The 57,671-nt window shown below is 29.4% G+C and carries 55 protein-coding genes, 2 tRNA genes, 1 pseudogene and 3 other annotated features (1 of these 61 running past the window's edge); of the genes and pseudogenes, 11 read left to right on the top strand and 47 right to left on the bottom strand.

Annotated features, from left to right (window positions below; genetic code table 11):
* From B5E92_RS00285 to B5E92_RS00255, 7 genes are all read right to left on the bottom strand, one after another.
* Window positions 1-261, bottom strand: partial view of an amino acid ABC transporter ATP-binding protein gene (locus B5E92_RS00285; protein ID WP_087298411.1) — the start only. It extends 465 nt beyond the left edge of the window; only the first 261 of its 726 coding nucleotides appear in the window; the start codon lies at window positions 259-261; its stop codon lies beyond the left edge, outside the window.
* Complete coding sequence (locus B5E92_RS00280; protein ID WP_087298410.1) at window positions 254-937, bottom strand: amino acid ABC transporter permease; 684 nt, start codon at window positions 935-937, stop codon at window positions 254-256. The genes B5E92_RS00285 and B5E92_RS00280 overlap by 8 nt, the downstream gene beginning before the upstream one ends.
* Window positions 938-954: 17 nt before the next feature.
* A complete protein-coding gene (locus tag B5E92_RS00275) occupies window positions 955-1,740 on the bottom strand; it encodes a transporter substrate-binding domain-containing protein (RefSeq protein WP_239404199.1) in 786 nt (261 codons plus the stop codon).
* Window positions 1,741-1,786: 46 nt separating this feature from the next.
* Window positions 1,787-1,993: a binding site (T-box leader), on the bottom strand.
* A 46-nt stretch (window positions 1,994-2,039) separates the two neighbouring features.
* On the bottom strand, window positions 2,040-2,294 hold the full coding sequence (locus B5E92_RS00270) for a hypothetical protein (protein WP_087298409.1): 255 nt from the start codon (window positions 2,292-2,294) through the stop codon (window positions 2,040-2,042).
* A 28-nt stretch (window positions 2,295-2,322) separates the two neighbouring features.
* Entirely contained in the window at window positions 2,323-3,087 is a 765-nt protein-coding gene (locus B5E92_RS00265; RefSeq protein ID WP_087298408.1) for an HAD hydrolase family protein, read from the bottom strand.
* Window positions 3,088-3,146: 59 nt separating this feature from the next.
* Complete coding sequence (locus B5E92_RS00260; protein WP_087298407.1) at window positions 3,147-3,917, bottom strand: nucleoside phosphorylase; 771 nt, start codon at window positions 3,915-3,917, stop codon at window positions 3,147-3,149.
* 17 nt (window positions 3,918-3,934) lie between these two features.
* Entirely contained in the window at window positions 3,935-5,668 is a 1,734-nt protein-coding gene (locus B5E92_RS00255) for an ABC transporter ATP-binding protein (protein ID WP_087298406.1), read from the bottom strand.
* 156 nt (window positions 5,669-5,824) lie between these two features.
* Between B5E92_RS00255 and B5E92_RS00250 the strand changes: the two genes are divergently transcribed.
* Both B5E92_RS00250 and B5E92_RS00245 read left to right on the top strand, forming a co-directional pair.
* Window positions 5,825-7,459 carry a Na/Pi cotransporter family protein gene (locus B5E92_RS00250; RefSeq protein ID WP_087298405.1) on the top strand — a complete coding sequence of 545 codons (1,635 nt, stop codon included), beginning with the start codon at window positions 5,825-5,827 and terminating at the stop codon, window positions 7,457-7,459.
* A 90-nt stretch (window positions 7,460-7,549) separates the two neighbouring features.
* Window positions 7,550-8,596: a DUF2812 domain-containing protein gene (locus B5E92_RS00245; RefSeq protein WP_087298404.1), complete on the top strand. Its 1,047-nt coding sequence runs from the start codon at window positions 7,550-7,552 to the stop codon at window positions 8,594-8,596.
* Window positions 8,597-8,649: 53 nt separating this feature from the next.
* On the opposite strand, the gene B5E92_RS00240 is transcribed toward B5E92_RS00245, so the two are convergent.
* From B5E92_RS00240 to B5E92_RS00180, 14 genes are all read right to left on the bottom strand, one after another.
* On the bottom strand, window positions 8,650-8,901 hold the full coding sequence (locus tag B5E92_RS00240) for a metal-sensing transcriptional repressor (protein WP_087298403.1): 252 nt from the start codon (window positions 8,899-8,901) through the stop codon (window positions 8,650-8,652).
* Window positions 8,894-11,332, bottom strand: a complete 2,439-nt coding sequence (locus B5E92_RS00235; protein WP_087298402.1) for a heavy metal translocating P-type ATPase — start codon at window positions 11,330-11,332, stop codon at window positions 8,894-8,896. The genes B5E92_RS00240 and B5E92_RS00235 overlap by 8 nt, the downstream gene beginning before the upstream one ends.
* Window positions 11,333-11,432: 100 nt before the next feature.
* Window positions 11,433-11,969, bottom strand: coding sequence for a nitroreductase (locus B5E92_RS00230; RefSeq protein WP_087298401.1), 537 nt, complete (start codon window positions 11,967-11,969; stop codon window positions 11,433-11,435).
* A 185-nt stretch (window positions 11,970-12,154) separates the two neighbouring features.
* The gene (htpG, locus tag B5E92_RS00225) at window positions 12,155-14,050 is read right to left on the bottom strand and encodes a molecular chaperone HtpG (RefSeq protein WP_087298400.1); all 1,896 of its coding nucleotides are present in this window, start codon (window positions 14,048-14,050) and stop codon (window positions 12,155-12,157) included.
* 137 nt (window positions 14,051-14,187) lie between these two features.
* On the bottom strand, window positions 14,188-15,018 hold the full coding sequence (locus B5E92_RS00220) for a Cof-type HAD-IIB family hydrolase (RefSeq protein WP_087298399.1): 831 nt from the start codon (window positions 15,016-15,018) through the stop codon (window positions 14,188-14,190).
* A gap of 80 nt (window positions 15,019-15,098) precedes the next feature.
* A complete protein-coding gene (locus B5E92_RS00215; RefSeq protein ID WP_087298398.1) occupies window positions 15,099-15,299 on the bottom strand; it encodes a FeoB-associated Cys-rich membrane protein in 201 nt (66 codons plus the stop codon).
* Window positions 15,300-15,375: 76 nt separating this feature from the next.
* Entirely contained in the window at window positions 15,376-15,729 is a 354-nt protein-coding gene (locus tag B5E92_RS00210; protein ID WP_087298397.1) for a heavy-metal-associated domain-containing protein, read from the bottom strand.
* Entirely contained in the window at window positions 15,722-15,880 is a 159-nt protein-coding gene (locus B5E92_RS15435) for a hypothetical protein (RefSeq protein ID WP_158095173.1), read from the bottom strand. The genes B5E92_RS00210 and B5E92_RS15435 overlap by 8 nt, the downstream gene beginning before the upstream one ends.
* Entirely contained in the window at window positions 15,880-16,071 is a 192-nt protein-coding gene (locus B5E92_RS00205) for a FeoB-associated Cys-rich membrane protein (RefSeq protein ID WP_204245213.1), read from the bottom strand. The genes B5E92_RS15435 and B5E92_RS00205 overlap by 1 nt, the downstream gene beginning before the upstream one ends.
* 56 nt (window positions 16,072-16,127) lie before the next feature.
* Window positions 16,128-18,311 carry a ferrous iron transport protein B gene (gene feoB / locus B5E92_RS00200; RefSeq protein ID WP_087298395.1) on the bottom strand — a complete coding sequence of 728 codons (2,184 nt, stop codon included), beginning with the start codon at window positions 18,309-18,311 and terminating at the stop codon, window positions 16,128-16,130.
* Window positions 18,312-18,326: 15 nt separating this feature from the next.
* On the bottom strand, window positions 18,327-18,545 hold the full coding sequence (locus B5E92_RS00195) for a ferrous iron transport protein A (protein WP_087298394.1): 219 nt from the start codon (window positions 18,543-18,545) through the stop codon (window positions 18,327-18,329).
* A 38-nt stretch (window positions 18,546-18,583) separates the two neighbouring features.
* Window positions 18,584-18,796: a FeoA family protein gene (locus B5E92_RS00190; RefSeq protein WP_204215157.1), complete on the bottom strand. Its 213-nt coding sequence runs from the start codon at window positions 18,794-18,796 to the stop codon at window positions 18,584-18,586.
* Between the two features lie 140 nt (window positions 18,797-18,936).
* Window positions 18,937-20,349: a glycoside hydrolase family 1 protein gene (locus B5E92_RS00185; RefSeq protein ID WP_087298393.1), complete on the bottom strand. Its 1,413-nt coding sequence runs from the start codon at window positions 20,347-20,349 to the stop codon at window positions 18,937-18,939.
* Between the two features lie 168 nt (window positions 20,350-20,517).
* Window positions 20,518-21,918 (bottom strand): glycoside hydrolase family 1 protein, encoded by a 1,401-nt coding sequence (locus B5E92_RS00180; protein WP_087298392.1) that lies wholly within the window; start codon window positions 21,916-21,918, stop codon window positions 20,518-20,520.
* Window positions 21,919-22,177: 259 nt separating this feature from the next.
* On the opposite strand from B5E92_RS00180, the gene B5E92_RS00175 reads away from it, so the two are divergent.
* The gene (locus tag B5E92_RS00175) at window positions 22,178-23,053 is read left to right on the top strand and encodes a MurR/RpiR family transcriptional regulator (protein WP_087298391.1); all 876 of its coding nucleotides are present in this window, start codon (window positions 22,178-22,180) and stop codon (window positions 23,051-23,053) included.
* A gap of 24 nt (window positions 23,054-23,077) precedes the next feature.
* Here B5E92_RS00175 and B5E92_RS00170 read toward each other — a convergent pair whose 3' ends face one another.
* From B5E92_RS00170 to pnp, 6 genes are all read right to left on the bottom strand, one after another.
* Window positions 23,078-23,746 (bottom strand): ATP-binding cassette domain-containing protein, encoded by a 669-nt coding sequence (locus tag B5E92_RS00170; protein ID WP_087298390.1) that lies wholly within the window; start codon window positions 23,744-23,746, stop codon window positions 23,078-23,080.
* 1 nt (window position 23,747) lies between these two features.
* Complete coding sequence (locus B5E92_RS00165) at window positions 23,748-25,097, bottom strand: ABC transporter permease (RefSeq protein WP_158095172.1); 1,350 nt, start codon at window positions 25,095-25,097, stop codon at window positions 23,748-23,750.
* A 331-nt stretch (window positions 25,098-25,428) separates the two neighbouring features.
* Entirely contained in the window at window positions 25,429-25,860 is a 432-nt protein-coding gene (locus tag B5E92_RS00160; protein WP_087298388.1) for an N-acetyltransferase, read from the bottom strand.
* A gap of 68 nt (window positions 25,861-25,928) precedes the next feature.
* A complete protein-coding gene (locus B5E92_RS00155; RefSeq protein WP_087298387.1) occupies window positions 25,929-27,044 on the bottom strand; it encodes a 6-phosphofructokinase in 1,116 nt (371 codons plus the stop codon).
* A 65-nt stretch (window positions 27,045-27,109) separates the two neighbouring features.
* On the bottom strand, window positions 27,110-27,673 hold the full coding sequence (locus tag B5E92_RS00150; RefSeq protein WP_087298386.1) for a nucleoside triphosphate pyrophosphatase: 564 nt from the start codon (window positions 27,671-27,673) through the stop codon (window positions 27,110-27,112).
* Window positions 27,673-29,817, bottom strand: coding sequence for a polyribonucleotide nucleotidyltransferase (gene pnp / locus B5E92_RS00145; protein ID WP_087298385.1), 2,145 nt, complete (start codon window positions 29,815-29,817; stop codon window positions 27,673-27,675). Before pnp ends, B5E92_RS00150 begins: the two co-directional genes overlap by 1 nt.
* A 124-nt stretch (window positions 29,818-29,941) precedes the next feature.
* Here pnp and B5E92_RS00140 point away from each other — a divergent pair, with 124 nt between their 5' ends.
* The gene (locus B5E92_RS00140) at window positions 29,942-31,198 is read left to right on the top strand and encodes a hypothetical protein (protein WP_087298384.1); all 1,257 of its coding nucleotides are present in this window, start codon (window positions 29,942-29,944) and stop codon (window positions 31,196-31,198) included.
* An 80-nt stretch (window positions 31,199-31,278) separates the two neighbouring features.
* Here the strand turns inward: B5E92_RS00140 and B5E92_RS00135 are convergent, their stop codons facing one another.
* Complete coding sequence (locus tag B5E92_RS00135; protein WP_087298383.1) at window positions 31,279-31,656, bottom strand: metal-dependent transcriptional regulator; 378 nt, start codon at window positions 31,654-31,656, stop codon at window positions 31,279-31,281.
* A 106-nt stretch (window positions 31,657-31,762) separates the two neighbouring features.
* Between B5E92_RS00135 and B5E92_RS00130 the strand changes: the two genes are divergently transcribed.
* The 4 genes from B5E92_RS00130 to B5E92_RS00115 all read left to right on the top strand — a co-directional run bounded on the left by B5E92_RS00130 (window position 31,763) and on the right by B5E92_RS00115 (window position 35,721).
* Window positions 31,763-32,557, top strand: a complete 795-nt coding sequence (locus B5E92_RS00130; RefSeq protein WP_087298382.1) for a ZIP family metal transporter — start codon at window positions 31,763-31,765, stop codon at window positions 32,555-32,557.
* A 156-nt stretch (window positions 32,558-32,713) separates the two neighbouring features.
* Window positions 32,714-32,941, top strand: a binding site (T-box leader).
* 51 nt (window positions 32,942-32,992) lie between these two features.
* Window positions 32,993-33,991: an ABC transporter substrate-binding protein gene (locus B5E92_RS00125; RefSeq protein WP_087298559.1), complete on the top strand. Its 999-nt coding sequence runs from the start codon at window positions 32,993-32,995 to the stop codon at window positions 33,989-33,991.
* Between the two features lie 10 nt (window positions 33,992-34,001).
* Entirely contained in the window at window positions 34,002-34,934 is a 933-nt protein-coding gene (locus B5E92_RS00120; RefSeq protein ID WP_087298381.1) for an ABC transporter permease, read from the top strand.
* The gene (locus B5E92_RS00115; protein WP_087298380.1) at window positions 34,927-35,721 is read left to right on the top strand and encodes an ABC transporter ATP-binding protein; all 795 of its coding nucleotides are present in this window, start codon (window positions 34,927-34,929) and stop codon (window positions 35,719-35,721) included. Before B5E92_RS00120 ends, B5E92_RS00115 begins: the two co-directional genes overlap by 8 nt.
* A gap of 19 nt (window positions 35,722-35,740) precedes the next feature.
* Here B5E92_RS00115 and B5E92_RS00110 read toward each other — a convergent pair whose 3' ends face one another.
* On the bottom strand, window positions 35,741-36,373 hold the full coding sequence (locus B5E92_RS00110; RefSeq protein ID WP_087298379.1) for a DUF421 domain-containing protein: 633 nt from the start codon (window positions 36,371-36,373) through the stop codon (window positions 35,741-35,743).
* A 204-nt stretch (window positions 36,374-36,577) separates the two neighbouring features.
* Here B5E92_RS00110 and B5E92_RS15760 point away from each other — a divergent pair, with 204 nt between their 5' ends.
* On the top strand, window positions 36,578-36,781 hold the full coding sequence (locus tag B5E92_RS15760) for a hypothetical protein (RefSeq protein ID WP_239406361.1): 204 nt from the start codon (window positions 36,578-36,580) through the stop codon (window positions 36,779-36,781).
* Window positions 36,782-36,854: 73 nt separating this feature from the next.
* Here B5E92_RS15760 and greA read toward each other — a convergent pair whose 3' ends face one another.
* The 15 genes from greA to B5E92_RS00030 form a co-directional block, all read right to left on the bottom strand.
* A complete protein-coding gene (greA, locus tag B5E92_RS00100) occupies window positions 36,855-37,340 on the bottom strand; it encodes a transcription elongation factor GreA (RefSeq protein ID WP_087298377.1) in 486 nt (161 codons plus the stop codon).
* A gap of 56 nt (window positions 37,341-37,396) precedes the next feature.
* Window positions 37,397-38,017, bottom strand: coding sequence for a uridine kinase (gene udk, locus B5E92_RS00095; RefSeq protein ID WP_087298376.1), 621 nt, complete (start codon window positions 38,015-38,017; stop codon window positions 37,397-37,399).
* Complete coding sequence (locus tag B5E92_RS00090) at window positions 38,014-39,261, bottom strand: U32 family peptidase (protein WP_087298375.1); 1,248 nt, start codon at window positions 39,259-39,261, stop codon at window positions 38,014-38,016. Before B5E92_RS00090 ends, udk begins: the two co-directional genes overlap by 4 nt.
* Entirely contained in the window at window positions 39,245-40,180 is a 936-nt protein-coding gene (locus B5E92_RS00085) for a peptidase U32 family protein (RefSeq protein WP_087298374.1), read from the bottom strand. Before B5E92_RS00085 ends, B5E92_RS00090 begins: the two co-directional genes overlap by 17 nt.
* Complete coding sequence (locus B5E92_RS00080) at window positions 40,180-40,776, bottom strand: O-methyltransferase (RefSeq protein ID WP_087298373.1); 597 nt, start codon at window positions 40,774-40,776, stop codon at window positions 40,180-40,182. The genes B5E92_RS00085 and B5E92_RS00080 overlap by 1 nt, the downstream gene beginning before the upstream one ends.
* Before the next feature lies 1 nt (window position 40,777).
* Complete coding sequence (gene mltG, locus B5E92_RS00075) at window positions 40,778-41,827, bottom strand: endolytic transglycosylase MltG (protein WP_087298372.1); 1,050 nt, start codon at window positions 41,825-41,827, stop codon at window positions 40,778-40,780.
* 110 nt (window positions 41,828-41,937) lie between these two features.
* Window positions 41,938-43,032: a beta-propeller fold lactonase family protein gene (locus B5E92_RS00070; protein ID WP_087298371.1), complete on the bottom strand. Its 1,095-nt coding sequence runs from the start codon at window positions 43,030-43,032 to the stop codon at window positions 41,938-41,940.
* Between the two features lie 58 nt (window positions 43,033-43,090).
* Window positions 43,091-43,486, bottom strand: a complete 396-nt coding sequence (locus tag B5E92_RS00065) for a DUF1292 domain-containing protein (protein ID WP_087298370.1) — start codon at window positions 43,484-43,486, stop codon at window positions 43,091-43,093.
* 12 nt (window positions 43,487-43,498) lie between these two features.
* A complete protein-coding gene (ruvX, locus tag B5E92_RS00060) occupies window positions 43,499-43,918 on the bottom strand; it encodes a Holliday junction resolvase RuvX (protein ID WP_087298369.1) in 420 nt (139 codons plus the stop codon).
* Between the two features lies 1 nt (window position 43,919).
* The gene (locus tag B5E92_RS00055; protein WP_087298368.1) at window positions 43,920-44,171 is read right to left on the bottom strand and encodes an IreB family regulatory phosphoprotein; all 252 of its coding nucleotides are present in this window, start codon (window positions 44,169-44,171) and stop codon (window positions 43,920-43,922) included.
* A 58-nt stretch (window positions 44,172-44,229) separates the two neighbouring features.
* Window positions 44,230-46,839 (bottom strand): alanine--tRNA ligase, encoded by a 2,610-nt coding sequence (alaS, locus tag B5E92_RS00050; protein ID WP_087298367.1) that lies wholly within the window; start codon window positions 46,837-46,839, stop codon window positions 44,230-44,232.
* 41 nt (window positions 46,840-46,880) lie between these two features.
* Window positions 46,881-47,076 (bottom strand) — a binding site (T-box leader).
* A gap of 182 nt (window positions 47,077-47,258) precedes the next feature.
* Window positions 47,259-49,457, bottom strand: coding sequence for an ATP-dependent RecD-like DNA helicase (locus B5E92_RS00045; protein WP_087298366.1), 2,199 nt, complete (start codon window positions 49,455-49,457; stop codon window positions 47,259-47,261).
* A complete protein-coding gene (gene mnmA / locus B5E92_RS00040; protein WP_087298365.1) occupies window positions 49,457-50,590 on the bottom strand; it encodes a tRNA 2-thiouridine(34) synthase MnmA in 1,134 nt (377 codons plus the stop codon). Before mnmA ends, B5E92_RS00045 begins: the two co-directional genes overlap by 1 nt.
* Window positions 50,591-50,676: 86 nt before the next feature.
* Window positions 50,677-51,597: an ROK family protein gene (locus B5E92_RS00035; protein WP_087298364.1), complete on the bottom strand. Its 921-nt coding sequence runs from the start codon at window positions 51,595-51,597 to the stop codon at window positions 50,677-50,679.
* A 61-nt stretch (window positions 51,598-51,658) separates the two neighbouring features.
* Window positions 51,659-52,627 carry an RluA family pseudouridine synthase gene (locus tag B5E92_RS00030; RefSeq protein WP_087298558.1) on the bottom strand — a complete coding sequence of 323 codons (969 nt, stop codon included), beginning with the start codon at window positions 52,625-52,627 and terminating at the stop codon, window positions 51,659-51,661.
* A gap of 217 nt (window positions 52,628-52,844) precedes the next feature.
* On the opposite strand from B5E92_RS00030, the gene B5E92_RS00025 reads away from it, so the two are divergent.
* On the top strand, window positions 52,845-53,378 hold the full coding sequence (locus tag B5E92_RS00025; RefSeq protein WP_087298363.1) for an NUDIX hydrolase: 534 nt from the start codon (window positions 52,845-52,847) through the stop codon (window positions 53,376-53,378).
* 79 nt (window positions 53,379-53,457) lie between these two features.
* Here B5E92_RS00025 and B5E92_RS00020 read toward each other — a convergent pair.
* The 3 genes from B5E92_RS00020 to B5E92_RS00010 all read right to left on the bottom strand — a co-directional run bounded on the left by B5E92_RS00020 (window position 53,458) and on the right by B5E92_RS00010 (window position 56,955).
* Window positions 53,458-53,534: transfer RNA gene (locus B5E92_RS00020), tRNA-Asp, on the bottom strand.
* A 10-nt stretch (window positions 53,535-53,544) separates the two neighbouring features.
* Window positions 53,545-53,635: transfer RNA gene (locus tag B5E92_RS00015), tRNA-Ser, on the bottom strand.
* Between the two features lie 722 nt (window positions 53,636-54,357).
* On the bottom strand, window positions 54,358-56,955 hold the full coding sequence (locus B5E92_RS00010) for a CAP domain-containing protein (protein WP_087298362.1): 2,598 nt from the start codon (window positions 56,953-56,955) through the stop codon (window positions 54,358-54,360).
* Window positions 56,956-57,189: 234 nt separating this feature from the next.
* Here B5E92_RS00010 and B5E92_RS00005 point away from each other — a divergent pair.
* A pseudogene (locus B5E92_RS00005) lies at window positions 57,190-57,651 on the top strand (transposase); the annotation flags it as partial.
* Window positions 57,652-57,671: the final 20 nt, after the last annotated feature.

Genomic DNA, 57,671 nt, shown 5'->3' with positions numbered 1-57,671 from the left:
ATTAAAATGCTGGAAAACAAATCCCATTTTCTTCAATAGTTGACTATAATTTTCACTATCTTCATTAAATTCCTGACCATCAATAAATATCTTTCCTTCTTCAGGCTTTTCTAAACCAATGATACATCTTAAAACAGTACTTTTACCAGATCCTGAAGGTCCAATAAGTGAAACAATTTCACCTTTTTTTATTTCTAATGAAACATCATTAACAGCAACTAAATCATTAAATTTTTTAGTTATATGTTCTACCTTAATCACTTACAGCTAACTTCCTTTCTACATATCTTCCGACATATGAAATACTAATGGTCATAATTAAATATAATACAGCCGCCATACAATATGGAGACATTACATCAAAATATTGAGTTCCAATTACTTGAGCTGATCTTAATAATTCAACAGCACCAATACAACTAATTAATGATGAGTCTTTTATTAAAGTTATGAATTCACTAATCATTGGTGGAACAATTCTTTTAAAGGCTTGTGGCAAGATAACTAACTGCATTGTTTGACGATGTGTTAATCCTAATGTTTTACAAGCTTCCCATTGCCCTTTATCAACACCATTAATTCCACTTCTAATTAATTCAGTTGAATAAGCACCGCTATTAATACTCATAGCAATTACCCCAATTACATAGGTATTAATTCTTAAAACACCACCAGTAATTGCTGTATAGATTGATGGAACAACTGAAAACAGTAATAATATTTGTAATAACATCGGTGTACCACGAATAATTTCTACATAAACATTTCCAATAATTCTAAAAATACGATATTTAGAACGTTTAGCCGTAGCACCCAAAATCCCGAATATTAAACCGATAAAAAGAGAGAGAGCCGCAATAATTAGCGACACCACAGCTCCTTTTACTAAGTATAAAATATTTTCAGGGGTAAAAATTTCATTAAATGCAACAAACATCAATAATTACCTCTTTACTAATCTTCTAATTTTAATAAACCATATTCATCACATAATTGAGTATATTCATCAGATGCTAAGAATTTTTCAATACATTTATTAATTTTTTCAATTAATTCAGTATTTCCTTCTTTAGCAATAACATAGTTTTCTTCATCCATTAATGATTCATCAAGATAAACGAATTGACCATTATTTACATAGTTTTTAGCTACTGCTAAGTCAACGATTACTGCATCATATTGATGAGATGATAAACCTGTAAACATATCTTGAACATCAGTCATACTTACAACTTCAGCCCCTTCAACTTCATTAGCAGCATCTTCTCCAGTAGATCCTGTTTGAGCAGCAATTCTTTTACCATTTAAATCACTAACTTCTTTAATATCAGTATCACTTGGCATAACAGCTACTTGAGCAGTAGCAGTATATGGATCAGACCATTCAACACGACGACTTTCATCATAAGTAAAACCAGAAATACCTAAATCAATTTGATCTCCTTGAAGTTGAGTAATAATGTTATCAAAATCCATTTGTTTGAATTCTAAATTGTATGTTACACCTTCATCTTCAGTCAAATATTGTTCAAATAATTTTACCATTTCAGCATCGAAACCAACAATATTATTATTAGTATCTAATGATTCATATGGTGGATAATCTGGTGAAACACCAATTGTTAATGTAACAGAGTCATCAGAGCTGTTATTAGAACTTTCATTATCTGAATTTCCTCCACAGCCAACCATTGTAAATACTAAAGCACCAATTAATAAACCTTTGAATAATTTTTTCATTTTCCTTCTCCTCTCTTGATAAAATAAAAAGTCTCTTAGCAACATGCTAAGAGACGAATAATTCCGCGGTACCACTCTTATTGATATAATAATATATCCACTCTTGTCTTTAAAGCAGACTTACTGACTACCCTACTATTAGTTCAAATAGTCCCCTCAAAAGTGCGGTTCATTCAATCTATTTACTAACCTTCCACCATCGTTAGCTCGCTATCAAACTCAATTAAATTACTCTCTTTTTCATCAGGTTTAACACTTAAACATTATAAAAATATTTTTTTAGATGTCAATAGTTTTTACTATTTATGATTAAGAAAATTATCTTTAATCGCCGTAATTTGATCACTAAACATCCTTAATGGCTCATTATAAGTCTCTAATTCTTCAATTACTTCATCAAGCATTTCATTAGTTTGTTGAATCTTTTTTACGTTATTATGATACAATTTTGTATTCTGACGTTTCCTTTCTTCACTTTTCAATAAGAAATAACATCCTAAAATCAATAACACAAAAATTGCTACAATCATTATTAACCATTTTAAAAATTCCATACTATCACCTATTTATAGTATACCACATTTAATCAATCCAGCCAAAATATTTACAGGCAAATTCAATACCATCTTCTTTATTTGATTTAGTAACAAAGGTAGCTGCCTTTTTTACTTCATCGATAGCATTACCCATGGCAATTGAACAAGGAGCTTGTTTCATCATAGAAATATCATTAATCCCATCGCCAAAAACAACAATATCTTGTGGATTTCCTTTTAATATATCAACCATTTTTAAAATACCTTGATATTTTTCAATCGGCTCAACTATCAGTTGATCGCCATGATAACGCATATAGCCTAATTTATGAATTGATTTTAATAAAGATTCTTGTTTAGGTGTTGCCATGATAAAAATTTTAAAAATTTGATCAACTTGATGAAAATCCAATGTTTCATCGATTATTAAATCACCTGGTAAATGATACCCATTTATCCAGTCATTACAGCTATATAATTGAGGATTATCACCTAAAGAAACAGCAAATGGAAAATGATTTTCTAAACATTCATCGATTATCTCTAAACAAATTTCACGGTTTAATGGCTCAATTCCCAATAATTTACCATTAATTACTAACCCATTGCCACCATCACAAACTAAATTATCAATCTTAGAAGTTTTACTAAATTCCATTGCCATCCAATGAGCTCGACCGGTTGCAATAGCGACAAAATGACCATTAGCTCTTAATTTATCTAATGTTTTGAAAGTTGATGGTAAAACAATTCCACCAGGATTATCATTCGTTAATGTTCCATCAATATCAAAAAAGAAAAATTTTTTCATAAACTCACCACCTTATAAAGTTATTATAATGTATTAATTAAAAATGACAACTAAGAAAATTATTTATCCAGTAAATATATTGCAAATTCAATCGCTAAATCAACAATAGTATTTTTTTGATCAATTTTTTCTTCGTTATCCAAACTGCGCAGTTCATAATTTTCACTACCAAGATTATCTGCACTATAAAAAAACTGTGTTATTTCATAATCTCTAAATTTGGCTAAAGCTGCTATAGCTGAACATTCCATATCAACACATATACATCCTTGCTCTTTGCGGATCTTAACTTTATTTACTGTTTCTCGATAAATAGCATCATTGCTCCAAACCTTTCCAACAGTATAATTAATCTTTTTCATCTTTAAAAATGCAAGTAAGTCATCGAATTGCTTAACATTAACAGCTATTTCATGACCAGCTTTTACATAATGATAACTAGTCCCTTCATCTCTAATTGCAATGTTCGGTACAATAATTGAACAATCTTTAATATTAGCATCTAATACTCCACAAGTTCCAAAAACAACAAGTTTTTCAACCCCTAAAGCAAATAATTCTTCATATTCACAAACTAACGTAGGTGCTCCTACCTGGGCCATAATTAAACCAATTTCATAAGTACCAATTTTAAGACAGTAAAATGGTAATTTGCCATTAGCACTTTTCAAATAAGCAACAACATGATGCGGATATTTTTTTAAAGCATTTTCAATTAAATTATTAGCAAAAACACTAACTGCAATTTTAGGACAATAATTAATTTTTTCAACAATATCAGCAGGATTGAAAATAGCTTGAGGATTGTCATCAAAAGTATATTTATCCATTTTTTTACTCCTAAATATTATTTATTAAAATTCATTTTATACAATGTTGCATATTGCCCATTTTTAGCCATCAATTCTTCATGTGTTCCTTGTTCTACAATTCCTTCAGGTGAAAGTACACAAATTCGTTTAGCATTTTTGATTGTTGATAGACGATGAGCAATAACTAAAGTAGTTCGATTTTTAGCTAATGACTCTAAAGATTTTTGAACAATATATTCACTTTCATTATCAAGAGCACTAGTAGCTTCGTCAAAAATTAAAATAGGTGGATTTTTTAAAAATACTCGAGCTATACTTAAACGCTGTTTTTGACCACCAGATAACTTAACGCCACGTTGACCGCAATCTGTATAATAACCATCAGGTAATTCCATGATAAAATCATGAGCATTAGCTTTTTTAGCTGCTGCAATAACTTCTTCATCACTAGCATCATTACGTCCATAACGAATATTATCTAAAATTGTACCAGCAAATAAATAAACATCTTGTTGGACAATACCAATATTTTGTCGCAATGAATTTAGTTTGATATCTTTTATATTTTGATCATCGATTAAAATATTTCCAGCACTAACTTCATAAAAACGCGGTAATAAAGAACAAATAGTCGTTTTACCAGCTCCCGACATTCCTACTAAAGCCACATATTCACCAGGCTCGATTTTTAGATTTATATCCTTTAAAATATAATCACTATTTTCATTATATCGAAAATCAACATGCTGATATTCAATCTTCCCTTTGACATTTGTTAAATCTTTAGCATCTTTAGAATCTGTTATATCTGGTTCGATTTCTAAAATTTCCATAAAACGTTCAAAACCAGTAATTCCATCTTGGAACTGTTCAGTAAAGTTAATAAATTTCTTTACTGGATCGATAAGATTATTTACATAAAGTAAAAAAGCAATTAAATCAGGTGTCGTCAAAGTTTCTTTAGAAATAAAAATAGCTCCAAAGAATACTGCTACAACTGTAATCATACTAGTAAAAGCACCAAGACCTGAATGGAATCTTCCCATATAATAGTAACTATTACGTTTGCTTTTTACATAACGATTGTTTTCGTGATGAAATCGATCAATTTCATAATCTTCATTACTAAAACTTTTTACAACCCTGATTCCCGATAAATTATCTTCTAAACGCGCATTAATATCACCAACACGTTGTTTATTTTTTTTATAAGCTTTTTTCATCTTTTTATTATAATAAATAATAAAAGCTCCCATGACTGGTATAAAAGCAAAAATAATCAGTGTTAATTTTAAATTAATTGTTGCTAAAATGATAAAAGCCCCAAAAAACTTAATTAGCGATATTACAATATCTTCAGGACCATGATGATATAATTCAGTTAATGAAAATAAATCATTTGTAAGTCGAGACATCAATTGTCCGGTTTTTTGTTCATCATAAAAACTAAAAGACAATTTTTGATAATGTAAAAAAAGCTCATTTCGTAAGTCACGTTCCATCAATACACCCATTACATGGCCTTGATAAGCAATAAAATAATTACATAAATACTCAATAACAACTAGAACAACCATTATTAATCCTAATTTATAGATAATCATAATATCAAAATTAGCATCTATTAAAACCGTCCCTGTAATATATCTAGTAATCATTGGAAAAACTAAGGTTACTCCAGCACCAACGATTGCACAAAACATATCAGCCAAAAACAGTTTCCAATATGGTCGATAATACGATAAAAACTTCTTTGTCCTTGCAGACATTACCTATCCCCCCTAATACTTTATCTATAATACCATAAATAAAATTATTTTTTAACAATAAGTAATTCTCCAATAACTAATTGTTAAGATTACGTTAAGCTAATTTACATCTTCTTAATGTTTATATATTATGACATTATATAGGGGTGTGATCATATGACTTTAGCAAATATTAACTGGCCTTATATTATAGCTGGTTTAGGCTTATTCCTTTTTGGAATCCAGTATATGGGAGAAGGATTAAAAAAATATTCTGGTGATAAATTAAAAAATATAATTGATAAATACACTTCTAATCAATTTAAAAGTATTATTATTGGTGCTTTTGTCACTTGTTTAATTCAGTCAAGTTCGGGAACTACTGCTCTTACAATTGGATTAATTCGCTCAGGGTTGATGAGTTTCAAACAATCAATCGGTATTATTATGGGAGCTAACATTGGTACAATTATTACTTCTGTTTTTGTTGGTTCTAGGTTATCACAATACTCAGTTTATTTTATTATTTTTGGCGCTATCTTTTTATTATTTTCTAAAAGTAAAAAACCAGCTTATTTAGGACAAGTTATTTTTGGATTTGGATGTTTATTTTATGGATTAGAACTAATGGGTAATAATCTAGCGAATATCTCAGAAATATCAGAATTTTCCCAGATTACTAGCTATTTAGTTAAAAATCCTTTACTAGGATTACTTGGTGGTATTATTCTTACAGCAATTGTACAATCATCCGCTGCTATTATTGCCATTATCCAGCAAATGTATGCTATTAAAGCTATTAATCTAACTATTGCTTTACCATTTTTATTTGGAAGTAATATTGGTACAACAATTACTGCAGTAATCGCTTCAATTGGCGGTAATATTTCCGCTAAAAGAGCAGCCTTTTTCCACGTTTTTTTCAACATCGTTGGTGCAATAATTTTTATGCTCTTTTTAAATCCATTTACAAGTTTAATTGAAACTATTACAGCAGCATTTAATATATCAGCTAAATTACAATTATCGTTAGCTCATGCAATTTTTAATATCATAACAACTTTGATTTTTTATCCATTTATTCCAATAATTTATAAATACATTAAAAAAATTATAAAATCACGAAATAAAGAGATTGAACCAGATTTAAGTGAATTAGACCCTAATGTAATAGGAATTTTTCCAAGTCATGCTTTAGCAATATCTAAAAATAAAACTATTGAAATGGCTAAAATTACAGCTCTTGGCGTTAAGGAAACCAAAAATTATTTTCAAACCAAAAATCCGGATATTAAAAACAAGATCTTTGAAATCGAAGATACTATTAATACTTTAGACAAGAAAATAACTGATTATCTTATACTAATTAATCAAGAAACACTAAACGATCATCAAACGATCGAATATATTGCCAATATGAAAACAATCAAGGATTTAGAACGAATTGGTGATTTATGTATTAATATGACTAATTATTATGAAGCCATTTATGATGAAAAAGAAGATTTTTCTCTTGAAGCACGAATTGATTTAGAAACAATGATGAATCTAGTTATTGATATGCTTGAACATAGTATTAAATCTTTTGAAAATCATGAATTTGATGATATCAAATATATCAACGATAAAGAATCTGACTTAGACTATTTCAATAAAAAAGCTAAACAGCGCCATATTATGCGTGTTACTAATAAAATCGAAAAATCAGCATTAGTAAATTCTACTTACGTTGATATTCTTGCAAATATTGAAAGAATTGGTGATCATTGTCAAAATATTGCACAATCATACTTATTAGATGAAGGTTTTTAGTTCTATAAAGATAAACCTGACACGGTTTATCTTTATTATTTTGTCAAGAAATGTTATCCTATTATTAGATTATTTTTAAAGGAGTATACAATGAAACTACATTTAACAAATTATGATCCTAGTGAATATTTGATTTTCCAGGATTTCTTAAACAATCTTTCAAAAAAAGGTTACAATTGTAAAAATGTTGATATTTTCACATTTTTTAAAAAAGATAATCAACAATACTATTACAAAACTGATCTTTTTGTACCAAGTAATAAAAACATTAGTCTACGCCGTTTAAAAGAACAATGGTTAAATGATTATATTGATAATGGTTATGAATATGTTGGTCGAACAAGAAAAATATATGTTTTTAGATCTAAAAAGAAAAATGATTATACTGGTACTGAAAAAGAATTGTTGACTAATTACTTTAAAAGAAACAGAACTTTTATGAACTTTGTATTCATATTTTTAGCTGTTTTATTTTCATATTTATTTATTCCTAATGTTTTTACTAATCTTAATCCTAGTGAATTTGTAAGTAATGGATCAATAATTTTACATTATGTACCATTATTACTATGTATTAGTTTATTATGTCGTTTTATGTTTCACTATTTAGCAACAGAGGTATTAAAAAGTAAGTTTAAACGAAAAATAAATATTATCAATAATAAAACTTTTGTTTTTAATAACTGGCTTTTTATTATTTCTATTGTTTTAATTGTTGTTGGTCTAGGTTTAGATTATTTTGAAAGAAAAAATGAACCTGTTAACGACGAAATTATCTCTTTAGCTGATTTAGGTTATCCTGGTGATCAAAAAACTTATGATACTTGCATCACTAGCAGCAGTTTTTTAATCGATAATTCAGTAAGTTATAGTGAAACTAATGGTGAAGAAGTTATTAAAGTTAATTATTATCAATATAGCGATAAGTCTAAAGCTACCCAAGGATTAGAAAACTATCAATCAAGCATCAATTATAGTTTTAAAAAAGAAATATCTAACGGATATCTTTTAGGTGAAGGCGAAGAAGAAATCTATAATGTTATTGTATTTGTAAAAGATAACCAGTTAATTGTTTTACAAAGTAATTTGGATTTACTTGCTAATAATCTTTATGAAACTGTTATTGAAAAAGCATAATAGTTTTGTTAATTCTATACTTATAAAAAAACAAGGCCGAATCAGCCTTGTTTTTATAGTTTTATCAACAATTTTACAATCTCATCGATTTTTTGATCAGCGTCGTGTTCATTAATTGCGTTTTTTACACAATGATTTAAATGATTAGTCAACACTTCATTATTAGCATTTTTAATTAGTGATTGAATTGCTAGTAATTGATTAGCGATATCAATGCAATAACGATCCTCTTCAATCATTTTGATTACTGCATCAATTTGCCCACGAGCTGTTTTTAACCTTAATAGCACTTTTTCATTAGACATTTTTAATTCCTACTACCTTATACCCTGCTTTTTCAACAGCACTTGTCAAAGTTTGATCATCTTGAATAGTTTCAACAGTAGCCATATTGTTTTCTAAATCAACAATAGCACTTGTTTCTGGTAAACCATTTAAAGCATCTAATACATGTTTTTGACAATGTTGACACATCATTCCTTCAATTTTAATTTCTTTTTTCATTTTCTTATTCTCCTTTAAATAATATGGTTTAAATCTTTTTAATCTTAATGCATTACTTACAACACAAACTGATGAAAGTGACATACATAGAGATCCAATCATAGCATCTAAACGAATTCCAAATGATAAATAGAAAACCCCTGCTGCAATCGGAATTCCAATTACGTTATAGATAAATGCCCAGAATAGATTTTCTTTAATATTTTTAATAGTTCGTTTAGAAAGCTCTAATGAAGATACAATATCACGAATATCATCTTTCATTAAAATTACATCAGCTGCATCAATAGCAATATCATTTCCTTTTCCAATAGCAACTCCAACATCACTACGAACTAAAGCGGGAGCATCATTGATTCCATCTCCTACCATTAAAACATGATTTCCATCCTCTTGCAATTTTTTAATTACATTTTCTTTATCTTGTGGTAACACTTCAGCAATAACTTCATCTAATCCTAATTTTTTATTTATTGCTTGAGCAGTACCTTTTAAATCACCAGTTAACATAACTGTTTTAATATTCATTTCTTTTAATCTTTCAATTGCCTGACGACTAGTTTCTTTGATATCATCAAAAATACTTACTAAACCAATAACCCTATCTTTTTGAGCTAAGAATACTAGTGTTTTTCCTTGATTTAAATAATCATCTACTTTTTCTTGATAATTAGATAAATCCAAGTTAGCTTCTTTGATCATTCTTAAATTACCAACCAAATATTCCTGATCATCAATTTTTCCTTGAATACCTAAACCGCTTAATGATTTAAATTCAGTTGTTTCTTTTAATTCTAATTGCATCAAGTTAGCTTTTTCAATAAACGCATTAGCTAAAACATGGCTTGATCCTTTTTCTAAAGAAGCAATTATTTTAATTACTTCACTATTGCTTAAACAATCACTATAAATATCGCTTACTTGAGCCATTCCTTTTGTCAATGTTCCAGTTTTATCAAAGACAACGACATCAACAGTATTTTCATTTTCAAGTACTTCTGCACTTTTTATTAAAATACCATTACTTGCCCCAACTCCGGTAGCTACCATAATAGCAACTGGAGTGGCTAAACCTAATGCACATGGACAAGAAATTACCAGAACGGCAATCGCACTAGTAATGGCAAAGTTTAATCCCATCCCTGCTATTAACCAGCCAACAAAAGTTATTAAAGAAATTAAAATAACTCCTGGTACAAAATATTTTACCACCTTATCAATTGTTCTAGTCATCGGTGCTTTAGAACTTGATGCTTCTTCAACAAGTTCAATAATTTTTGCTAATGTACTATCTTCAACGGTCTTAGTAACTTGATAAATAAAGGAACCTTGTAAGTTATTAGTTCCGCCAATAACTAAACTATCTACTTCTTTTTCTACTGGTAAACTTTCACCTGTAATCATCGATTCATCAACAGAACTAAAGCCTTGAACTATCTTACCATCAACAGGTATTGTTTCATTTGCTTTTACTAAAACCTGATCATTAATTTTTAACTCAGAAATCTTAACAATTTCTTCTTTACCATCAACTATTCGTCGTGCTACTTCCGGTGCTAATTCTAATAATTTACTAATTGCATCAGTTGTCTTTTTCTTTGACTTAGCTTCTAGATATTTTCCAAAACTAATTAAAGTAACAATCATCCCTGCTGATTCAAAATAAACATTATGAACTAGATGAGCTGTATCCATTACACCAGTTAAAGCTAAAAACAATGAATAAAAACTATAAACAATCGAAGCCCCAGCTCCTAAAGCAATTAAAGAATCCATAGTTGGATCTAAATGAAATAAATTTTTAAATCCATTAATATAATAATTTCGCTTAATAATAACAATTGGTATTAAAAAAATTATTTGCAAAGCAATATTTACATAGGGATTTTCTCTAACAATACTAGGAATTGGATAATTGAACATCGAAGACATCGATACATACATCAATAATCCAAGAGCAATAAAACAATAAATCAATTGCTTTTTTAAGTCCTTAAGATCATCATTATCAATTAATGTATCATCAAAATTACTTGCCTGATACCCACCATCACTTACCGCTTTAAAAATCATTGCATCATTAACTTTAGTTTCATCAAATTCCACGGTCATAGAATTTGTAAGCAGATTAACTTCTACATTATCAACACCTGGAATTTTAGCAACACTATTATGAACATGATTTTCACATGCAGAACATGTCATACCTTTAACACTATATTTCTGTTTCATACTTCCTCCTAACCCCCCCTCCATAGGGGGTACGGTTATAGTATATAACATTAATTCGTTTTTTTCAAGCAATATGAAAAAACTATTACCAAAGTAATAGTTAATAAAATTTACAGATTTCAGCTACTGTCTTTCGTTTAGGCCGAGCCGGTTCAATATCTGGCAGTCCTAAAGCAATTACTGATACGATTATTTCATTATCAGATATCTCCAATATATCTCTTATTTTTTTAGCATCACGAATTCCCATGATCAAAGTTCCTAATCCTAAATCTGTTGCTTTTAATATTAGATTTTGATTATGTAAACCTAAATCATAAATACCCCAGCCGTTTTCTAATTCATTAGTGCTGCTGCCATCACGTCCAAATCCAGCCCGATTTTTTATAAAAGTTGTTACAATCAATACTGGTGCATCTTGGCAATTTTCTTGATTAAATGGTGGTAAACATTCTTTTTTGATTTTAGCTAATAATTCAGGTGATGTGATAACATGATATCTAGCAGTCTGACTATTTTTCCATGAGGGTGCTTCTATTCCGGCTTGAATAATTGTTTCAATAGTTTTTTTATCGATACTAGTATTTTTGTATTTACGAATACTACGACGCTTATTAATCACTTGATCTAATGTCATTGTAATTTGCCTCCTATCTTTATAATTCCTTTAATTATATTATAACAGATAAATTTATCTAAAAACTAATCTACAACCTAAAAACAGCACAAATACTGATATTTTTCAAATTAATAGACTTTGTCTATTTAAAAATTTATATCAATCTCTGTGCTGTTTATCATTAATTATAATTTACTTATTTATTATTTATTTAATTGAATCATTAAATCACAAATCTTATTTGAAAACTCAACCGGATTATCAATTGAGAAACCTTCGATTAATAAAGCTTGATCATATAAAATGCTTGCATAATCATTAATTTTTTCCGGATTATTTTCATAAACCTTTTTCATAGCATTAAAGATATCATGATTTGGATTAATTTCTAAGATTCTTCCCGCTTTAATTCCTTGTGCTTGTCCATCAGGCATTTGACTTAATACTTTTTCCATTTCAAAAGAAACACCTTCACTAGATACTAAGCATACTGGGTGAGTTTTTAAACGTGCTGAAACTTTGACATCAACAACTTTATCACCTAAAGAATCTTTAATAGCTGTTAATAAATCTTTGTTTTCTTCATTAGTTTTTTCTAATTCTTTCTTTTCTTCTTCACTTTCAATGTCTAAATCACCTTGGGCAACACTCTTGAATGGTTTTTCTTTATAATCACGCATCATTTGGAAACAGAATTCATCAACATTATCTATTAAGTATAAAACGTCGAATCCTTTATCTTTTACTACTTCAACTTGTGGTAATGTAGCAATCTTGTCTAATGTTTCACCGCTGGCAAAATAAATTTCTTTTTGATTTTCTGGCATCTTTTCAACATATTCAGCTAAAGTAATATATTTTTCTTCTTTACTAGAATAATATAGTAATAAATCTTGTAATTTTTCTTTTAACATTCCATAACTGTTGTAAATACCAAATTTTAATTGTAAACCAAAGTTATCAAAGAATTCTAAATATTTATCACGATCGTTTTTCAACATATTTTCTAATTCAGATTGAATTTTCTTTTCAATCTTATCAGCAATAACTTTTAATTGACGATCATGTTGTAACATTTCTCTTGAAATGTTTAATGATAAATCTTCAGAATCAACTAACCCTTTAACAAATCTAAAATGTTCAGGTACTAATTCACTAGCTTTATCCATGATAAAGACACCTTTAGAATATAGTTGTAATCCTTTTTCATAATCATTTGAATAATAGTTCATTGGTGCTTTAGAAGGGATAAATAGTAATGCATCATATGATACCGTTCCTTCAACACGGCTATGAATTACTTTTAATGGATCATTAAAATCATTAAATTTATCTTTATAGAAATCATTATATTCTTCATCAGTGATTTCTCGTTTATTTCTTTTCCATAAAGGAACCATTGAGTTCAATGTTTTATTTTCTACTACATCTTCATATTCATCACTATCTTCTTTTTTCTTAGAAACAGTCATATCCATAACAATAGGATAATGTACATAGTCAGAATATTTTTTAACTAAGCTTTGTAAATGATATTGATCTAAATATTCATCATAATTTTCATCATCAGTGTTATCTTTTAAATATAGTTTAATTGTTGTTCCATGATCACCAACATTAGTTTCAAAAATTTCATATCCGTCTGTTACTTCTGAAACCCAAGTATATCCTTGATCAGTTCCGTATTTTTTAGAAATTACTTCCACTTTTTTAGCTACCATAAAAGCTGCATAAAATCCAACCCCGAATTGACCAATAATATCAATATCATCATGTTCAACTTCGTTTTTAAAATCAAAAGAACCACTATTAGCAATTGTACCTAAATGAGTTTCTAACTCATCTTTATCCATCCCAATACCATGATCTTTGATCGTTAAAATACGATTATCTTTATCTACAGACAATTCAATTTTTAAATCTTCACGATTAATTGAAGAAATATTTTCTGTTAAAGCTTTATAGTAAAGTTTATCACTTGCATCACTAGCATTAGAAATCAACTCTCTTAAAAATATTTCTTTATGTGTATAAATAGAATTAATCATTAAATCTAATAATCTTTTTGATTCTGCTTTAAATTGTTTTTTTTCTGCCATATTTATCTACATCTCCATTCTTTAGCACTCTCTAAACTTCTGTGCTAAAGATATTCTAATACAAGGCTTTAGCACTGTCAAGTAAAAAGTGCCAAAAATAAAAATAGGCCAAATATTTTAAAGCCTATTTAAAATTATTAGATTAAACCTAATTTAATAAATTCATCATAAACACCATCATTTTCAACACTTAAACAAATCCGATCAGCTATTTTCTTTAACTCCAAACTGCCATTTTCCATAACTACACCACAGTCTACCGTTTTGATCATATCATAATCATTCATACTATCTCCAAAACCAATCGTATCTTTAATATCCATTTGTAAGTATTCAATAGCATGTTTAATTCCTGTACCTTTATTGTCAGTTTTAGAAATTATTTCACCATTTAAATTTGTATTTCCTAAATCATGTAGAATAAAAATAACATCGTCATCTAATTCTTTTTTCGCCGCTAAAAAATCATCTTTATTTCTTGCCACAAAAGATATCTTATGAACACCTAAACCATCATAGCTATTCATATCGTGAGCATTAAATTTTTCATTGTGTTCAGCTATAATTCGTTCCATCTCTGAATTAGTGATATCTTCTTGATCAAGTTTAGCGAATAATTCAATCATTTTTTTAGACATATAAGTTATATTAGTACATTCATAATTATAAACAATATTATTTTCATCAAAAACTTTCGTAACTTTTTTAACTAAATCATTTGAAAAGAAACAACAATGAACGACATGACCATCAATTTCAACATAACTACCAGCACTAGTAATAATCCCATCAAAATTTACTTCTTTTAACTCCTGGTTGATCCCTGCTTTATTTCTACCAGTACAAATGAAAATTTTATGACCATTTTTTCTTGCTTGATTAATAGCTTCTTTAACTTTAGGACTAATTGTTTGATGATTAGCAACAATTGTTCCATCAACATCTAAAAATACTGCTTTTTTATTCATTTCTTTAACCCCCATAGCTAATATAATAACTGTTTTTTAATTATTTTTCTATCATTAGATAATAAAAAAGTGGAAAGCTGCTACTTTCCACGATCTTGATAATATTGTTCAATTAAATTAGGATCTTCATGACAGGTGATATTGCAAGAATTACAATTACCACCACAACTAAATTTACCATTGCGTTTATTACGGTAAATAGATCGAATCGCTAACAAAACAGCTAGTAAAACTATTAAAGCAACAATTATTGTAGCTAAATTTTCAACAACCCATGTCATGATAATCACCTCTATTAATATTTTGTACTATACCATGACATTTCTTTATCAGTCAACATCTTTATATTTTTCACTACTAATATTCAACATGATATCCACTTTTTTCAATAACCTGATATAATTCTTTTTTATCTATAGGACGATCGTATGAAATGACTGCTTCTTGCAAGTCTAAATCAACTTTTGCACTTGCGCCTTCAATTGAATTAATCGCATTTGTAACTTTATTTACACAATTTTGACAGTGCATCCCCGTGATTTTTAAAGTTATTTTACCAATGATTGGAGAACTTAAAACCTTTTTATCAGGTGCTAAACTTTCATGACTGCCTCCACAACATGAGCCTTCACCTTTAAAATGTTTGATTGATCCTTTTAAAGCTGCACCTAATAAAATAACTACTATTATAATAATAATGATATCAACCATTACGATCCCTTCTTTCTTGAAATTTCAAATCACGCCGTTTATTCAATAACTTTTTAATTTGTTGCAAGATCAAATAAATACTCATACCAACAATATAAACGACTATGACTAATGCAAACATGATAAACATTGAATCTGTCAAATGTCCCATTATCTATTCTCCTTTTCTTGAGCCTTATTGGCAAAATAAATATCTTTTAAATTACTAAGATCGTTACAACCACTGCAGCCAGCACAAATACCGTTACATCCATTAGTATTAGCTTTCTTCTTTTTATGTTGTTGAACAATAACAAATATACAATAGCCAATTATGATTAATAAAATAAATAGATCTATCATTTTTAAAATCTCCTTTTTATATAGGAAAACTGGACACATAGTATCCAGTTTTTTAATTATGAATTTACCTGTACTGAACGTCTTGAATAAACTTTAGTATCTTTATATGGATCAGGTCTAAATAACAAGAATAATATAATCGCTAATAAAACAAAGGCAATTGCTGTCCATAATCCAAATGTTCCATAAATGATAAATGTGCCAATTTGATAAATACATAAGCATACGACATATGCAAAGACATTTTGGAAAATAATCGCAAACCAGAACCATTTTCTTGATTGCATTTGTTGAGCCATTGTTGCAATAGCTGCCAAACATGGTGAATCTAATAAGTTAAAAACTAAGAATGAAAATGCTGCTAAACTAGTTGGGAACCAGGCAGCTACACCTTGAGCAACGTTAACGGCATCTTCAACATCACCTGCAACATTAGCTAAAACTCCCATTGTTGAAACGATTGCTTCTTTTGCTGTAAATCCAGAAAGCGCTGCAGCTACTGCTTGCCAGTTTCCAAATCCAAGTGGAGCAAAAATTGGAGCTACAAATCCACCGATAAGAGCTAATAAACTATCACTGCTTTCTTCAACCATGCCAAATGAACCATCAACAAAACCAAATCCACCTAAAAACCACATTACAACGCAAGCTAAGAATAAAATTGTTCCGGCTTTAATAATGAATCCTTTTAATCTTTCCCAAACATGTAATAAAACAGTTTTGGCAGAAGGAATATGGTATTGTGGTAATTCCATAACAAATGGAGCTGGCTTACCAGAGAATGGTTTAGTTTTCTTTAAAATAATTGCCGCTACTAAAACCGCAACAATTCCCATAAAATACATCAATGGTGCAATAATTGAGCTTTCAGTATATCCCGCAACTTCACCAGCGATAACACCACCCATTAGAGCAATAACAGGAAGTTTAGCACCACAAGGAATAAATGTTGCTGTCATAATCGTTAAACGACGATCATTATCTTGTTCAATTGTTTTAGAAGCCATAATACCTGGGATTCCGCATCCTGAAGAAATCAACAGAGGAATAAAACTTTTTCCCGATAAACCAAAATGTCTAAACACACGGTCCATAACAAATGCGATACGAACCATATAACCACAATCTTCTAAGATTGATAGGAATAAAAATAAAATTGCCATCTGTGGTACAAAACCAAGAACTGCTCCTAAACCACCAATAATTCCATCTACAACCAGTCCTTGAACTACATCGCCAGTTCCAATGCTAGATAAAAATCCCCCAACTGCATCTTGAATAGCAACAACAAAGACGTCATTGGTCCAATCTGTGACATAAGTTCCAATTGTAGTAACTGAAATATAATATACAACAAACATTACCACAATAAAGATTGGAATACCTAAAATACGGTTAGTTACGATTTTATCAATTTTATCAGAAATAGTTAATTTATTGCCACTTTTTTTAACAGTAGTAGAAATTATTTTTTGAATAAATTGATAACGTTCATCTGTAACAATACTTTCCATATCATCATCTTGTTTATTTTCAATATTTTCACGTAACTGATCAATTGCTGTTGTATCACTATGAGTAATTGATAAACTTTCAACAACTTTGCTATCATTTTCTAATAACTTAATTGCATACCATCTTTTTTTATCATCACTAATAGAAGATGGTAATCTTGTTTCAACTTCACCAATTGCTTTTTCTAATTCATTAGAAAAAATATCTTTTGGTAACGAAACTTCTTTTTTATTGGCAACTTTAACAGCTTCATCAACTAGTGCATCTAAACCAGTTTGTTTTAAGGCTGATGTTTCAATAATAGGACAATTCAATAGCATTGAAAGTCTTTTAGTATCGATTTTGATATTTCTTTTTTCTAATAAATCAGCCATATTTAACGCAATTACTACCGGAACACCGGTTTCAATTAATTGAGTTGTTAAATATAGATTTCTTTCAATATTCGTTGCATCAACTAAATCAATGATCACATCAGGATTTTCCTTTAAAATATAATCACGACTAACAACTTCTTCTAGTGTATATGGCGAAAGAGAATAAATCCCTGGTAAGTCTGTAATAATAATGTCTTCGTTTTTTCTCTTTCCTTTTAATCTTCCTTCTTTTTTCTCTACAGTAACCCCAGGCCAGTTTCCAACGTATTGATTTGCTCCAGTAAGAGCATTAAACATCGTTGTTTTACCACAATTAGGGTTACCAGCAAGAGCAATTTTAATACTCATATTTACATACCTCCCCTATTTTACTTGCACACATTGAGCATCATGTTTTCTTACTGATAATTCATATCCTCTAACAGTAATCTCAACTGGATCACCTAAAGGAGCAACTTTTCTAATGTATAGTGCAGTTCCTTTGGTAATTCCCATATCCATGATTCTACGCTTATATGCACTATCCCCATCTATTTTAGTAACAGTAACAGTACTTCCAACTTTTGCTTCACTTAAATTCATCGCAACCTCTCCTTCCTATCAAAAAATTCAAATAATACCTATACCATAATATGGCGGGCCATATCCTGGTTAATTGCAATCCTTGAATCTTTAATATTAACAATTACATTGCCACCAATTGTCGATAAAACCGTCACTTCACTGCCAGCGACAAAACCTAAATTTTCTAAAAATCGTCTTGTTTCTTCGTTTCCACCAATTTTACGAATTTTATTAACTTCACCGACATTTACCATTGTTAAAGGCATCATTCTCACTTCCTCACTTTTCATGTTAGCTCCGTCTAACTAAACTATATGTTATACTCACCTAACTTAAATGTCAATACTTTACCACGAAAAAGTTAAATAAATCTAACTATAAAAGTAAAAAAACTAAGAGGATTATCCTCTTAGTCTAAATCTTCACCATTAGATTCAAATGCTTTTTTAACCCATTGATATGATTTTTTAGGAATGCGTTTTAAATCTCTTAAATCTTTATTAGTTCTATTTACATAAACAAAACCATATCGTTTATCCATATTACACATACTTGCTAAAATATCAATTGGTCCCCATGTAATATAACCTAAGCATTCTACTCCTTCTTCAAAGATTGCATTTTTCATTTCTTTAATATGATCTCTATGATAATTAATACGATAATCATCTTCAATTGTTTTACCAGCTGCAAGCATAGCATCTACTTCTTCTTGAGTCATATCTTCACGCCAACCAATACCGTTTTCAAGAATGAATACTGGTAAACCACTACGATTATATAAATCGTTCATTGTCCATCTTAATCCTTGAGGATCAATTTCCCAACCCCATTCATTTGCTTCACAATGAGGATTTTTAACAACATGTTCACCAACTACTTCATGGTATGGACGTTTATAATCAAATTCACCTTCAGTAATTGTATTTGAACGATAATAACTAAATGCGATATAATCAACAGTATATTTTAATAATTCTTCATCTTCTTCTTCAAATTTAGGCATCCAACCACGATTTGTTAAGTAAGCTACCATATAATCAGGATATTTTCCTTTTGAGAATACATCAGTATGGAAACCATTCATATATTGATATGCTTGCCAAGCAAATAAATTATTTTTTGGTGTATTTGAATATGGATAGATATTAGTTACTGCACTCATACCACAGAATTTAGCATCAGGTTGCATATTTCTTAATGCTCTAACTGCTTTACAATGAGCAATAAATACATTATGGTTTACTTGATATAAATGTTTAGCTGGATCAACACCTTCAGGAATTTCTTCAGCATTTGAAACACGTAACATCATTGCATGTAAATTTTGTTCATTAAATGACATCCAGTGTTTTACACGATCACCAAATCTTTCAATACAAACTTTAGCATATCTTTCAAAACAATCAACAACATATCTTGAAGCAAAACCATTATATTCTTTAACTAAATGATAAGGCATATCAAAATGAACTAAAGTAATCATTGGTTCAATTCCTGCAGCCAATAATTTGTCAATTAACTCATTATAGAATTTTACCCCTTCTTCATTAACTGGTTCATCTAATGTTCCATTAGGGATTATTCTTGACCAGCAAATTGAAAAACGATAAAAATTAAATCCCATATCTTTCATTAAAGCAATATCTTCATCATAACGATGATATTCGTCGATAGCAACTGACCAATCTGAAAATTCTGGATTCATTGGTCTAACGTCGTATACACAAACTCCCTTGCCACCTTCATTACGAGCACCTTCAGTTTGAAAACTTGAAACTGAACCACCCCAATAAAAATTATCTGGTAATTTTCTTTCCACGTTTACTTCCTCCTTATTACCTATTATTTATTTTATAAAAAATAAAAAAAAGAGTAAACATGATTAAAACAAATTATAATAACGTTTCACAATTAGTCTATATTTATTTAATATTATGAAACTTATTTTCATTTTTACAAAAATAAAAAGATTCCCAAAATGGAAATCTTATTCAAATTCATTAGTTCTTGCTACTTCTCTAATCCAAGAAGCTGATTTCTTTTCTTTACGTTTATAACCATCATCTAAGCATACGCGAACAAATCCATAACGGTTTTTAAATGCATTACACCAAGACCAGTTATCAATAGCTCCCCAATAATGATATCCTAAACAATTTGCACCATCTTCAATAGATTTTGCAATCCATTCTAAATGATCTCTTACAAATTCAATACGATAATCATCTTGGATCACACCATTTTCATCCATGAATTTTTCTTCACCTTCAACACCCATTCCATTTTCAGAAATAAAGAAAGGTAAATCAGGACATTCTTTTTTGATTTTCATACCAAAATCATAAATTCCTTTTGGATAAATTTCCCATCCACGGTGTACATTCATTTTTCTTTCTGGCCAGATATATGGTTTTGCAATACAAGGTAATCCATTTTCATCAAATTTAGAATCAGGAGCTTGTACTCTAGTAGGTTGATAATAGTTAAATCCTAACCAATCAACTTTACCTTGTGCTAAAATTGCTTCATCACCAACACGACGATTAATTTTTATTTTCCAATCATTTTCAACTGTATCTAATACATCTTCTGGTAAATGTCCATGAGCAACAACATCTAACCACCAGCGATTGTGTAATCCATCAGTCATCCTAACTGCTTCTAAATCTTCTGGAGTTGGATTTTCTTTTGTATATGGTGGAGCAAAACAGTTGATCATACCAATCTTAGCATCCGCCATTAATTTTCCTTCTTCTTTTAATTGTCTAAAATTCATAACCGCTAAACAGTGAGCTAAAGTTATATTATATTGAACATTGATTGATTGTTTAAAATCTTTTACATATGGATACCATACCCCATGTAAAAATTGTTGTTCTGGTTCAACGATTGGTTCATTAAAAGTAAACCAGTATTTAATTTTATGACCAAATTCTTCCATTGCTTTCTTTACAAAATTTGCATAAGCTTCAACAACTTCACGATTTTGCCAACCACCACGTTTAACTAAATATTCAGGCATATCAAAATGATACATGTTCATGAAGATTTCGATACCATTTTCATGAGCACAATCAATTAATTTATGATACCAGGCAGCACCTTCTGGATTAATATTTCCATCTTGATCTAATAATCTTGTCCATTGCATTGAAGTACGGAAAGATTTGAAATTCATACTTTTTAACAATTTGATATCTTCTTCATATTTGTGATACATATCATTTCCTACATAAGAACCAACATTGTTAAAAAAGGCATTGATTTCTTGATCAGAATACATATCCCAATATGAGCGAAGTCTTCCGCCAACGTTATAACTTCCTTCAGTTTGTGGTCCAGACATTGCTGCACCAAAGAAAAAATCTTTTGGTAATTTTATTGTCATATAGTTCCTCCTTGAAATTCACCACCATTATAAAGATTTTTTTTATTTTGCCAATATTATGGAACACTTTTCTAATTAATTTTCATTTTTTTATCCAATTAGCAATATTTTAAGAAACTTATTTCCATTTTAAAATTTTCTTCTTACAAACTTCATGAAAATATTATAAAAAAATAACTTTAAATAGTTTCATTTTTAAAATATAAAACAATTCTTTTATGAAACTTTCTTTCATGATATAATTTTATCGGTGATTAAAATGAGTATAATGACACAATTAGAATTTGAACTTAATTTCTCTAACTCAGAAAAAAATATTGCAAAATATATTCTCGATAATGGTGAAAATGTTTTAAATCTTTCTATTAAAGAATTGGCTAAAGAAACATATACTTCACCAGCTACAATTGTTCGTTTATGTCAAAAATTAGGCTTAGATGGCTTCCAGGATTTCAAAATCAAATATTCAGCTGAGTTGCAATATGATAATAAAAGTCGTATCGATGTCAATTTTCCATTTACAAAAGATGATAACAGTCGCTTGATTGCTAATAATATAGCTCGCTTACATCAAGAAGCTTTACAAGATACTTTAAGTCTGATTGAATTTGATAACTTAGATAAAATAATCGCTAAAATAGAACAAGCTAAACGGATTTATCTTTTCGGCTTTGGAAACTCGTTACTAGCCGGTTTAGATTTCCAACACAAAATGATGCGCATCAATAAAATGGTTGAGATTCGTAGTAACGCTGGTGAACAGGGATTTTTATCATATACATGTACTAAACAAGACGTAGCCATTATTATTTCGTATTCTGGTGAAACTAACGAGTTAGTAAGTATTGCTAAAAATTTAAAAAGACAGCATATTCCAGTTATTGCAATCACTTCTGTTGGTGATAATCGTCTATCTAAATATAGTGATTTTATAATTAATACCGGTTCTCGAGAAAAAATTTTTTCAAAAATAGCTCCCTACGCTTCTAAAACATCAATTTCATATATATTAGATGTAATTTTTTCATGTTTATTTAAGCTGCATTATGACCAGTATATAAATGAAAAACTAAATAATGATAAAAACAGTGATCATCGTCATCCTTATAAAAGTCCTATTAATGAAAAAGAATGAATTGTTATTTTAAATTCATTCTTTTTATATTTCAATAATTTGACCATTTTGTATTCTTAGTTGAACATCACACTTTGCAGCTAAAGATGGTGAACATGTTGAAACTATTACACAACGACCTTGATGAGCTAAAGTAATTAGATCATCTAAAAATTCCTGTGAATCTTTTTCATCGAGATTACCTGTGGGTTCATCTGCCAAGATTAAATCGGTATTTTTTACTATTGCTCTTGCAAGGGCAACTCGTTGTTGCAAATTAACAGGTAAATTATCAACACTTTCAAAACATTGTTTTTTCGACAAGCCTAATTTTTCTAAGATATTTAAACAATATTTCTTTTTATTACTTACTTTTATCTTTGCAATCTTTAAAGTGGCTAATATATTTTCATAAGCATTTAAATAATATATTAAATTACTAGATTTAAAAATAATTGCTGAGTCATTTCTTCGATATTTACTTAAACCAATTTTAGTTACATCATTACCTTTATAAATAACTTTTCCATTAGCAGGTTTATCTAAACCAGCAGCTAATATTACCGTAGCAATCTTGCCACTATCATCAGAACCTACAACACCATATATTTTGCCTTTATCAAATGAATAACTTGTATTTTTTAAAGATACATATTGATTTTTATAATTTTGATATGTATAAGTAACATTTTTAAATTCTAAAACATTTTCCATATTAATACTTCCTTTTTATCAAGATATCACCTGGTGAAATCTTACCAACATAAATTGCCGATATGATCATTGATAATAAACAAATTATTCCTGTTGATATTATTAAAATAGTTATTGAATTTATATCTAGTGAAACATTAAAATCAAGACCATCTATACATTGAAATGAACTGGTAATAATAGTATTTTTATCATATGTATCAATATTATTTTCATCGTTTTCATTAACAATATTTGGTACTACAATTATAATTTGCTCATTATTAGTAGTTGTATTTAAAGAATTTATTATTGTATTATTTAGTATTCTTCCTGTTGATAAACATATAATCAACGCCACGACTGCTATCATGGCAATATTTAAAAATTGTTGTAAAATAATTTTTATTTTACTTTGGCCTAAAGATAAAAATATTTCGATTTCATTGTAATGCTTTTTTAATAATGATAACAATATAACTCCTAAAATAATTGCTCCAATAATTATTATAATTATTATAAATACAGTTGCTGTAGTCTCCATTTTTTGAAAATTTGTGATATCTCGTTGATATGTAAGTAAATTGGTTTCTAGCGAAAAGTTATTAAAATCAATATTACTTTGTTTATTAGCTAAATTCATAAATTTATCAACATTTTTTAAATCATCTAAATAATAAACAGCTAAAGTTAAATCATCATTATTTGTTAGTGTTTGTCCTATTGATAAATCAGTATAAATTGTATTAAGCAAATCACTTTGTTTTGCCTGATTTAAAGTTCGATAATTTTTTATTTCATAAATACCTACTACTTTTAATTCTACTGATGTTGATTGATTATTAGATGAGTATATCGTAAATGTATCGTTAAGATTTAGGTTATTATTATTGGCTAAAGTCGTTTCAATTACACAATTATTAGTTCCAGCATCATCATTAGTTAACAAACGCCCTTCAATTAATTCATTAATATTATTAGTAAAATCGTTTAAATTAGCCATTGAGGAGTTAGCACTAATGATAAATTGATTATTATTTTGATTGTCATCATTTATATCAATTCTAATCGGATTTATTTGACTACTATTAGATTCAGTTGCAATATTATAATTATAATTCTTTACATATTGAAAATTACTTAATTGATTGGCCATATCAATTGTAATCTGGCTAGCAGTTTGACTATCATTATTTGGCATCAATGTAACTTCATTATTGGAATTTGCATATATTTGTTCAACCAAACTATTACTAGTTTGTCGGATTGCTAAAGCACAAATCAATAAATTCACTAATATAATTATTACCAAAAGTAATAATACAGTTTTGCCAATATTCTTTTTAAAACTTAACAAAGCATTTTTAACCATATTACATCCTCCTATCATAAATATAAGGACTAATATCGAAAATAAAATCATACAATTATGTAAAAAAATAGGAAACATCCCATTTTATAAATATTATCGAAAAAAAATAAAAGCTAGGATATTTATAGTTTTATCCTAGCTTTATTGATGTCACTTTGATTAAATATCATTCTGATTTATCAACATTAATAATGTTGTTTTTTACCTGATACAACTATTTGATCATCACCTAATTGATCTTTTGCATTATCGTTATTAGTTTGTTTTTTAGGTTTCATTAAAATCACCTCATTTATATTATGGTCAATTTTAATTTTAAAATACTAATTATTTAAAAAATTATATTTTTCCAAATCATCGTGTACTCTTTTTCACCTGTATCAGTATCTGTACTTGAATTTCGAATTTTAAAATTTTCTCTTTGATAAAAATTTACAGCTTTAGTATTTTTTTGATACACATTCAATTTTAATTGTTGTTTTATTTCTTTTACATAATCTAATAGCTGTTTACCAATACCCATAGATTGTTTTTGATTACAAACAAAAATTCCTGCTATATAATCATTGATTAACCCAATAAATCCATAAATATTGTTATTTATTTCATAAACATATACTTCTGCCTGGACGATCATTTCTTTTACCAGTTTAAAACTATTATACCAATAATGTGGTGAAATAAATTGATGAGCTTCAATATTAGCAGTTAACCAGATTTCCATAACTATATCAATATCTTTTCCTTGTAGCTTTCTAATCAAAATATATTCTCCTATACGTAAATTAAAAAGGTGATAGAATCTAAGATCCTATCACGCATTTATCTTCATTATTCGTCTCCAAAACAAATACCAATTGCTTTTGCTGCTTTTACTAATTCACCATTAGGGTCAACATGTTTTTGTTTACCAAATTTAGCATCACCAATTACTTCTTCTAATGAAGTATAAGTCATTTCTTCACCTTTTAAAGTAACAACGTTACCAAATTTACCATCTTTAATTAATTCAAGAGCTTTTACCCCAAAACGAATTGATAAAATTCGATCGTATGCTTGGATATCACCACCACGAATAATATGTCCTGGATTTACAGAACGTACTTCATGGTTTTTAATTGCTTTTTCTAAGTCATCTGCCACTTTTGCAGCTAATCCTGAATAACGTACTGGATCAGGACTATCTTCTACAATTTTACCAATTACTTTTGTTCCATCAGCGTATTTTGCCCCTTCTGCAACAGCAATTACTGTATAAGGATAACCTTCTTTATCACGTTTTTCTACGTGTTTTACAATGTTTTCAATTGTAAATGGTATTTCAGGAATCAAAATACAAGAAGCATTTCCAGCCATACCAGCATATAATGCAATCCATCCTGCATCACGTCCCATCAATTCGCAACAAATTATACGATGATGAGATTTTGCAGTCGTATTTAAACGATCAATAAATTCAGTACCTACAGATAATGCACTAATAAAACCATAAGTTAAATCAGTTGCTGGTAAATCGTTATCCATTGTTTTTGGAATTCCAATTACGTTAACACCTTTTCTTGAAAAATCACGAGCACTTGTTAAAGTACCGTCACCACCTAAAACAACTAATACATCTACTCCAGCTTTTTTTAAGTTTTCAACACCTACATCTGAAACGTCTTTTCTAACTTTTCCACCTTTACCATCATCTACTAAATAGTCGAATAAGTTATCTTTGTTTGAACTATATAAAATAGTTCCTCCTTCTTTGTAAATATTTTCAACCTTGTCTACTGTTAATTCTATGTAATCATTGTTATAAAGACCACGGTAACCATAAACATATCCAATTACTTCATAACCATATTCGTTAATTGCTGCTTTTGTTACTGCTCTAATAACAGCATTTAAACCTGGACAGTCTCCACCTCCAGATAATAATGCGATTCTTTTTATATCTGCCATATATATCCCTCCATGAGTTCTATTATAAGATTTTTCGAATTAAAACTCAACAAAAATGTTAACGTTTACAAAATTTCATTATTTTTTAAATATTTAATTAATTTATTGACCGGCAAACCGATTACTGTTTCTAAATCACCGTCTATTGTTTCAACTAATCTTTTTCCTTCACCTTGAATTGCATAAGCCCCTGCTTTTCCCTGCCATTCATTTAACGATAAATATTGTTTAATTTCTTCATCAGTTAAGTCTTTAAATTTTACTTTAGTAGCGTCATGAAAAGTTGTCACTTGGTTTTGATCGATTATTGCAACAGCTGAATAAACAGTTTGAATTTTTCCAGATAAGAAACGGAGCATGTCAAAAGCTTCTTGATAATTTTTAGCCTTTCCTAGCATCTTTTCATCTAAACAAACCATTGTATCACTGCCAATAATAACGTCTTGAGGATATTTTAATGAGATTGGTAAAGCCTTTTGATAAGCTAATTTTTCTAAACGTAAAGGAAGTGTTAAAGACATATCTAACACTTCCTCTATTTCCTGATAATCAACTATAAAGTCGATATGATGTAATTCTAGCAGCTCTTTTCTTCTTGGTGAACTGCTAGCTAAAACAATCTGTCTCATTATTCAGATTTTGGTGCATCAGCTTTTGTTTCTTTTTTCAAAGGCTTTGGTAAAAGCGCCTTTCTAGAAACATTAACTTTACCTTTATCATCAACTTTAGTAACTTTAACTTTGACAATATCCCCAACTTTGATAACATCACCCATTTTTTTAGTTCTTTCATAAGCGTAATCAGAAATATGTAAGAAAGCATCAGTTCCTTCGAATAAATTAATAAACGCATAATTATCTTCAACTCTAACTGCTTTTCCATCATACACTTCGCCAACTTGAGCCTTTTTAACAATCTTTTCAATTAATGATACTGCTTTATCAATTGCTTCCTGGTTATGATGATAAATAACAACTGTTCCATCTTGTTCAATATCAATTTTAACACCATCTGATTGATCAATAATTTCATTAATAGTTTTTCCACCTTGACCAATAACTGATTTAATTTGATCAGGATCAATTTTAATCATTTTAACTTTAGGTGCATATGGTGATAATTCAGCACGTGGCTCACTAATAGTTGCCATCATATTAGCCATAATTTCTTTTCTAGCTTCTTTAGCTTGTGCTAAAGCTTCTTGAAGAATTTCTTTAGTAATACCATCAATTTTTATATCCATCTGTAACGCACAGATTCCTTTATCAGTTCCAGCAACTTTAAAATCCATATCTCCAAGGTGATCTTCCATTCCTTGAATATCAGTTAAAATTGTATAATCATCGCCTTTTTTTACAAGTCCCATTGCTACACCAGCAACAGGTGCTTTAATTGGTACCCCTGCTGCCATTAATGACATTGAAGAAGCACAAATTGAAGCTTGTGATGATGAACCGTTAGATTCTAACACTTCTGATACAACACGAATAGTATATGGGAATTCATCTTCGCTTGGAATTACTTGAGCTAAAGCTCTTTCACCTAAAGCTCCATGTCCAATTTCACGACGTCCAGGCGCACCCATTCTACCTGTTTCCCCAACTGAATATGGTGGGAAATTATAGTGATGCATAAAACGTTTTTGATCTTCTAACCCTAAACCATCAATTTTTTGATGTTCACCGATTGCCCCTAATGTAGTAACTGACAATACTTGAGTTTCACCACGAGTAAATAAAGCTGATCCATGAACACGTGGCAATAAATCAATTTGTGAATCTAATGGTCTAATTTCATTTAATTTACGACCATCTGGTCTAACTTTATCTTCAGTAATCAAACGACGTACTTCATCTTTTTCTAAATCATGTAAGATGATATCTACTTGTTTCATTACATTAGCTTTTACTTCATCACTTTCATATTCTTTATTATCATATTCCTCATTGACTTGTGCTATTAATTTATCAATAGCGTCATATCGTTCTAATTTACCTGGAATTGAAACAGCAGCGACCATTTCTTCTTTAGCACGCTCACTTACTTCAGCCACTAAATTTTCATCTAATTCAAATAGTGGTACATCGATTTTTTCTTTACCGCATGCTTCAATAACTTTTTCTTGGAAAGCGATTAATTCTTTAATTTTTTCATGTCCAAATAATAATGCTTCTAGCATTACTTCTTCACTGACTTCTTTAGCATCAGCTTCTACCATGTTAATAGCATCTTTAGTTCCAGCTACTTCCAAGTTAATTAATGATCTTTCTAATTGTTCTGGTGAACCATTAACAATAAATTCACCATCTACTAAACCAACATTAACCCCAGCAATTGGTCCATTAAAAGGAATATCAGAAATACATAATGCTAAAGAAGCACCTAACATTGCTGTCATTTCAGGAGTAGCATCTTGATCTACTGATAAAACAGTATTAATACTTTGAACTTCATTTCTAAAACCATCAGCAAATAATGGTCTGATAGGACGATCGATCATTCGAGCAGTTAATGTTCCATGTTCACTTGGTCGCCCTTCACGTTTTAAAAATCCGCCTGGAATTTTACCAACGGAATATAATTTTTCTTCATATGTAACTGTTAATGGAAAAAAATCAACATCTTTTGGTTCTTTTCCAGCAACAACAGTTGATAAAATAACTGTATCATTATATCTAACTAATACAGCACCATTAGCCTGTTTAGCTAACTCTCCCACTTCAACACTTAGATTTTTACCATAAAAATCCATACTAAACACTTGTTTATTCATTCTTTCACCTCATCTATTATCTTAGCCATTATAACATAAAAAATTTCTTTTCAAAACAATTTCTTACCTTAACTACTGCAAAAGAGAATAAAAAGATGTTATAATAGTAATCAGAGGTGAGTTTATGAATGAAAATGAATTAAAAAGTTTAGAAGTATACAATGAAAAGTTTAAGGAGGATCCTACTTCTTTTAATGATTTCCAAGCCAATGATTATATTAAGCTGTTAAAGAAAAGTGATAATAATGAAGAAGCTATTGAAGTCGGTAAAACTTTCATGTCACAATGTCCAAATTTAAGAGGATACTTAAATCAATATGGATATGCTCTTTACAATAAGTATATTAATATTGATGATGAAAAAATCCAGGAAAATGAAAATCTATTCTTTAGTATTTTAGATGACATTTTAGCAGTATGTAAACAAGAACGTTATTCGCCAATGGAACCTGCTGTTAACAGAGCAATTAAATACTTACAAAGAGTAAAACCAAATGATCCTGATAAATTAATCGAAGTTCTTAATTTACTTGATCCAAACCTATTAGATGACAAACCTTTTACTAATGATGAAGGTAAAGAATTTGAATCTAAAAAAGAACGTTACTATCGTTTAAAAGTTAAAGCTTTATATGAAGCAAAACGTGCAAGAGAATGTGTTGAAACAGCAAATAATGCTTTAGCATTACCTATTAAATGGCATTTTAACACTTTACAATGGATCAATTATCAAAGAGCTTGTTCTTTAGTTGATTTAGAACAATATGATGAAGCTAAAAAGATTTTCTTATCTTTACATAATCATATCCGCAGTGTCAATTTCTATGAAGTTTTATATAAAACATATTCTAAAACTGGTAATATCAAAGAAGCAAATGCTTATTTACTTTATGAATTCTTTGAAAATGGATATTCTATTAATCATTTAGGAATTTATCAAAGATTAATGGAAGCTACTCAAAGAACAAATGATCCTATGTTAATAGAAATCGTTGATATTTTCTTAACTAAACTTTGTCAAGAAAATAATCGTGACTATACACCTGTTGGTGATTATGGTGATAAATATAAAGATCAAAATTCTGAATATTTATACGATGAATTATATGAAAAAGTTATGAATAATCTTGATAAATATGTTGAAAGAGTTGAAGGTACTGTTGTTCATTACAATAAAGAACGTGGTATTGGAACTATTTCTCGTCATGATCAAGATGGTATTTTCTTTAGACAAGCTGATTATGTTTACGATGAAGATGTACAACGCCGTGATAAAGTTGAATACACTCCATTAGAAACATTTGATCGTAAGAAAAATGTTGTAACTAGCAAAGCTATTTTAATTATTACTACTGAAGAGTACATTAATTTTGGTTATTAAGATAACAGTTAAAAGGCAAAGATCAATTCTTTGCCTTTTGTTTTATCCGATTTTTTTGCTACAAAAGATTCTTTTAAATATTATTCATCCCTATTTTTTAAATATGCCTGCATTGCTTTAATACTTTCATCTGAAATTACATGTTCAATCAAACAAGCATCTTTATCAGCAATTTCCTCATCAATATTTAAAACCTCTATAAATAACTTTTTAATAGTCTGATGTTTATTAGAAAAAAATTCAGCCATTTCAATCCCTTTAGGTGTCAATTTTATATCAGAATATTTCTCATAGTTAACATAGCCATTTTTAGATAAAACAACAACCGCATTATTAACACTTGGTTTAGATACCCCTAATCTTTTAGCGATATCACTAACCCGAGCCTTTTTCCCGTCTAATGAAAGCTCATAAATTAACTCTAAATAATTTTGCATCGCAATTGTCATTTCTTCCATTTAATACCACCCCTAATGGAATTATAATAGCATAAAACGGTTATTTTCTCAATACTGTGCCCATAAAGAGCAATTAGAAAAGCATAAAAATAATTGAGGTGAAATAATGAAATTTTTATTATCATTAAATCCAATTACTATTGTTTTTTTAGTAGCTACATTTAATTGGTTGATGACTTTTTTTGGAGCTTCATTGGTTTACTTTGTTAAAAGCGCCAATAAAAAATTAATTTGTGTCGCTTTAGGCAGTTCAGCTGGAATAATGATTGCTGCCTCCTTTTTTTCTTTGCTTCTTCCTGCTAAAGAGCAATTAGAAAATAGTGGCAAAATCGCATTATTAATGATTCCTGCTGGCTTTATCTGTGGGGTCTTACTTTTAATGACCTTTGATAAACTATTACCTCATGAACATATGATGTCTCATGTCCAGGAAGGTATCAATCCTAGTCGTTTTTCTAAAAATAAATTATTGATGTTAGCTATGACTTTGCATAATATACCTGAAGGGTTGGCGGTTGGCGTAGCTTTTGCTGGAGCTGCTAATGGTAATTATTTAAGCGCTATAATTTTAGCAATTGGAATTGGTATTCAAAACTTCCCTGAAGGTACTGCAATTGCTTTGCCGATGTTACAATGTGGAAAAAGTCGTTTTCAAGCCATGATGTATGGCCAATTTTCTGCTCTAGTTGAAGTCCCAGCTGCTTTAATAGGCTTTATTTTTGCTAGCATTACTAATGTTACACTACCTTTTATATTATCTTTTGCTGCTGGAGCTATGTTTTTTGTTTGTATCGAAGAACTTATTCCTGAAGCAAATGCAACTGAGGGTATTGATTTAGGGACAATAAGCTTCATGATTGGCTTTGTAATTATGATGTCTTTAGATATTTTATTATCATAATATTTAAAAGAGAAATAATTGTTATGTCTTATCATTTCGATTCTTTCTCTTTTTAAATAATTACTTATAGTTAATAAATGCTGTAAGGATTAAAAAATTTTTACATATTGACAAAAACGTTTCAATACCGTATTATTTTTTTAAACAATTATTTAGACAAAGACATTGAAGTGAACTAGTAAATATGGCTTAGACATCAGAGATATTGTGGTTGGTGAAAACAATACGTTAAGACATATTGAATTCATCATGGAGTTGGATTGCTGATATGTAGGCAGTTACCGGTTGTTGACCGTTATCACAAACAAGTTTCATACTTACTAAGGTTATTAATGCGAATTAATAGCAAATTTGGGGTGGTACCACGACTTTGTCGTCCTCTTAGGAGGACTTTTTTTGTTTAAAGAATTGAAAGAAACGAAGGGAGAGTTTTTTATGAAAAAATTATTTAGTGGTTTGTTAGCTATAGCAATGTGTGCTAGTATTACTGGCTGCGGTACTGGAGATAGTGGTGGCAGCACTGGTGAAGTAAAAGATTTATCAGAAGTAAAAATCGGAGTTGTTCAATTAATGCAACACGATGCATTGGATGCTTCTTATGAAGGGTTTAAAGACGTTTTAGTTGAAGCTGGCGTTGATGAAGACAATATCGACTACCAGGTCGCTGGGGATGCTGCAAACTGTCCAACTATCGCTGATAAATTAGTTAATGACGGCAATGATTTAATTTATGCAATAGCTACACCGGCATTACAATCAGCAGCTGCTGCAACAACTGAAATCCCAATTGTTGGTTGTGCCATTACTGATTATGAAAGTACTGACTTAGTTAAAAGCAATGATGAACCTGGTGGTAATGTTACTGGTGCTAGTGATTTAACACCTATTAATGAGCAGTTTGACCTATTAACTAAATTATTACCAGATGCAAAAAAAGTTGCTATTATGTACTGTGGTAGTGAAGACAATTCAATTGTCCAAGGTGAAATTGCTCAAGAAGCAGCAAAAGATCATAATTTAGATTATGAAGTTTATACAGTAACTGATTCAAATGATATTCAAGCTGTTACTAATCAAATTGTCAGTGATGAAAATGATGTTGTATATATTCCTACTGATAATACTTTAGCAACTTATATGAGCAGTGTTGAAGCTATCACTTCACAAGCTAAAATTCCTTGTATTGTTGGAGAAGAAGGAATGACTAACAATGGTGGTCTTGCAACATATGGTATTAATTATGAAAATTTAGGTCGCGAAGCTGGTAAACAGGCTTTAGCAATCTTAAAAGGTGAAAAAACTGCTGCAAATACACCAATTGTTCAATTAGATGCTAAAGATTGTACAATGGTAATTAATTTAAAAGTTGCTCAAAAATGTGATATTACAATTAACAAAGAAGATTATCCAGAAGCAACATTTATTGAAGAATAGGAGTTAAAAAATGGGTTTATTCTATACATTTTTAGGAGCTGTTGATTTAGGATTAATTTGGGGATTTTTAGCTCTTGGCGTATATATAACATTTCGTTTATTGGATATTGCAGATTTGACCGTTGATGGTAGTTTTACAACTGGTGGTGCTGTTTGTGCAGTTTGTGTTTTAAACGGTATTCATCCATTATTAGCATTATTAATTTCAATTCTAGCTGGTTTTTTAGCTGGAGCAATAACCGGAATTTTGCATACTAAATGTAAAATTCCAGCTATTTTAGCTGGTATCTTAACACAAATCGGTCTTTATTCGATAAACTTAAGAATTATGGGTGGCCGTGCTAATTTACCATTAACTACAGCTAATACTTTATTCGCTGATTTATCAGTTAGTTTAGATATTAATAGATATTATATCGCTTTGGTAATTTCATTAATTTTTGTAATTATATTTATTGCTTTATTATACTGGTTCTTTGGTACTGAACTTGGTTCAGCAATTAGAGCTACTGGAAACAATGAACAAATGGCAAGATCTTTAGGTATCAACACTGATACCATGAAATTACTAGGATTAACTATTAGTAATGGTTTAGTTGGATTATCTGGTGCTTTATATGCCCTTTATGGTCAAGCAACAGATGTTCGTGTTGGAACAGGAGCAATCGTTATTGCATTAGCATCAATTGTTATTGGTGAAGTAGTTATTTCTAGTAAAAAAGGCAATTTTGCTTTGAGACTAACTTCAATAATCATTGGTTCAATTATTTATCGTATTATTGTTGCTTTAGTTTTACAAATGGGATTAAATACTGATGATTTAAAACTATTAACTGCTATTTTAGTAGGTATCGCTTTAACAATACCAATTATGTTAAATAAACGAAAACAAATATCGATGTATAAAAAATTAACTGGAAAGGAGATTAATCAAGATGCTTAAATTAACAAATGTAAGTAAAACTTTTAATCTAGGAACAGTTAATGAAAAAAAAGTTTTGCATGATATTAATCTGGTTTTAAATGAAGGTGATTTTGTAACTATCATTGGTGGTAATGGTGCTGGTAAATCAACTTTATTAAATATGATTTCTGGATTATATCCTTTAGATTGCGGTATTATTACTCTTGATGGTGAAGATATTTCTTTACAACCTGAATATCAAAGAGCTAAAAAAATTGGTCGTTTATTCCAAGATCCAATGTTAGGAACAGCTGGTGACATGCAAATTTTAGAAAATCTTGCTCTTGCTAAACGTCGTGGTCAAAAACGTGGTTTAGCCTGGGGTGTAACTAAAAGTGAAAAACAGGAATATTACGAATTAGTAAAATCGTTAAATTTAGGTCTAGAAGATCGCCTAACAACAAAAATGGGACTGCTTTCTGGTGGTCAAAGACAAGCAGTAACATTATTAATGGCTACTTTACAAAAACCAAAATTATTATTATTAGATGAACATACAGCCGCTTTAGATCCTGCGACATCAGCAAAAGTATTAAAATTAACTAACGATATCATTCTTAATCAGCATCTAACAGCAATGATGGTAACCCACAATATGAAAGATGCAATTGACGTTGGTAATCGTTTAATTATGATGTATAATGGTCATATCATTTATGATGTTAGTGGTGAAGAAAAAAGAAAGCTTACTGTTGAAGACTTACTTCATAAATTTGAAGCTGCAAGCGGTGAAGAGTTTGCTAATGATAGAATGTTATTAGGATAGAACTGTTAAAATTACAGTTCTATTTTTTTATAACAAATAATTTCCCCTTTTCAGGAATACAGCAAAATACGTCTTCAATTTTATCAATGCCTTGTTTTTTTAATTGGGCAAGCAGCCAGTTGGTATCTCGATTAAGTAATTTTAAATTATCATAGTCTACTACCCCATCGCAAATTAAGGCATCTGGTAATTCAACAACACATTGGTCTTTACAAATAACTGATAAAGAACCATTGGTTTCCAACAATGCAAATTCAACTTTAGAAATACTATCAATATCGTTTACTCGTAAATGATGGGTTAGATCATTTACAGTATACCTTTGTTCTTTCATCTTTTTTTGATCAAGTTTTCCCTTAAAAATAATATATGTAGGTTTTCCTTCAAAAATATCTCTAAGCCGTTTTGACTTCATCGTTATTATCGATACACAACGATCTAAAAGAATCAAGGTCATTGTTGCTACAATACCATGAATAAAAGTAAAATCACTATCTCCTAGTGTATTAATCATTATTTCTGCAATAATTAAAAAAACTACAAAATCAAAAACATTTAATTGACTAAATTCTTTTTTTCCAAAAAATCTTAAAATGATTGTTAAATAGATATAAATCCCTAAACTAAATAAAAACACTTCTAAGATACTCATATTTTATCATTCCTTCAATATAATATAATAAGATAAAAAGGGAGGGAAAATATGAAATCATATTTTAAAATATATTTGAAATTTGCCTTATTTATACTTATTAGTTTTATATTCATTAGTATAATCCTTGCCGGAATAATAAGTTTTATACACATCCCTAATTTTATTTATCATCTTATTATAAATTTAATAGCCGGATTATTAATGATTGTTTGGGGTTTTTTAATTGTAAAAACTTTTAAAAAAAATGCTATCTATCACAGTCTATTATGTGGTCTTATTTTTGCCCTTGTTGCTTTAATGGTCAATATTGATGATATTAATATTTTAAATATTATTTCCAGACCATTTGTTTTAATTACAACAGTAATAATTTTAAATTACTATCAAAGAAAAATAGATAATTAGTTAAAAAAATTATTAAAAAAGTAGAAATAGATAATAAACTCAGTTATTAAATATTTCTACTTTTATTTGAAATTTAGTTTTTAAATTCAATATTTAGAATTCTTACATCATATGGTTCAGCAACCCCAACTGTAACAATTTCATTAACACCATGTCCTAAAACAGCTTTAGCTAATGGTGATTCATTAGAAATTTTACCATTTAATGGATCAGTTTCTGTATAACCAACAATTTTATAACTTTCAGGTTCCGCATCATCTTCAGATAAATCTAAAATAGTTACTGTAGTACCAGGTTTTACTACTTTTAAATCCATCTGATCTTCAGAAATAATTTCAGCATGCTGAAGCATATAATCAATTTCTTTGATTCTTGCTTCCAAATGAGCTTGTCTTTCTCTTGCTGCATCATAATCAGCATTTTCTGATAAGTCACCTTGAGATCTTGCTAATTGTAATTCTTCAATAACTTTAGGTCTTTCGACATTAATCAAGTTATTTTTTTCTTGTTCTAATTTTTCTACACCGCTTTGGGTCAACAAAACTTTTTCGCGTTCCATAATATCACCTCGTAGTCAATAATATAGCATAATTCCATATAAATATCTAGTCTAACTTATGAGACAATCGAAGAAATTTTTGTAATCAATAAGTCAACAGCTACCTGATTACTACTACCTTCAGGTATAATGATATGCGCATACTTTTTAGAAGGCTCTACAAATTGTTCATGCATTGGTCTAACTGTTTGTAGATATTGGTTACAAACTGACTCTAAACTTCTTCCTCTTTCTTGCATATCACGTTTTAAACGTCTAATAAAACGAATATCAGCATCGGTATCGACATAAATTAAAATATCACATCGTTCTCTAATCTGTACTTCATTTAATACAAATAACCCTTCTAGAATAAACACATCGCGAGGATTAATAACTTCAACTTGTAAACTGCGATTATGAACAGTAAAATCATAAATTGGTTTTTCGATACTTTGATTAGATTTCAATAAATCAAGATGCTTAACTAATAAATCCATATCAAAGGCAAGTGGATGATCATAATTAGTTTTAACCCGTTGTTCCATTGTTAAATGTGACTGATCTTTATAATAATCATCCAAACGAATTATTTTTATAGTATGTTCATGCTTAAAATATTCATAGATTTCATTAGCAATCGAACTTTTACCAGATGCACTACCACCAGCAATACCAATTATTATCGGTTTTTTCACTTTGTTATCCTTCTTCCCATATCATCAACTTTTAATTTATAGCAAACAGGTAATTTAAGTATTTCCATTGGATGATTAGCAACACTAACTTCTTCGTTTTCTTCATTAATAATTTTTTCTACTGGCACAATTACATTTTCATGACTAGGACTGAAAAATTCAATTTGATCACCTAGTTTAAAGTAATTACGCTGTTCAATAATAGCCATCTGATTTGACTCATCATAGCCAATAACACGAGCACAAAATTCTTGTGTTGGGTGTTCATCGCGCTGATTATAAATCTGTTTATTATTATCAGCCTGATTATCAAAAAATCCAGTACATAAAGCTCGATTAGCCGCTTTTAATAATTCTTGATAATATTTATCACTCATTACAAAATTATCAGGGTCTTTACAATAATCATCTATTAACTTACGATAAGTTGAAACAACTGTTGCAATATAATGCAATGATTTCATTCGCCCTTCAATTTTAAATGAATTTACTCCTAATTCTATCAATTCTGGAATGTGATTGATCAAAGCCATATCTTTACTTGACATACTAAATGGAATCACACCATTATCATTTACTTGTTTATCTTTTATAAATAAATCATAATACCAGCGACAAGACTGCGAACAACCACCACGATTGGCATCACGTCTTGAAAAATAATTAGATAACATACAACGTCCTGAATAATGAATACACATAGCACCATGAATAAAATATTCAATATCAATATCAGTTTTATCTAAAATTGTTTTTAAATCCTGATAACATACTTCACGTCCTAAAACCACGCGATCCATCCCTAAATTTTGATAAAACTTAATTGCTTTACTATTTAACGTTGATAACTGTGTGGAAACGTGAACTTCTAAATTTAAATTTAGTTTCTTAGCAATACTCATTATATATGGATCAGCAACAATAATTGCCTGAACCCCTATTTCATCTAATGTTTTTAAATATTGTTCGATTCCATCTAAATTATCTTGATGTAAGATAATATTACATGTTACATGAATAGCAGCATTATATTTTTTTGCAAACGTAACTGCCTCTTTAATATCTTCTAAACTAAAATTTGATGCACTAGAACGCAATGAAAACTCTTTTCCACCTACAAAAACAGCATCAGCACCGTATTTAATAGCTACTTTTAATTTCTCTAAATTTCCAGCAGGCGCTAATAATTCAGGTTTTTTTACAATTACCCTTTTACCATCAATTATCTTACTTACATTTCTCATTTTCTTCTCGCTTTCTTACATCATCAATTTTATAAACAGTATTATCAAACATAAAACTATGATAATATTCAACTTCTGGTGTTAATTTTTTTAATTGTGCCATTAAATCATGAGATACTTTTCCAAAATGTTGTTTTTGACAACTATCAATTGCATCTTGATATAAGTTTACAATTTCTACTAATTTTAAATCATCAACGTATAAAGATTCGATATATAAATAATCAAAATCACTCATACTACTCATTATATCTAAACAGCACATTTGCTGCTTAGATAAAATATGACAGCCATATTGATCTTCATATATATGACATTGATAATCTACTCCATTAGCCTTAATGGTAATTTCATCATCAATTGATACTTGATTTTCATGTCCTATTTCTTTGAAATAATTTGTTAACAGCTTACGTTTAGAATAAGCCATATATTCAACACCATGAATTTGAACTACTGTTTTGATATTTGTTTCTTGAGCAATTTTTTGTTTTTCATTTAAAGGAATTTCCCGCGCTAAAAAAGCACCATCAATACCTTGTAATCCTAAATAATTTAATGTTGCTTGATTGGTATTTAAAGTATCTGGATGATAGATCATTTTAAAATGATAATTTTGTTCTTTACAAATTTGTAAAACAGCAAAATCCTGAAATAAAATACCATCTATTTTTAATTCATTTAATTTAGCTAAATGCTTTTCTAATAAGTCTAAATTGCTTTCTTCTATCAAAGCATTGACTAATACCCAAAGTTCTTTATCACCTAATTTTTCTTTTAACTTAGCTAATTGATGATAATCTAAACTTAATGCTTGACGACATGAAAAATATTTTGTTCCAACAACAAAATATTTAACACCAATACTTAAAAAATCATATAAAAATTTATCACTATTTAATGCTAATACTAATTCCATTACTTCACCTTTTTTCTTATTACACAAATACCATCACCAACATGATAATATTCAACATCGTATTCTTCATGATCAAAAATCCATTCTTTAAAACGCTTTATTTTTTTTACCAATTGTCGTGTATTACGATTCTTTATTTTATCTATCTCAAAAACCATGCCGTGAAAATCTAAATTATCGACAACACAAACACCATTATCATTAACTAAAGGCATATATTTTTCAAAAAACTTTTGATATTGAGCTTTTGCAGCATCAATAAATAAACAATCATATTTTTTTAAAACAAGCTGATTTATATCTAATGTTAAAGCATCATCATGATGAATAATAATTTTATCATTCATCCCATAATCATTAATATTTTTTACAGCTTCTAAATAGCGTTGTTGATCTAGTTCTATTGTTTCTACTTTAAAATCATCAATATTTATTACTAACATTAATGCTGAATAACCAATAGCACTACCTATTTCTAAACAATTGCTACAATTATATTGTTTAAATATATCGACCATAAAGGCCAATCCCGCTTTTTGCATAATCGGAATATTTTTTTCTATCGCTTCTTTTTCTAATTCTACTAACTCTTTCATCTTAATACCATTTATTTTCACTTACAACTTTTAGATGTTCATCATATGTATTGGAATAAATTACCGTACCATCTTCTAAAGCAAAGAAAAACATTGCTTCGAAATCTTGATAATTTAAACATGATTCAATAATCTGATTAGATACATTGCTAATTGGTCCAACTGGTAAACCATCATAATAATATGTATTATATTTTGAATCAACATTTAAATCTTTATAAGTAACAGCAACTGTTTTAATTTGATTAGCGTAATTTACTGTTACATCACTTTGAAGACGCATTGGTTTTTCTAATCGATTTATAAATACGCCAGCAATTTTTTCTTGATCATCTTGATTGCCAGAAGCTTCGCACTGTACTATTGAAGCAAATGTTAAAAACTGATGCATAGTTACTGGATTACCATTTATTGTAAAGCTAGCAATTTTATCTTTATATTTAGATAAATTTTTATCCGTTTGATCTAACATCATTTCAGTAACATCTTCAATTGTAGTATTACTAGCAGTAATAATATATGTTTCAGGAGCAAAATAACCTTCTAATGAAAACATAACATCGGGATTTAAAATACTTTCATCTAAAAACCAGTATTTTTTTATTAATGAATTTAAATATTCACTATCAGACCATTTGGCTAAAACTTCATTACTATCAACTTCTAGAGCTTCACCAACTTGTGTAGCACAATCAGTAATTCGATAACCATCTAAAATTGTTACTCGAGCAGAAGATATATAATCTTTATCTCCTTCTAAGACCTGACATATTTTTGGTAAATCCATATTTTTATTTAAAACATATGTATTTGCAATAAAATCATAACTATTTAGTTTTAAATAAATATTAGCTACTGTCTTATTTTTTATCAAACCGGCTTTATCTAACTGATCTAAAACAGATGCATTTGAACCTGATATTTCTACAATTACTTCCTCATCTTTTGAAGAAACAGCACCTTGTCCATCAAAATAAACAAATGTTAAAACTAGCACCAAAATTAAAACACTAGCAATTATTCCAATAATGATTTTATGTATTTTTTTCATAAACGCCTCCATTTTTTACATTATATGATATTTTTTATGCTGTTTCAACTTATTTCACTACTACTAGTATGACAAGAAAAAATAGAGATGAAAACATCTCTATCGAAATTTTAATAAATTGTTTCAAATTTAGTAATACATACTGGCTCATTTACCATATAACTGTATTTAGTTTCAAATAACATACCACCACGTTCTTTGCGGTATTCATAGCTTTCTACTACGCCACCTTTTTGACATACTACAACGATCCAGCGATCTTTAAAGATTTTTAAATCACGTGGATTTGGTGAAGTATCAACGAAATCTTTATAAGTTAACATACCAGTTTCTTTATCAACAATAAATAAAGATAAACTATCATGTCCACAGTTGGTAACATATAATCTTTCTTCTTTTTCGCTAAAAATCATTTGACTAGCAGTACTTGGTATATCTTCATAACCTTCTTTTGGATACGTATCAATAGTTTGAATCAACTCAAAATTTAAATCATTATATTTATAAACGTTTATAGTACAAGATAGCTCATTTAATACATAAGCGATTGTTCCAGCTTTGTTAAATAAAATTTTATTAGGACCAGAACCTGGTTGTAAATCAAATGAATGTTCTTCATCCAAAGCAATTTCACGATCAATCATTTTAAATAATAAAACTTTATCTAAACCTAAATCAACTACAATTAAACATTGTTTATCTGGTGTAAAATCAACATAGCATGGGTGTGGTTGATTTTGTCTTTTAGGGTCAATACTATGACCTTCTAATTGATATCTAGAACATGGTGCAATTAGTTTTTTCTTTTCAATACGAGCTACTAAAATTTCACTATTATAATAATCTACTGCATATAGTCTATCAGCTGTTTCGTGATCTCCATTAGTACAAGCATGAACATAAGTTTTACCATTATCACTAATATGTGAAACTAATGCTAAAATATCTGACGTTGCAGCATATGAACAAATTCCGCCATCCCCTTGTGTACCGGAACGATTTTTATAAGTCACACAAACAAAACGACCATAATTAAAACTATAAATCGGATCTGATGGTGTCTTAAAAAATTTTTTATATAATATTTCCCCATTTTCAACATCAACTTGAAATGTATAAAGCCCTCTAGTTTGATCATTACCATAAGAATTAACAAAGAATGATTCTGTTATTCTCTTTTTCCCAAATAAACCAAATAAAGCCATTTAATAATACCACCTTTTCTATTTTTAAAGATAAAAAAGCTAATTTAATTAGCTTTTATTAATTATTTTTACTGTTATGACAGCATTCTTCTTCATTTTCATGGTTATGACAACATTCATGATCACCATGACCTTGACCATGACAGCACTCATGATCTTTTTCATCATGATGATGACAACCATTACCGCCATGACAACATTCATGATTGTTTTGTTGCTCTCCCATAAAACTTTGGAATACTTCTTCTACTAATTCCCATTCTTCAGGGGTTTCAATTGGGAACAATTGTCCAGTTTCATCATAAATTGATGCATAAACACTAGGTTCATCTAAAGATGCATCATAGTATAAAACATATTGCTTATTTAATTCATCGTTATTAAAAGTAAATAAGACTTCAAATTCTTTTTCATTTCCTTGGTCATCAATAACCTGGATTTTATTTGCTTCCATTAATATTCCTTTCTATTTACTGTCTAAGTATCCTTGTAATATTGCTACTGCTGCCATTTTATCAATTACTTTTTTTCTTTTATTGCGTGAAACATCAGCAAAAATCAATTGATTTTCAGCTGCTTTAGTAGTTAATCGTTCATCTACTAAAACAACATTTATTCCTGGAACTTCTTTTTCTAACATTTCTTTAAATTTAATAGAAATCTGAGCTCTTATTCCTAGATCACCATTCATATGTTTAGGAAGCCCAAGAACAACTGTTTCAATATCATTTTCCTTAATGATCTTAGCAACATATTTACAAGCAGCATGATAATCGTTTTCTTTAAAACGATACGTTTCTACACCATGAGCAATCATTCCTAATAGATCACTCATGGCAATACCGCAGGTTTTAGAACCTAAATCTAAACCTAAAATTCTTTTCATTCTATTTCTCCAAATATGATTTGACTAATTCTTCAATAATTTCATCACGTTCAATTTGTTGGATAATATTTCGAGCATTCTTATGACTAGAAATATAAGCAGGATCATTAGAGATTAAATACCCAGCAATTTGATGTACTGCGTTATAACCTCTTTCATTTAACGCTTCTATTACTGTTTTTAGATTTTGACGAATCATTTCACGTCGCATATCTTCAGAACTGAATACTTTTGTTTTTGTTAAATCTTGCATAATATTGCCCCCCTTAAGGCTTAGCCTATAACATCATTTTACACCAAATATTAGTAAATTAAAAGAAGTTTTTAAGCTCAGTCTTAATCATAGCGATTTTATCATTTACTGGACAACCACCTTGAGCAAAATCAGGTTTTCCACCACCGCGTCCATCAACGACAGCATTTATTTTCTTAACGATATCTCCTGCTTTAAATCCTTTAGCAACATAATCTTTAGTTACCCCAACAAAATATGAACATTTACCTTCAAATTGAGAAACTAAAATTACAATTCCTTCATCTAATTTATCTCTAAAATCAAATGTTAATTGTTTAGCTTTAGCACTATCAATTTTTTCTTCTACTAATAATACTTTAACACCATTAATATCTTGAACATCGTTAACTTTATTAGCAGCATTTAAAGCATTCAATTTACTATTTAAATTTTCAATTTCTTTTTTATCAGCAGCTAATTCTTTTGATAAAGCTGTTACTTTGTTGACAACTTCTTTACGATTTTTGATTTTTAAAACATCACTAATTGTATCAACAACTTCTTTTTCATGAACAAGAGCTTGATATGCTTTTTTACCAGTAACTGCTTCAATACGGCGAACACCACTACCAACACTTTCTTCAGCTTCGATTTTAAATAGACCAATTTTAGCACTATTGCTTACATGGCAGCCACCGCATAACTCTTTTGAAAAATCACCAATTGTTACGACACGTACTGTATCACCATATTTTTCATCAAATAGAGCCATTGCACCATTTTCTAATGCTTTTTCTTTGCTCATGAAATCAATGCTTACATCAATACCATCAAAGATAACATCGTTTACAGTTGCTTCAATTTCTTTAATTTGATCATTTGTAATTTTTTCAAAATGAGTAAAGTCAAATCTTAAACGTTGATCATCGACATAAGAACCAGCCTGGTTAATATGACTACCAAGAACTTGTTTTAAAGCAGCTTGTAATAAATGGGTTGCACTATGGTTGGCAATAATTTTATTACGTTTTTCTTTATCAACATCTAAAGTTAAAATATCTCCTAAAGTAATAGATCCTTTTTTCAATTTCACAAAATGTAAATGTTGTTGATTTGGTGCTTTTAAAACATTTTCTACTTCTGCTAAGCAGTTTTCATTATAGATAGTTCCGGTATCAGCACATTGACCACCCATTTCAGCATAGAAAGTTGTTGTATCAAAAACAATTTCACCATAATCATCAATTCGATCTACTTTGACTCCGTCTTTAAACAATCCAATAACTACGCTGTTAATATTAGCTGGATTATATTCAAATGTTGAAGGTAAATCAAAAGACATTAAATCAGGTTTTTGACTAGTCATACTTTCACCTTCACTACGAGCCCCACGAGATCTTTCTTGCTGGATCTTTAATTCTTCTTTAAATCCTTCTTCATCAACTTTTAAATTTGATTCACTAGCAATTTCTAAAGTTAACTCAAATGGGAATCCATAAGTATCATATAACTTAAATGCTTCTTTACCACTAATTACACCTGTTGTATTTTTAGTGATAATACTATTTAATAATTTTTCACCGTTAGATAATGTTTTATGGAAAGCTTCTTCTTCTTTACGAACTAGATCACTAATATAATCTACTTTTTCTGGTAAATAATCATAGAATTCTTTCATAATATCACTAACAGTGCTTACTAAATTGTACATAAATGCTTGTTCAATACCGATTTGTTTACCATATCTAACCGCACGTCTTAAAATTCTTCTTAAAACATAACCACGACCAGCGTTATCAAATAATGCTCCATCAGCTAAAGCAAATGTTACTGTTCTAATATGATCGGCAATAACACGGTATGCCATTTTGTTTTCTTGATAACTTACTGATGCAATTTTTTCTACTTGATGGATAATCGGTAAGAAGAAATCAGTATCAAAATTAGTTTCTCCATTTTGGAAGATACTTGTAATTCTTTCTAATCCCATTCCAGTATCAATATTTTTTTGTGGTAATTCTTTATATTCTTCACGTTTTAATCCTTCTTGAGAATTATATTGTGAAAATACTAGATTCCAGATTTCGACATAACGATCATTTTCTAACTCTTCAAAAAATAATTTTGTTCCTAAACCTTCAGGATCATATTTTTCACCACGATCATAAAAGATTTCTGAATCTGGTCCACATGGCCCTTCACCGATTTCCCAGAAGTTTCCAGGTGTTTTTAAAATGTGGTCTTTAGCAACTCCAATTTCATTAACCCAATAATCATAAGCTTCATCATCATGATCATGAACAGTAATATAAAGTTTTTCTTTATCAAAAGCAAACCATTTTTCATCAGTTAGTAATTCCCAAGCATATTCAATAGCTTCTTTTTTAAAATAATCACCGATTGAAAAGTTACCTAACATTTCAAAAAATGTATGATGTCTAGCAGTTTTCCCTACATTTTCAATATCATTAGTTCTAATTGATTTTTGAGCGTTTGTAATTCTTGGATTTTCTGGTTTGATTGTTCCATCAAAGTATTTTTTAATAGCCGCAACACCAGCATTAATCCATAATAAAGTTGGATCATCATTAGGAATTAATGAATGACTTGGCTCAACTTTATGGCCTTTACTTTCAAAAAAATCCAAAAACATTTTTCTTACTTCATTTCCAGTTAATTGTTTCATCCTATTCTCCTTTACTTCTACAAAATAAAAAGTCGTCCCTATCTAGGAACGACTAAATCGCGGTACCATCCTAGTTCATGAAAACTCATGCCCTTAATTAGCTGATAACGTAGCTTACACGGTAAATTTTAATTACTCTCCAAAGTAGCTTTCCTATACGATACTAAGTATTTTCACCAGCCATACTCTCTCTAAAAAGCTATCAAATATAGTACTCTTCTTTTTCAACGATTTACCAAATTATAAACTATCTATATTTATTTTTCAAGACTATAAATTTACATCTTTTCTTTTAAGTTACACATCATATTTTCAACACAGTCACATTCACTAAGCAAAATCATTAATGATGCCACCGACATTCCTAACAACAGTTTATTTCTTGCTATCATAAAAACTCACCTCAATCTAGTTTGTCTTTATTCAAGAAAATCATACACACTTATTGTTTCTTCTTTTTCAAAACGTTGAATCAAACTCGTTTTACGGCGAAAATCCTGGTAATTATTTAAACCATACATAAACGCTTTAAAACTACCCAAAATAAAAAGAGATTGTTTACTACGGGTTATTGCAGTATATAATAAATTTCGCTTTAACATCACATAATAATCTGATAATACTGCCATAATGACAATTTTAAATTCATTCCCTTGTGATTTATGAATCGACATACAATAAGCATGAGTAATAGTATTAAAATCATTACTAGTATATTCAATAATATTACCATCAAAATCAACAACAAGTGTATCTTGTAGATATTCAAAATTGTCTTTTAAACAAATATCAATTAATGTTCCAATATCACCATTAAATACTTCATCATCAGGCCGATTTTTTAGTTGTAATATTTTATCACCAATTCTAAACTCTTTACGACCAACACGATAAATCAAAGTTTCATCATCACATGGATTAAAAACATCCTGCAATGCATCATTTAAAGCATCAATTCCTGCGACACCTTGATACATTGGAACTAATACTTGAATATCGTTATAATCATAACCTTCATCAATGGCTTTTTGAACAATTTTCTTTACGTTTTTTACGACATCATAGTTTGGACAAGAAAAGAAATTTATATCCGGATATTGTTCAAATAATGAAGCAGTATCATCAATTTGTTCATTAATAATATGATGAGCTAATTGAATAATTCCCGATTCTTTTGTTTGTCTAAAAATTTCATCAAGTTCGATCGTTTTTATTCCTGCTGCAATTAAATCATGTAAAACATTACCAGGAGCAACAGATGGCAACTGATGATAGTCGCCAATAAAAAGAATTTTACGAATTCTTTTTCCGGCTAAAAAAATACGGTGCAGCAATAAACAATCAACCATTGAAAACTCGTCAATAACTAAAACTTCAATATCTAAAGGATTTTTTTCATTCATTGCAAATGTATTGCTATGAAGATCCCATTTCAATAAACGATGAATCGTACAAGCACTTATTCCAGTTAATTCATTTAAACGTTTTGCTGCTCTTCCAGTTGGAGCAACTAAACCAATTTTATCTTCAGGAAATAATGTTTTATAAATTTTTAATAACGCTTGAACAATTGTAGTTTTACCAGTTCCTGGTCCCCCAGTTAAAATCATACATGAAGATTTTAAGAAATAATTAATTGCTTCTTTTTGCTTACTAGCATATTCAATTCCTTGTTTTTGTTCATAATTTTTTAGTAAGCGTGCTACTTCAGCTTCATCTACTATTTCTTCGGGCTGATTAATTAAGTTTTTTAAAAAAGAGGCAATATTTTTTTCTGCTTCATACATTTCATAATAATAATAGCGTTCTTCTTCTAAAACAACTAGACCTTCATCAATTAATTCATTTAAATACTCATCAAAAACAGTTTCTTCAATGTTATAAATAATTTTTGTAAACATTGTTTTAATTTCATCTAATAAACAATAGGTACTACCAGTATTAAAACCATATTGTTTTATACTATAGATGATTCCTGCTTTGATTCGATTAGGAGCATCTAAACTGCCTCCAGTTTTAATAGCTAATTCATCAGCTGTTTTAAACCCAATTCCATCAATATCTTCAATTAACTGATAAGGATTATTTTGTAAGACATCTAACGTTTTATCTTGATAAAACGCTTGAATTAAACCGAGATTTTTCAAACTAATGCCATGACCCATAAAAAAGCGCATTACTTCCTGATCATAATCTCCGCTAGTTAAAGTCTCATATATTATTTCTCGCCGTTTTTCAGTCATTCCTCTTACAATATCTAAACTATGTTTATCGGTTTTAATTTTATCAATACAATCTTCACCTAAGGTATTAACAATTTCTGTTGCTAAAGTTTTTCCAATTCCTTTAAATAGGGGGCTAGAAAGATATTTAATTAATTCATCATCTTCTTTAGCATAAATAATTCGATATTGCTCTAGTTTAAACTGTTTTCCATATTTAGGATGAATAACATAATCACCAGTAAATTCATATTTATCATAGTCATTAAAATTATTCATATAGCCAGTCATAGTAATTAGTTTATCTTCTTGCTCAACTTCAATTAAAGCAACAAGATAATTAGAAGATTCGCTATAAAAGCGAATCTTCTTAATATATCCAGTATAAATAATCATTATAAATATTCGATTGGTTTACCATCTTTATAAACCGTTTCGATGGTTCCACCACCTAAACAAACATCACCATCATAAAATACTGCTGCCTGTCCAGGAGTTACTGCTTTGACTGGCTGGTCAAAAGTTAAATAAACTGTATTTTCGTCAACGAATTCCAAACTAATTGGGTTATCTTTTTGTCGATATCTAAATTTTGCATTACATGATATTTTACCAGCTGGCTTTTTAGAAGCGATCCAGTTGACATCACTAATTAAAGCACCGGTTGAATATAACCATTCTTTTTGATCACCTTGACAAACATATAAAACATTTTTGTCATAATCTTTACCAACAACAAACCAGGCAGCACCTGGTCCACCAATTCCTAATCCTTTGCGTTGACCAATTGTATAGTACATAATTCCTGAATGTTGTCCAATTACTTTATTAGTTTCAATATCTACCATATTCCCTGGCTGTGCTGGAATATAATTTTGTAAAAATTCTTTAAAATCACGTTCACCGATAAAACAGATACCAGTACTATCTTTTTTATCAGCTACTGGTAAGTTTAATTCATGAGCAATTTTACGAACTTCACTTTTATCAATATCTCCTAATGGAAATAAAGAATTTTGTAATTGTTTTTGATTTAATTGACATAAAAAATATGTTTGATCTTTATTATGATCAACACCTTTTAACATGATTGAATCTTGTCCTTCTTGATGAACTACTCTTGCATAATGACCAGTAGCAATATAATCTGCTGATAATGTTTTTGCATAATCTAAAAAAGCTTTAAATTTAATATGCTTATTACATAAAATATCTGGATTTGGAGTTCTTCCTTTTCGATATTCATCTAAAAAATATGTAAAAACATGATCCCAATATTCCTTAATAAAATCAACTCGTTTGATTGGAATATCTAAACACTTAGCTACTGCTTTTGCATCATTATAATCTTTTTCCTGAGGACAAATATCATCATCATTAGTTGGATTACCTAAAATATCGTTATTTAATTGACTATCCCAGTTACGCATAAAAACCGCAATAACTTCATATCCTTGTTTTTTTAATAAATAAGCAGCAACTGCCGAATCAACACCGCCACTTAATCCTAATACTACTCTCTTTGACATTTTCGTCACCTCACCCGACTATAATAACATTATTTAATATAAAAAACCATATAATTTAAAAAAAGAAAGGATGATTTCCTTTCTTTTTATCCTAATCTTGACATTGGTAACATGGCTGCTCCAATAGCACCACAATCTTCTAATTCTGTTTTTAATAGTGGGATATGTCCACGCATACCAACATGGATCTTAGAGTTAAATTGTTCTTCTAAGCTATCTAAGAAATATTCACGTGATTTCATAACTCCACCACCAATTACAAAGCAATGTGGATCAACTGTATGAGCAATATTAGCAAACATTGTTGCAAGTTGAGAAACGCATTCATCAACAATACTTTTAGCTTTTAAATTACCTTCAGCAGCTAATCTAAAAACATCACCAGCATGATTTACAACATCATCACCTAATATTTCTTTACCTTTTCTAGTAATTGCAGTACCGCTTGCTTCACCTTCAACAGCACCTGGATTTAAACCACCAAATTTATAACCATTATTTTTTACGATGATATTTCCGATTTCACCAGCATGTCCACGACCACCAGAAACTAATTTACCATCAACAATAAACGCTCCACCAATTCCTGTTGAGATTGTAACATAATAACATGTTGGATAATTTTTACCAGCTCCTAAAAGCGCTTCAGCTAATCCAGCAACGTTAGCATCATTATCAATAAATACTGGTAAATTAAAACGATCTGCTAATTTATCACAAATAGGATAATTTTCAAATCCTGGTAAATTTGTAGCCATGATCATTGTCCCATTAACTGTATCAACTGGTCCTGGAACACCGATTCCAATACCACTAACACCTTCAAGACCACCACAAACTGAAGTATCTAAGCTTTCAATTTGGCGAATAATTTTAGCACAAACGTAATCTGGTCCATTTTCTCTTTCTGTATTATCTTTTACTTCACTATATGTTGCACCTTTTTCATCAACTAGTAAAGTACGTACGTTTGTTCCACCTAAATCAATTCCAATGTAATATTTCATATCTATCCTCCTAATGTACTACAAATAATTATACAATAAAGGTTAGATATTTTAAAGATATCTAGAACAAAGTTTTAACTATTTTTTCAAACTGTTTTGGTACGTTACAAACTATTTCTTTATCTTGAAGATATTTTAATGTTCCGATTGTTTTAACAAATTTTATTTTATATGCATGTAATAGCTGGTTATTTAAACCAAATGTATTTTTTATTGTTTTATTCAATTTAAAATCACCGTATTTGCGATCACCGATTATTGGATGATCAATACTAGCTAAATGTACTCTGATTTGATGCATTCGCCCTGTAACTAAGGTAACTTCAACTAAACTAAAATCATTTTTACTTTTAATTGGTTTAACAAGGGTTTCCATTGTTAAAGCACCTGGATAGTCTTTATTTACTAACTTAACTTGTGATTTATCTTCAAGTTTTACCATATACCCTTTTAAATGTCTTGGCGTTGATAAATTTCCCTTACAGATAGTTAAATAGCTTTTTTCAATACAATGCCGTAGTTTAATCATTTCATTTAGATCTTGAAGTGCTGCAAGAGTTTTTCCAAAAATTACGATCCCGCTTGTATTACGATCCAAACGATGAACTGGTCCAGGCATAAAAGTATTTTCACGACTTAAATCAAGTTCGTTTTTAGAAGCTAAATAACTTAATACTTGATTTGTTAGGGTATTAATACTTTCATTAGCATCTTCATGTACTAATAATCCAGCTGGCTTATCAACTATTAAAATGTTTTTATCCTCATATAACACTTTGAAAGTCTTTTCAACTTCATAAATGCTTTTTTCAGCCGTGAATTCTTTAAACTTATCTTCATATAAAAACATTTCTAGAATATCACCATCAGCTAATATATACTTTTCATTTACTCGTTTGCCATTTACTTTAATGTCTTTTTTTCTAAACATTTTATAAATAAAATTACTTGGCGCATTAACTAATAGCTTCTTTAAATATTTATCAATACGCTGATTAGCATCATTTTTTGTTATTACTAATTTTTTCAATTCCATCACCAATATCCATTATAACAAAACCTTATCCAATTACCTAATACTTTTAAAATGTAACCCTTTACATTTAATTGAACTAGTGCTATAATCTAATTGTTAAGTGAAGACATTCGCTTTACATACCCCCTATTATCACCCTTACGTGAAATAATAGAAAAAAGTATGCACCCCCGCATACTTTTTTTGTTATAATCTAAATGAGGTGATTTATATGGAAAAAAAGCTTTCTAGCGAGCTAATTTATCAAGGTAAGATAATCAACGTATATAAAGATAAAGTTGAATGTGAAAACGGGAATATTGCAACAAGAGAAGTTGTTAGACATCATGGTGGTGTTGGTGTCTTAGCAGTAGTTGATGATCAAATCCTGCTTGTAAAACAATACCGTTATCCTAATGCTACTGATACGTTAGAAATACCAGCAGGAAAACTTGAATTAAATGAAGATACTGGTATTTGTGCATTAAGAGAATTAGAAGAAGAAACAGGTTATAGCGCTAAAGGAATTGAATTAATCGCAAAATTCTTACCAACACCTGGTTATAGCGATGAATGGCTTTATGTATATGAAGCTAAAGATGTATTTAAAGTTGAAAATCCTTTAGACTGCGATGAAGATGAGGTTATTGAATTAATACGTTTAGATATCGATACAGCATATCAAAAAGTGGTAAGTGGTGAAATTTTTGATTCTAAAACAATGATTGCTATTATGCACGCATATATTAATAAACATCATAAGTAAAAAACGATTTTAAGTCATCTTAAAATCGTTTTTAAATCTAGGTATAAAATAAAAAATTCTGTTAAACAGAATCTAATAATGGCGGTCTGGACGGGACTCGAACCCGCGACCTCCGCCGTGACAGGGCGGCATTCTAACCAACTGAACTACCAGACCAATATTTTAATGGCGGAGACAGAGGGATTTGAACCCTCGCGCCAGTTTCCCGACCTACACCCTTAGCAGGGGCGCCTCTTCAGCCTCTTGAGTATGTCTCCGTCGTCTGCTTGTTTATAATAGCATATATATATTTTCTTTGCAATACCTTTTTTGAATTTTTTTATCTCTAAAATATAAGTGATTATATTTTTATTCGATTATTTCACTGTTTTTTATAAAAAAGCTTTTTTTACATTTTTTATCAAACTTTAACAATAAATCTATATTTTATTTTAAAATATTATTTTAATATTTACATTATTCTTCCTGATTATAACATTCAAATACATTATTAATGATATTTAGACTTATTCAAATTACCAACTTCTAGCTTAATAACTTTTTTAAAATACTCTATAGTATTATCTATCATCAGCTTTTAAATTTCCCGGTACAAAAAATATGTAGCTTTTATCTTCTAATTTAATATCTTCATAAATAATTCTACAATGTACTTTTTCATGATTGTATTAAAAATATAATATTGACTAGTTCAACTCTATTTTATATTAAATAAGATAATAATCACTTAAGTAGAAAACTGAACAATAATTATCAATTCATATACAATATATTATCTATAAATATTCATAAATTACACCATATATAAATTACATTTAAATTAATTTACATATTTTTTCTTAACAAATCCGTATTTCATATTCTTACGTTTTTACAACTCTTACATAAATCTCCTATTAATTATTTTAAGAAGATGTCGATTACTTCCTTGTAAAAAATACCGATATGACAATACATACCGGCATTTTATATAACTATTTTAATATTCTTTTTTTATATTACGAATAGCTAAACAAATACATCCTAACATTGCAATAGCCAACATTCCATATGCAACTAATTCACTATCATCACCTGTAGCTACTGAATTAGCTTTTTTAATATCAGTATTAGTAACATTTTGTGAATTTTCACTTTTATCAGAGTCAGTTGGATTATTAGGATCTATAGGTATTACTGTGCTAGGTTTTTTTGCACCACATACTGTACAAATACCATCTTTATATTGATGTCCTGCACTTTCAATAACTGTACCTTTCTTTAAAACTTCGTTGCATCCTGTACATACCGTATCACCAGTATATCCATTTTCTGTACATGTTGCTTCTTTTTGATTAATTAACTGTGTTTTAATATGATTATTTGGATCAACTTCGCCGTATTGATTCCCACATTTTTCGCAAACAGCAAGTGTTGTACAAGTAGCTACTCCACCTTGATGTGGTAATTTTGAACCTTCATCTACAATTGTATCAGTTTCATCGCAGCGACTGCATTTTCCTATCATAGTACCATCATGTTCACAAGTTGCATCATTATTTGGTATATAATTTACAAAATCATGTCCTAGTTTTTCTATAGTTATCCTATCAGTAACAGCAGTGCATCCATCGTATAAACAATGTCTTGATTTTAATCCATCTTCTGTACATGTGGCTGGTCTATCTACACTGTAATCATCAGACCATAGATGTTTACCGTTAATTGTTTCTGTGTATGTATCATTACAATTGTTGCATGTATATGTAACTATTTTTCCACCACAAGGCAATTCAGATTCTACTCTATTTACTATTTTGTAATCATGACCAGTAGCTTCTATTACCATTCCTTCTACAACAATTTCTTTGCATTCATTACATATAGTATCACCAGTATAGCCTTCTTCGGTACATGTGGCTTCTTTTTGATTAATTAACTGCGTTTTAACATGATTATTCGGATTGACTTCACCATACTCCTGATCACAGCCTTCACAGATTGCTCGTTTTGTACAGGTAGCTTCCCCACCGTGATGTGACAACATAGAACCTTTATCTACGATAGTATCAGTTTTATCGCAACGATCGCATTTAGCTGTCTTAGTTCCATCACTTGTACAAGTCGCATTATTATCTGATACATAATTTGTGAAACTATGACCTAATGGATCAATTTCAACAACATCTGTTACTTCTGAACATCCATAAATACAATGTTTAGACTTAGAACCCGGTTCTGTACAAGTAGGTTTTTTATCAATCTCATATTCATTTTCCCAAATATGTCCTGAACCTTCTGTTTGTTTAAATGAATCTTCACAATATTTACATTTATATGTAACCAAATCTCCTCCACAAGGAAATTCCGATTCAACACGATTAATTACTTCATACTCATGTCCTGTTGCAGGCACTATTTCCTGTTTCTTGATAACTTCTTTGCAAACAGAACAGTGGGAACCTTCTGTTAAACCTGAAGCTGTACATGTTGGGGCTTTAGCTTCATCTACTACTATGGTATGTTCAGTTTTAGATATAAATTCAGTTTTTGTTGTACCACATGCAGTACAAGTATATGTCATAATACCTTGTTCACTACAAGATGGTTCTTTTGTAACTTGACCATCATCCCAGGTATGTTCGCTACATGCCAATACATTAATAGTATAATTAATTGTACATCCATAAACATTTGTGCTAAATGTTGTAACTCCAACTTTCAATCCTGTTATCTTACCGTTTGATATAGTTATAATATCACTATTAGTACTTAAATCAGGTACTACTGTAATAGGAATTCCATCAGGTCCAAACCATCCAATTGATACATTAGTTTCTATTCCTAACTTAACAGCAGGAATATCGACTGTTTTCCCAATTTCTACATCAATTTTTTGATTCAAACTTTTAACAATAGATTCAGGGTGATACATATCGGCAATTACAACAGGTACATGTCGCAAACCGTCATATACTGGTATTTCTGGAATATTAGATTTATACATTCCAAATTCTTGAACCCAGCATTTAACACCATTTACTTCGGCATACCCTATACCTATTGCATTGAATCCTTGATTCAACATGTTTCTTCGGTGTCCCTGACCATCATATAACTCGTTAGTTTCTTGCCATTGTTCAAAATAAACTTCCGCATTTCCATATGTTCCAATTGCTATATTTTCACCATATGAATTTACTCCTTCATATTCTGCAGTAAAACAAATTGTTCCATCTGGCCTAATATGATCATAGTTTAAAGCAATTTCTGCGGCACGTTGCATAGCAATCTGTTCTAAAGCATAATCATATGCAAGTGGCTGTAAAGTGTTATTTGAGCTTGTATTATAGTAAATTTTATTCTCGTTTTTTTCATCCCATATCCAAGCATCATCACCTGTCCTCCAGTCATTGATCATACCTAGCATTCTTCGTGCTTCAGACTGATTGTAATTGGCTTCTATATATAATTCTGTACTATCTGTATTTTGCGCCTTAACTGATAATGGTGTCATATACGCTAATACAGTAAAAGAAACCAGTAATGATAATAAAAATTTAATCTTTTTCATCTGTTCGCAAGTATAACCTTGCATTTCCCTCCCTTCTCAAAAATATTTTTTGAACAACAATTGTACTATACAATGTATAAACCCAACTATTAAAATAATATATATATCACAACTATTGCATATAAATATTATAACATTCATATCACAAATTTTATATATTTTATCGATATTTTTCTATATTTTTCCCATGATTTAACAATATTAATTGTGATAAATAACAATTAAAAACCTAGATCTAATAACAACGAGCCAATATTAGTAAATACAGATAGCAAATGGAATTATGTATGTCTGATGTTAGAATTGTATAACAGAGATTGTAGGATATGCAGCTGAAAAAAATAAAAATGCCAAACCAGTTGAAAAGGCACTTTATTCAATAAAATATGATTTAAGTAAGATAGATTTGTTTCATACTAACTATGCCGAATTCGGTATAGTAGTGATCGTGGAAGTGAATTTAAAAATGAAGAAATTGAAAAAGCATTAAAAACATTTAATATAACCAGATCACTAAGCACAAAAGGATGTCCGTATGATAAAGCGGTAGCTGAAGCAACATATAAAATTATAAAAACAGAATTTGCATTTAATAAAAGGTTTGATAGTTTAGAAGAGTTAGAACTGGAATTATTTGATTATGTAAACTGGTATAATAATATCAGGATACATGGTTCACTTGATTATAAAACACCTGTTGAATTTAGAATGTTCTCATAGAAATTGTCCAAAAAAGTGTT

Origin of the sequence: Erysipelatoclostridium sp. An15, assembly GCF_002160675.1 — a bacterium.
In the GTDB taxonomy this organism is placed as follows: Bacteria; Bacillota_I; Bacilli_A; order Erysipelotrichales; family Coprobacillaceae; genus Thomasclavelia; species Thomasclavelia merdavium.
The sequence above is the reverse complement of the archived record's forward strand: the minus strand, read 5'-3'. Positions and strand labels throughout refer to the sequence as shown.

Coding starts and splice junctions, on each gene's coding strand:
- mnmA (WP_087298365.1), bottom strand. CDS start 50,590: ATGTCAAAGAGAGTAGTATTAGGATTAAGTGGCGGTGTTGATTCGGCA.
- B5E92_RS00055 (WP_087298368.1), bottom strand. CDS start 44,171: ATGCAAGATTTAACAAAAACAAAAGTATTCAGTTCTGAAGATATGCGA.
- pnp (WP_087298385.1), bottom strand. CDS start 29,817: ATGAATAAACAAGTGTTTAGTATGGATTTTTATGGTAAAAATCTAAGT.
- B5E92_RS00170 (WP_087298390.1), bottom strand. CDS start 23,746: ATGGAAAATGTTTTAGAATTTAAAAATGTTACTTATACATATCAAAAT.
- B5E92_RS00155 (WP_087298387.1), bottom strand. CDS start 27,044: ATGGCAGATATAAAAAGAATCGCATTATTATCTGGAGGTGGAGACTGT.
- B5E92_RS00175 (WP_087298391.1), top strand. CDS start 22,178: ATGAGTATAATGACACAATTAGAATTTGAACTTAATTTCTCTAACTCA.
- B5E92_RS00140 (WP_087298384.1), top strand. CDS start 29,942: ATGAATGAAAATGAATTAAAAAGTTTAGAAGTATACAATGAAAAGTTT.
- B5E92_RS15760 (WP_239406361.1), top strand. CDS start 36,578: ATGATTGTTTGGGGTTTTTTAATTGTAAAAACTTTTAAAAAAAATGCT.
- B5E92_RS00260 (WP_087298407.1), bottom strand. CDS start 3,917: ATGGATAAATATACTTTTGATGACAATCCTCAAGCTATTTTCAATCCT.
- B5E92_RS00135 (WP_087298383.1), bottom strand. CDS start 31,656: ATGGAAGAAATGACAATTGCGATGCAAAATTATTTAGAGTTAATTTAT.
- B5E92_RS00215 (WP_087298398.1), bottom strand. CDS start 15,299: ATGACATGGGTTGTTGAAAATTTAGCTACAATAATTGTTGCTTTAATA.
- B5E92_RS00190 (WP_204215157.1), bottom strand. CDS start 18,796: ATGATGCCTTTAACAATGGTAAATGTCGGTGAAGTTAATAAAATTCGT.
- B5E92_RS00130 (WP_087298382.1), top strand. CDS start 31,763: ATGAAATTTTTATTATCATTAAATCCAATTACTATTGTTTTTTTAGTA.
- B5E92_RS00195 (WP_087298394.1), bottom strand. CDS start 18,545: ATGAATTTAAGTGAAGCAAAAGTTGGAAGTACTGTTACTGTTACTAAA.
- greA (WP_087298377.1), bottom strand. CDS start 37,340: ATGGAACGCGAAAAAGTTTTGTTGACCCAAAGCGGTGTAGAAAAATTA.
- B5E92_RS00010 (WP_087298362.1), bottom strand. CDS start 56,955: ATGCAAGGTTATACTTGCGAACAGATGAAAAAGATTAAATTTTTATTA.
- B5E92_RS00045 (WP_087298366.1), bottom strand. CDS start 49,457: ATGATTATTTATACTGGATATATTAAGAAGATTCGCTTTTATAGCGAA.
- B5E92_RS00280 (WP_087298410.1), bottom strand. CDS start 937: ATGTTTGTTGCATTTAATGAAATTTTTACCCCTGAAAATATTTTATAC.
- B5E92_RS00220 (WP_087298399.1), bottom strand. CDS start 15,018: ATGAATAAAAAAGCAGTATTTTTAGATGTTGATGGAACAATTGTTGCT.
- B5E92_RS00085 (WP_087298374.1), bottom strand. CDS start 40,180: ATGGAATTAGTATTAGCATTAAATAGTGATAAATTTTTATATGATTTT.
- B5E92_RS00025 (WP_087298363.1), top strand. CDS start 52,845: ATGGAAAAAAAGCTTTCTAGCGAGCTAATTTATCAAGGTAAGATAATC.
- B5E92_RS00180 (WP_087298392.1), bottom strand. CDS start 21,918: ATGACAATAAAATTACCAAAAGATTTTTTCTTTGGTGCAGCAATGTCT.
- B5E92_RS00070 (WP_087298371.1), bottom strand. CDS start 43,032: ATGGCTTTATTTGGTTTATTTGGGAAAAAGAGAATAACAGAATCATTC.
- alaS (WP_087298367.1), bottom strand. CDS start 46,839: ATGAAACAATTAACTGGAAATGAAGTAAGAAAAATGTTTTTGGATTTT.
- B5E92_RS00115 (WP_087298380.1), top strand. CDS start 34,927: ATGCTTAAATTAACAAATGTAAGTAAAACTTTTAATCTAGGAACAGTT.
- B5E92_RS00240 (WP_087298403.1), bottom strand. CDS start 8,901: ATGTCTAATGAAAAAGTGCTATTAAGGTTAAAAACAGCTCGTGGGCAA.
- B5E92_RS00125 (WP_087298559.1), top strand. CDS start 32,993: ATGAAAAAATTATTTAGTGGTTTGTTAGCTATAGCAATGTGTGCTAGT.
- B5E92_RS00210 (WP_087298397.1), bottom strand. CDS start 15,729: ATGGTTGATATCATTATTATTATAATAGTAGTTATTTTATTAGGTGCA.
- B5E92_RS00035 (WP_087298364.1), bottom strand. CDS start 51,597: ATGAAATATTACATTGGAATTGATTTAGGTGGAACAAACGTACGTACT.
- mltG (WP_087298372.1), bottom strand. CDS start 41,827: ATGAAAAAAATACATAAAATCATTATTGGAATAATTGCTAGTGTTTTA.
- B5E92_RS00250 (WP_087298405.1), top strand. CDS start 5,825: ATGACTTTAGCAAATATTAACTGGCCTTATATTATAGCTGGTTTAGGC.
- htpG (WP_087298400.1), bottom strand. CDS start 14,050: ATGGCAGAAAAAAAACAATTTAAAGCAGAATCAAAAAGATTATTAGAT.
- B5E92_RS00110 (WP_087298379.1), bottom strand. CDS start 36,373: ATGAGTATCTTAGAAGTGTTTTTATTTAGTTTAGGGATTTATATCTAT.
- B5E92_RS00065 (WP_087298370.1), bottom strand. CDS start 43,486: ATGGAAGCAAATAAAATCCAGGTTATTGATGACCAAGGAAATGAAAAA.
- B5E92_RS00120 (WP_087298381.1), top strand. CDS start 34,002: ATGGGTTTATTCTATACATTTTTAGGAGCTGTTGATTTAGGATTAATT.
- ruvX (WP_087298369.1), bottom strand. CDS start 43,918: ATGAAAAGAATTTTAGGTTTAGATTTAGGTTCTAAAACCTGCGGTATT.
- B5E92_RS00090 (WP_087298375.1), bottom strand. CDS start 39,261: ATGAGAAATGTAAGTAAGATAATTGATGGTAAAAGGGTAATTGTAAAA.
- B5E92_RS00235 (WP_087298402.1), bottom strand. CDS start 11,332: ATGAAACAGAAATATAGTGTTAAAGGTATGACATGTTCTGCATGTGAA.
- B5E92_RS00255 (WP_087298406.1), bottom strand. CDS start 5,668: ATGTCTGCAAGGACAAAGAAGTTTTTATCGTATTATCGACCATATTGG.
- B5E92_RS00275 (WP_239404199.1), bottom strand. CDS start 1,740: ATGAAAAAATTATTCAAAGGTTTATTAATTGGTGCTTTAGTATTTACA.
- B5E92_RS00205 (WP_204245213.1), bottom strand. CDS start 16,071: ATGATAGATCTATTTATTTTATTAATCATAATTGGCTATTGTATATTT.
- B5E92_RS00245 (WP_087298404.1), top strand. CDS start 7,550: ATGAAACTACATTTAACAAATTATGATCCTAGTGAATATTTGATTTTC.
- B5E92_RS00230 (WP_087298401.1), bottom strand. CDS start 11,969: ATGACATTAGATCAAGTGATTAATAAGCGTCGTAGTATTCGTAAATAC.
- B5E92_RS00270 (WP_087298409.1), bottom strand. CDS start 2,294: ATGGAATTTTTAAAATGGTTAATAATGATTGTAGCAATTTTTGTGTTA.
- B5E92_RS00165 (WP_158095172.1), bottom strand. CDS start 25,097: ATGGTTAAAAATGCTTTGTTAAGTTTTAAAAAGAATATTGGCAAAACT.
- B5E92_RS00265 (WP_087298408.1), bottom strand. CDS start 3,087: ATGAAAAAATTTTTCTTTTTTGATATTGATGGAACATTAACGAATGAT.
- B5E92_RS15435 (WP_158095173.1), bottom strand. CDS start 15,880: ATGGGACATTTGACAGATTCAATGTTTATCATGTTTGCATTAGTCATA.
- B5E92_RS00080 (WP_087298373.1), bottom strand. CDS start 40,776: ATGAAAGAGTTAGTAGAATTAGAAAAAGAAGCGATAGAAAAAAATATT.
- feoB (WP_087298395.1), bottom strand. CDS start 18,311: ATGAGTATTAAAATTGCTCTTGCTGGTAACCCTAATTGTGGTAAAACA.
- B5E92_RS00150 (WP_087298386.1), bottom strand. CDS start 27,673: ATGAGACAGATTGTTTTAGCTAGCAGTTCACCAAGAAGAAAAGAGCTG.